At 63.1% G+C, this 53,416-nt stretch carries 66 protein-coding genes (1 of these 66 cut by a window edge); 21 read left to right on the top strand and 45 right to left on the bottom strand.

The window, feature by feature from the left end:
* Window positions 1–238 (top strand): transposase domain-containing protein (locus DBO86_RS22640; RefSeq protein ID WP_146173174.1); only part of this gene is annotated, 238 nt, incomplete at its 5' end.
* Between the two features lie 122 nt (window positions 239–360).
* The gene (locus tag DBO86_RS22645) at window positions 361–888 is read left to right on the top strand and encodes a hypothetical protein (protein WP_241197834.1); all 528 of its coding nucleotides are present in this window, start codon (window positions 361–363) and stop codon (window positions 886–888) included.
* Window positions 889–976: 88 nt separating this feature from the next.
* On the opposite strand, the gene rluB is transcribed toward DBO86_RS22645, so the two are convergent.
* The 7 genes from rluB to DBO86_RS22680 all read right to left on the bottom strand — a co-directional run bounded on the left by rluB (window position 977) and on the right by DBO86_RS22680 (window position 7,063).
* The gene (rluB, locus tag DBO86_RS22650; protein WP_074859653.1) at window positions 977–2,134 is read right to left on the bottom strand and encodes a 23S rRNA pseudouridine(2605) synthase RluB; all 1,158 of its coding nucleotides are present in this window, start codon (window positions 2,132–2,134) and stop codon (window positions 977–979) included.
* Window positions 2,135–2,357: 223 nt separating this feature from the next.
* The gene (locus tag DBO86_RS22655) at window positions 2,358–2,540 is read right to left on the bottom strand and encodes a DUF1289 domain-containing protein (RefSeq protein WP_003460967.1); all 183 of its coding nucleotides are present in this window, start codon (window positions 2,538–2,540) and stop codon (window positions 2,358–2,360) included.
* A 97-nt stretch (window positions 2,541–2,637) separates the two neighbouring features.
* Window positions 2,638–3,435: an SMC-Scp complex subunit ScpB gene (scpB, locus tag DBO86_RS22660; RefSeq protein ID WP_074859650.1), complete on the bottom strand. Its 798-nt coding sequence runs from the start codon at window positions 3,433–3,435 to the stop codon at window positions 2,638–2,640.
* Entirely contained in the window at window positions 3,432–4,256 is an 825-nt protein-coding gene (locus tag DBO86_RS22665) for a segregation and condensation protein A (RefSeq protein ID WP_108234907.1), read from the bottom strand. Before DBO86_RS22665 ends, scpB begins: the two co-directional genes overlap by 4 nt.
* Before the next feature lie 14 nt (window positions 4,257–4,270).
* Window positions 4,271–5,485: a tryptophan--tRNA ligase gene (locus DBO86_RS22670; protein WP_108234908.1), complete on the bottom strand. Its 1,215-nt coding sequence runs from the start codon at window positions 5,483–5,485 to the stop codon at window positions 4,271–4,273.
* Between the two features lie 71 nt (window positions 5,486–5,556).
* A complete protein-coding gene (locus DBO86_RS22675) occupies window positions 5,557–6,183 on the bottom strand; it encodes an L-threonylcarbamoyladenylate synthase (protein WP_083393748.1) in 627 nt (208 codons plus the stop codon).
* Between the two features lie 13 nt (window positions 6,184–6,196).
* Window positions 6,197–7,063, bottom strand: a complete 867-nt coding sequence (locus tag DBO86_RS22680) for a PHP domain-containing protein (protein ID WP_039964696.1) — start codon at window positions 7,061–7,063, stop codon at window positions 6,197–6,199.
* A gap of 117 nt (window positions 7,064–7,180) precedes the next feature.
* On the opposite strand from DBO86_RS22680, the gene DBO86_RS22685 reads away from it, so the two are divergent.
* The 5 genes from DBO86_RS22685 to DBO86_RS22705 all read left to right on the top strand — a co-directional run bounded on the left by DBO86_RS22685 (window position 7,181) and on the right by DBO86_RS22705 (window position 10,657).
* Window positions 7,181–7,480 carry a YciI family protein gene (locus DBO86_RS22685; RefSeq protein ID WP_108234909.1) on the top strand — a complete coding sequence of 100 codons (300 nt, stop codon included), beginning with the start codon at window positions 7,181–7,183 and terminating at the stop codon, window positions 7,478–7,480.
* Between the two features lie 41 nt (window positions 7,481–7,521).
* A complete protein-coding gene (locus tag DBO86_RS22690) occupies window positions 7,522–7,875 on the top strand; it encodes a translation initiation factor 2 (IF-2, GTPase) (RefSeq protein ID WP_074859635.1) in 354 nt (117 codons plus the stop codon).
* A 3-nt stretch (window positions 7,876–7,878) separates the two neighbouring features.
* Window positions 7,879–8,556, top strand: a complete 678-nt coding sequence (locus tag DBO86_RS22695; protein WP_003460958.1) for a response regulator transcription factor — start codon at window positions 7,879–7,881, stop codon at window positions 8,554–8,556.
* A 294-nt stretch (window positions 8,557–8,850) separates the two neighbouring features.
* A complete protein-coding gene (locus DBO86_RS22700; RefSeq protein ID WP_074859632.1) occupies window positions 8,851–9,264 on the top strand; it encodes a periplasmic heavy metal sensor in 414 nt (137 codons plus the stop codon).
* A gap of 64 nt (window positions 9,265–9,328) precedes the next feature.
* Window positions 9,329–10,657, top strand: a complete 1,329-nt coding sequence (locus tag DBO86_RS22705) for a sensor histidine kinase (protein WP_074859629.1) — start codon at window positions 9,329–9,331, stop codon at window positions 10,655–10,657.
* Between the two features lie 12 nt (window positions 10,658–10,669).
* Here the strand turns inward: DBO86_RS22705 and DBO86_RS22710 are convergent, their stop codons facing one another.
* Both DBO86_RS22710 and DBO86_RS22715 read right to left on the bottom strand, forming a co-directional pair.
* Window positions 10,670–11,230 carry a nitroreductase family protein gene (locus DBO86_RS22710; RefSeq protein ID WP_003460955.1) on the bottom strand — a complete coding sequence of 187 codons (561 nt, stop codon included), beginning with the start codon at window positions 11,228–11,230 and terminating at the stop codon, window positions 10,670–10,672.
* Window positions 11,231–11,675: 445 nt separating this feature from the next.
* The gene (locus DBO86_RS22715) at window positions 11,676–12,047 is read right to left on the bottom strand and encodes a YkgJ family cysteine cluster protein (protein ID WP_108234910.1); all 372 of its coding nucleotides are present in this window, start codon (window positions 12,045–12,047) and stop codon (window positions 11,676–11,678) included.
* Between the two features lie 151 nt (window positions 12,048–12,198).
* Here DBO86_RS22715 and DBO86_RS22720 point away from each other — a divergent pair, with 151 nt between their 5' ends.
* Complete coding sequence (locus tag DBO86_RS22720; protein WP_108234911.1) at window positions 12,199–13,653, top strand: TrkH family potassium uptake protein; 1,455 nt, start codon at window positions 12,199–12,201, stop codon at window positions 13,651–13,653.
* A gap of 3 nt (window positions 13,654–13,656) precedes the next feature.
* The gene (locus DBO86_RS22725; protein ID WP_108234912.1) at window positions 13,657–15,111 is read left to right on the top strand and encodes a TrkH family potassium uptake protein; all 1,455 of its coding nucleotides are present in this window, start codon (window positions 13,657–13,659) and stop codon (window positions 15,109–15,111) included.
* 9 nt (window positions 15,112–15,120) lie between these two features.
* Here the strand turns inward: DBO86_RS22725 and DBO86_RS22730 are convergent, their stop codons facing one another.
* The gene (locus tag DBO86_RS22730; protein ID WP_108234975.1) at window positions 15,121–16,131 is read right to left on the bottom strand and encodes an AraC family transcriptional regulator; all 1,011 of its coding nucleotides are present in this window, start codon (window positions 16,129–16,131) and stop codon (window positions 15,121–15,123) included.
* A gap of 371 nt (window positions 16,132–16,502) precedes the next feature.
* Here DBO86_RS22730 and DBO86_RS22735 point away from each other — a divergent pair, with 371 nt between their 5' ends.
* From DBO86_RS22735 to DBO86_RS22755, 5 genes are all read left to right on the top strand, one after another.
* Entirely contained in the window at window positions 16,503–16,730 is a 228-nt protein-coding gene (locus DBO86_RS22735) for a hypothetical protein (RefSeq protein WP_108234913.1), read from the top strand.
* Between the two features lie 45 nt (window positions 16,731–16,775).
* Window positions 16,776–17,210 carry a hypothetical protein gene (locus tag DBO86_RS22740; RefSeq protein WP_108234914.1) on the top strand — a complete coding sequence of 145 codons (435 nt, stop codon included), beginning with the start codon at window positions 16,776–16,778 and terminating at the stop codon, window positions 17,208–17,210.
* The gene (locus DBO86_RS22745) at window positions 17,207–17,413 is read left to right on the top strand and encodes a hypothetical protein (protein ID WP_108234915.1); all 207 of its coding nucleotides are present in this window, start codon (window positions 17,207–17,209) and stop codon (window positions 17,411–17,413) included. The genes DBO86_RS22740 and DBO86_RS22745 overlap by 4 nt, the downstream gene beginning before the upstream one ends.
* A 155-nt stretch (window positions 17,414–17,568) precedes the next feature.
* On the top strand, window positions 17,569–17,883 hold the full coding sequence (locus DBO86_RS22750) for a hypothetical protein (protein WP_108234916.1): 315 nt from the start codon (window positions 17,569–17,571) through the stop codon (window positions 17,881–17,883).
* Between the two features lie 3 nt (window positions 17,884–17,886).
* Complete coding sequence (locus tag DBO86_RS22755; protein ID WP_108234917.1) at window positions 17,887–18,555, top strand: hypothetical protein; 669 nt, start codon at window positions 17,887–17,889, stop codon at window positions 18,553–18,555.
* Between the two features lie 195 nt (window positions 18,556–18,750).
* On the opposite strand, the gene DBO86_RS27380 is transcribed toward DBO86_RS22755, so the two are convergent.
* From DBO86_RS27380 to DBO86_RS22785, 7 genes are all read right to left on the bottom strand, one after another.
* Complete coding sequence (locus tag DBO86_RS27380; protein WP_108234918.1) at window positions 18,751–19,266, bottom strand: DUF2514 family protein; 516 nt, start codon at window positions 19,264–19,266, stop codon at window positions 18,751–18,753.
* Window positions 19,263–19,769, bottom strand: coding sequence for a hypothetical protein (locus DBO86_RS22765; protein WP_108234919.1), 507 nt, complete (start codon window positions 19,767–19,769; stop codon window positions 19,263–19,265). Before DBO86_RS22765 ends, DBO86_RS27380 begins: the two co-directional genes overlap by 4 nt.
* 56 nt (window positions 19,770–19,825) lie before the next feature.
* The gene (locus DBO86_RS22770) at window positions 19,826–20,062 is read right to left on the bottom strand and encodes a hypothetical protein (RefSeq protein ID WP_108234920.1); all 237 of its coding nucleotides are present in this window, start codon (window positions 20,060–20,062) and stop codon (window positions 19,826–19,828) included.
* On the bottom strand, window positions 20,062–21,819 hold the full coding sequence (locus tag DBO86_RS22775; protein ID WP_244185597.1) for a hypothetical protein: 1,758 nt from the start codon (window positions 21,817–21,819) through the stop codon (window positions 20,062–20,064). The genes DBO86_RS22770 and DBO86_RS22775 overlap by 1 nt, the downstream gene beginning before the upstream one ends.
* The gene (locus tag DBO86_RS22780; protein ID WP_146173224.1) at window positions 21,819–22,346 is read right to left on the bottom strand and encodes a hypothetical protein; all 528 of its coding nucleotides are present in this window, start codon (window positions 22,344–22,346) and stop codon (window positions 21,819–21,821) included. The genes DBO86_RS22775 and DBO86_RS22780 overlap by 1 nt, the downstream gene beginning before the upstream one ends.
* Before the next feature lie 245 nt (window positions 22,347–22,591).
* Window positions 22,592–23,554, bottom strand: a complete 963-nt coding sequence (locus DBO86_RS25930; protein ID WP_146173225.1) for a hypothetical protein — start codon at window positions 23,552–23,554, stop codon at window positions 22,592–22,594.
* A complete protein-coding gene (locus tag DBO86_RS22785; RefSeq protein ID WP_108234922.1) occupies window positions 23,554–27,111 on the bottom strand; it encodes a hypothetical protein in 3,558 nt (1,185 codons plus the stop codon). The genes DBO86_RS25930 and DBO86_RS22785 overlap by 1 nt, the downstream gene beginning before the upstream one ends.
* Before the next feature lie 141 nt (window positions 27,112–27,252).
* Here DBO86_RS22785 and DBO86_RS26135 point away from each other — a divergent pair, with 141 nt between their 5' ends.
* On the top strand, window positions 27,253–27,804 hold the full coding sequence (locus DBO86_RS26135) for a hypothetical protein (protein WP_167399155.1): 552 nt from the start codon (window positions 27,253–27,255) through the stop codon (window positions 27,802–27,804).
* Window positions 27,797–29,137 (top strand): ISL3 family transposase, encoded by a 1,341-nt coding sequence (locus tag DBO86_RS22795; RefSeq protein ID WP_208630540.1) that lies wholly within the window; start codon window positions 27,797–27,799, stop codon window positions 29,135–29,137. Before DBO86_RS26135 ends, DBO86_RS22795 begins: the two co-directional genes overlap by 8 nt.
* 94 nt (window positions 29,138–29,231) lie before the next feature.
* Here the strand turns inward: DBO86_RS22795 and DBO86_RS22800 are convergent, their stop codons facing one another.
* The 3 genes from DBO86_RS22800 to DBO86_RS22810 are packed head-to-tail and all read right to left on the bottom strand — an operon-like array spanning window position 29,232 to window position 33,942.
* Window positions 29,232–29,678: a hypothetical protein gene (locus DBO86_RS22800; RefSeq protein WP_244185598.1), complete on the bottom strand. Its 447-nt coding sequence runs from the start codon at window positions 29,676–29,678 to the stop codon at window positions 29,232–29,234.
* Complete coding sequence (locus DBO86_RS22805) at window positions 29,678–33,049, bottom strand: tape measure protein (protein WP_108234924.1); 3,372 nt, start codon at window positions 33,047–33,049, stop codon at window positions 29,678–29,680. Before DBO86_RS22805 ends, DBO86_RS22800 begins: the two co-directional genes overlap by 1 nt.
* Window positions 33,050–33,105: 56 nt before the next feature.
* Window positions 33,106–33,942, bottom strand: a complete 837-nt coding sequence (locus DBO86_RS22810) for a hypothetical protein (RefSeq protein WP_146173226.1) — start codon at window positions 33,940–33,942, stop codon at window positions 33,106–33,108.
* 105 nt (window positions 33,943–34,047) lie between these two features.
* On the opposite strand from DBO86_RS22810, the gene DBO86_RS22815 reads away from it, so the two are divergent.
* Window positions 34,048–34,704 (top strand): BRCT domain-containing protein, encoded by a 657-nt coding sequence (locus DBO86_RS22815; protein WP_108234926.1) that lies wholly within the window; start codon window positions 34,048–34,050, stop codon window positions 34,702–34,704.
* Window positions 34,705–34,725: 21 nt separating this feature from the next.
* On the opposite strand, the gene DBO86_RS22820 is transcribed toward DBO86_RS22815, so the two are convergent.
* The 24 genes from DBO86_RS22820 to DBO86_RS22935 form a co-directional block, all read right to left on the bottom strand.
* Complete coding sequence (locus DBO86_RS22820) at window positions 34,726–35,478, bottom strand: phage tail tube protein (protein WP_108234927.1); 753 nt, start codon at window positions 35,476–35,478, stop codon at window positions 34,726–34,728.
* A 40-nt stretch (window positions 35,479–35,518) separates the two neighbouring features.
* The gene (locus DBO86_RS22825; RefSeq protein WP_108234928.1) at window positions 35,519–35,710 is read right to left on the bottom strand and encodes a hypothetical protein; all 192 of its coding nucleotides are present in this window, start codon (window positions 35,708–35,710) and stop codon (window positions 35,519–35,521) included.
* A 10-nt stretch (window positions 35,711–35,720) separates the two neighbouring features.
* The gene (locus DBO86_RS22830; RefSeq protein WP_108234929.1) at window positions 35,721–36,164 is read right to left on the bottom strand and encodes a hypothetical protein; all 444 of its coding nucleotides are present in this window, start codon (window positions 36,162–36,164) and stop codon (window positions 35,721–35,723) included.
* Between the two features lies 1 nt (window position 36,165).
* On the bottom strand, window positions 36,166–36,477 hold the full coding sequence (locus DBO86_RS22835; protein ID WP_244185599.1) for a head-tail joining protein: 312 nt from the start codon (window positions 36,475–36,477) through the stop codon (window positions 36,166–36,168).
* A gap of 3 nt (window positions 36,478–36,480) precedes the next feature.
* Complete coding sequence (locus DBO86_RS22840; RefSeq protein WP_108234930.1) at window positions 36,481–36,831, bottom strand: DUF2190 family protein; 351 nt, start codon at window positions 36,829–36,831, stop codon at window positions 36,481–36,483.
* Between the two features lie 74 nt (window positions 36,832–36,905).
* On the bottom strand, window positions 36,906–38,897 hold the full coding sequence (locus tag DBO86_RS22845; RefSeq protein ID WP_244185600.1) for a prohead protease/major capsid protein fusion protein: 1,992 nt from the start codon (window positions 38,895–38,897) through the stop codon (window positions 36,906–36,908).
* The gene (locus DBO86_RS22850; protein ID WP_108234931.1) at window positions 38,869–40,416 is read right to left on the bottom strand and encodes a phage portal protein; all 1,548 of its coding nucleotides are present in this window, start codon (window positions 40,414–40,416) and stop codon (window positions 38,869–38,871) included. The genes DBO86_RS22845 and DBO86_RS22850 overlap by 29 nt, the downstream gene beginning before the upstream one ends.
* A 2-nt stretch (window positions 40,417–40,418) precedes the next feature.
* Window positions 40,419–40,622, bottom strand: a complete 204-nt coding sequence (locus tag DBO86_RS22855) for a phage head-tail joining protein (protein WP_108234932.1) — start codon at window positions 40,620–40,622, stop codon at window positions 40,419–40,421.
* Between the two features lie 2 nt (window positions 40,623–40,624).
* The gene (locus DBO86_RS22860) at window positions 40,625–42,541 is read right to left on the bottom strand and encodes a phage terminase large subunit family protein (RefSeq protein WP_108234933.1); all 1,917 of its coding nucleotides are present in this window, start codon (window positions 42,539–42,541) and stop codon (window positions 40,625–40,627) included.
* Window positions 42,542–42,557: 16 nt separating this feature from the next.
* Window positions 42,558–43,085, bottom strand: coding sequence for a terminase small subunit (locus DBO86_RS22865; RefSeq protein ID WP_108234934.1), 528 nt, complete (start codon window positions 43,083–43,085; stop codon window positions 42,558–42,560).
* 199 nt (window positions 43,086–43,284) lie between these two features.
* Entirely contained in the window at window positions 43,285–44,082 is a 798-nt protein-coding gene (locus tag DBO86_RS22870) for a hypothetical protein (RefSeq protein WP_108234935.1), read from the bottom strand.
* Window positions 44,079–44,462: a hypothetical protein gene (locus DBO86_RS22875; RefSeq protein ID WP_208630542.1), complete on the bottom strand. Its 384-nt coding sequence runs from the start codon at window positions 44,460–44,462 to the stop codon at window positions 44,079–44,081. The genes DBO86_RS22870 and DBO86_RS22875 overlap by 4 nt, the downstream gene beginning before the upstream one ends.
* Before the next feature lie 282 nt (window positions 44,463–44,744).
* Complete coding sequence (locus DBO86_RS22880; RefSeq protein WP_108234936.1) at window positions 44,745–45,296, bottom strand: hypothetical protein; 552 nt, start codon at window positions 45,294–45,296, stop codon at window positions 44,745–44,747.
* A 10-nt stretch (window positions 45,297–45,306) separates the two neighbouring features.
* Entirely contained in the window at window positions 45,307–45,618 is a 312-nt protein-coding gene (locus tag DBO86_RS22885; RefSeq protein ID WP_108234937.1) for a hypothetical protein, read from the bottom strand.
* Entirely contained in the window at window positions 45,615–45,980 is a 366-nt protein-coding gene (locus DBO86_RS22890) for a RusA family crossover junction endodeoxyribonuclease (RefSeq protein ID WP_108234938.1), read from the bottom strand. Before DBO86_RS22890 ends, DBO86_RS22885 begins: the two co-directional genes overlap by 4 nt.
* A gap of 3 nt (window positions 45,981–45,983) precedes the next feature.
* Window positions 45,984–47,030: a tyrosine-type recombinase/integrase gene (locus tag DBO86_RS22895; RefSeq protein ID WP_146173227.1), complete on the bottom strand. Its 1,047-nt coding sequence runs from the start codon at window positions 47,028–47,030 to the stop codon at window positions 45,984–45,986.
* The gene (locus DBO86_RS22900; RefSeq protein WP_244185601.1) at window positions 47,030–47,272 is read right to left on the bottom strand and encodes a hypothetical protein; all 243 of its coding nucleotides are present in this window, start codon (window positions 47,270–47,272) and stop codon (window positions 47,030–47,032) included. Before DBO86_RS22900 ends, DBO86_RS22895 begins: the two co-directional genes overlap by 1 nt.
* A complete protein-coding gene (locus DBO86_RS22905; protein ID WP_108234940.1) occupies window positions 47,269–47,709 on the bottom strand; it encodes a dATP/dGTP diphosphohydrolase domain-containing protein in 441 nt (146 codons plus the stop codon). The genes DBO86_RS22900 and DBO86_RS22905 overlap by 4 nt, the downstream gene beginning before the upstream one ends.
* Complete coding sequence (locus DBO86_RS22910; protein WP_108234941.1) at window positions 47,702–47,935, bottom strand: hypothetical protein; 234 nt, start codon at window positions 47,933–47,935, stop codon at window positions 47,702–47,704. Before DBO86_RS22910 ends, DBO86_RS22905 begins: the two co-directional genes overlap by 8 nt.
* Window positions 47,928–48,590 carry a replication protein P gene (locus DBO86_RS22915; RefSeq protein ID WP_108234942.1) on the bottom strand — a complete coding sequence of 221 codons (663 nt, stop codon included), beginning with the start codon at window positions 48,588–48,590 and terminating at the stop codon, window positions 47,928–47,930. The genes DBO86_RS22910 and DBO86_RS22915 overlap by 8 nt, the downstream gene beginning before the upstream one ends.
* Window positions 48,587–49,333, bottom strand: a complete 747-nt coding sequence (locus tag DBO86_RS26350; RefSeq protein WP_208630544.1) for a hypothetical protein — start codon at window positions 49,331–49,333, stop codon at window positions 48,587–48,589. Before DBO86_RS26350 ends, DBO86_RS22915 begins: the two co-directional genes overlap by 4 nt.
* Window positions 49,326–49,610 (bottom strand): hypothetical protein, encoded by a 285-nt coding sequence (locus DBO86_RS22925; protein WP_108234943.1) that lies wholly within the window; start codon window positions 49,608–49,610, stop codon window positions 49,326–49,328. Before DBO86_RS22925 ends, DBO86_RS26350 begins: the two co-directional genes overlap by 8 nt.
* A gap of 304 nt (window positions 49,611–49,914) precedes the next feature.
* On the bottom strand, window positions 49,915–50,667 hold the full coding sequence (locus DBO86_RS22930) for a phage antirepressor KilAC domain-containing protein (RefSeq protein WP_244185602.1): 753 nt from the start codon (window positions 50,665–50,667) through the stop codon (window positions 49,915–49,917).
* Window positions 50,668–50,736: 69 nt separating this feature from the next.
* Window positions 50,737–51,159, bottom strand: coding sequence for a phage regulatory CII family protein (locus DBO86_RS22935; RefSeq protein ID WP_108234944.1), 423 nt, complete (start codon window positions 51,157–51,159; stop codon window positions 50,737–50,739).
* A gap of 88 nt (window positions 51,160–51,247) precedes the next feature.
* Here DBO86_RS22935 and DBO86_RS27175 point away from each other — a divergent pair, with 88 nt between their 5' ends.
* Window positions 51,248–51,559, top strand: a complete 312-nt coding sequence (locus DBO86_RS27175) for a hypothetical protein (protein ID WP_341865953.1) — start codon at window positions 51,248–51,250, stop codon at window positions 51,557–51,559.
* On the opposite strand, the gene DBO86_RS22940 is transcribed toward DBO86_RS27175, so the two are convergent.
* A complete protein-coding gene (locus DBO86_RS22940) occupies window positions 51,444–51,680 on the bottom strand; it encodes a transcriptional regulator (protein WP_341865952.1) in 237 nt (78 codons plus the stop codon). The two genes, DBO86_RS27175 and DBO86_RS22940, sit on opposite strands and share 116 nt — an antisense overlap.
* Between DBO86_RS22940 and DBO86_RS22945 the strand changes: the two genes are divergently transcribed.
* The 3 genes from DBO86_RS22945 to DBO86_RS22955 all read left to right on the top strand — a co-directional run.
* Entirely contained in the window at window positions 51,675–52,472 is a 798-nt protein-coding gene (locus tag DBO86_RS22945; protein ID WP_244185603.1) for an XRE family transcriptional regulator, read from the top strand. The genes DBO86_RS22940 and DBO86_RS22945 overlap by 6 nt on opposite strands.
* Window positions 52,473–52,540: 68 nt before the next feature.
* Window positions 52,541–53,056: a hypothetical protein gene (locus tag DBO86_RS22950; RefSeq protein WP_108234947.1), complete on the top strand. Its 516-nt coding sequence runs from the start codon at window positions 52,541–52,543 to the stop codon at window positions 53,054–53,056.
* A protein-coding gene (locus tag DBO86_RS22955; RefSeq protein ID WP_108234948.1) for a DUF1828 domain-containing protein crosses the window boundary here: on the top strand, window positions 53,053–53,416 show its start. The gene runs 401 nt beyond the window's last position; 364 of the gene's 765 nt are visible here — the first part of the coding sequence; it begins with the start codon at window positions 53,053–53,055; the stop codon falls past the right edge of the window. The genes DBO86_RS22950 and DBO86_RS22955 overlap by 4 nt, the downstream gene beginning before the upstream one ends.

Consider the following 53,416-nt stretch of genomic DNA (forward strand, 5'->3'; position numbering starts at 1 on the left):
GAACGCCATCCGTCCCTTCGTCATCGGCCGCAAGAACTGGCTGTTCAGCGACACGCCCAAGGGTGCCACGGCCAGCGCGCAGATCTACAGCCTGATCGAAACTGCCAAAGCCAACGGGCAAGAGCCTTACGCCTGGTTGCGCCACATCCTTGAACGCCTGCCGACCGCCAGTAGCGTCGAGGATTACGAAGCGCTGCTGCCGTGGAACTGCTCGCCAGCTTCTGCCTCTGCTTCCTGAAAAAAACCGTCCGCCAGGACGGGGTTTATGGAGCGGTTACGTATGGCCAGTTTGGCAGCGCAACCCAAGTCACCAGCATCGAACCACTCCTGCGCCTGGCAGTACAGCAATCCAACTGCTTCGTGATCACCTCCATCGGCAACCAGCAGCTAGACAGCCGTCTGAGCAAGATAACCGACCAGCAGCGCAATTCCGGCGAATACCGTGCCGGCTCCAACCAGCAAAAGGGCCAGCGCGTTGCCGCTGATTACTTCCTGGAACCCAAGATCATCATCGATAACGATTCGGTAGGCGGCGTGGGCTCAGCCATCGGTGGCCTACTGGGCAACAGCGCCGTGGCGGGCCTGGCGGGCGCCTTGCAATCGAAGGCATCGGTAGTAACCCTGTCGCTGTTTGACATTCGCTCCTCGGTACAGATTTCCACCTCCGAAGGCAACGCCACCGCTACCAACTATGGTGCAGCCCTGGGCGCCCTCACCAGCAGCGGCGTGGCCGGCGGCCTGGGTGGTTTCTCCCGCACCCCGGAAGGCAAAGCCACCGTGGCAGCGTTCAACGACGCTTGGAACAAGATGATCGTCTCCCTGAAAAACTACAAGGCACAGGAAGTTGAAGGTGGCCTGGGTACCGGTGGCGTCTTGAAGGTCAACTGACCTACATACACCTCCACCAACAAAAACGCCCCGCACAAGCAGTTGTGCGGGGCGTTTTTGTTTGTAAACCGCTTGGGACTATAGATTTCTAGCGCTTGCGACCGAAGCCGGGGCGCTGACCATCGCCGGCGGGCGGGCGCTTGCCGGGTGTTACCGGGCGCGGCTTGCGTGCCGGACGCTCGGACAACTCGACGGCCGGACGCGGCTGACGCTTCTTCACATCGCTCGGGCGCTCCGCTACCGGCGTGCCGCGACCGTTTTCACGACGCTCACCACTGTCTTTGCGCGGACCACGCGGCGCGCGCTGCTCGCCATCTTCACGGCGCGGCGCACGGCTCGGGCGGGCATTTTCGGCGCCCGCCTGATCCTTCGCCGGACGCAGCACACGCTTGCCGCGCACCTCGACCGGTTTGGCCGACTTGCGCTGCAGACGGTCGAGCTTCTCGCGGGTCTTTTCCTTCATCGCCGGCAGCGCCTGCGGGGTCAGGCCCACCTCGGCGCTGAGGATGTCCACCTCGCGCTGGTCCATCTCGCGCCAGCGGCCCATGGTCAACTCGGAAGTGAGGAACACCGGACCAAAGCGCACGCGCTTCAGGCGGCTGACCACCAGGCCCTGGGACTCCCACAGGCGACGCACTTCGCGGTTACGCCCTTCCATCACCACGCAGTGGTACCAGTGGTTGAAGCCTTCGCCACCGGGCGCTTCCTTGATGTCGGTGAACTTGGCCGGACCATCCTCGAGCATCACGCCATTCTTGAGGTTCTCCAGCATTTCCTCGGTGACTTCGCCACGCACACGCACCGCGTATTCGCGGTCCATCTGATAGGACGGGTGCATCAGACGGTTGGCCAGTTCACCGTCAGTGGTGAACAGCAACAGGCCAGTGGTGTTGATATCGAGACGACCGATGTTGATCCAGCGGCCTTCTTTGGGGCGCGGCAGACGATCGAATACGGTGGGACGGCCTTCCGGATCATCACGGGTACAGATCTCGCCATCCGGCTTGTTGTAGATCAGCACGCGGCGTACCGAGCCGGTGATTTCTTCGCGCTTGAGCAAACGGCCATCAAGAGCGATGGCGTCATTGGCATCGACACGCTGCCCCAGGATCGCAGCAGCGCCATTGACCTTGACCCGACCTTCGGCGATCCAGGTCTCGATTTCGCGGCGCGAGGCCAGCCCGAGGCGGGCCAGGACTTTCTGCAGTTTTTCGCCTGCAGGACGCGGTTGTTCGTGCTCAGTCATCTTGGGCACCTCCCGGTGTAGTAAAGGATGATCGAAGGGCGCGCATCATACGCGCTGTAGAGCCCATAGGGTAGACGATGCTGCGGCATTCGCCTGGTAGAAGCAGGAGCACAGCACCGGATCGTAGGAGCCCCGCCCCGGGGCGAAGCCTTTGCGCACAAGCCTTGTACTATCGACGCCCCGCCATTCGCCGCGAGGCGCGGCTCCTACACCGGATATGCGGTCAATACTTACGCCTTCCGGTGGCCTCCAGCGCCAGCAAGCGCATATCGGCCTCGGCCAGCAGCGCCAGGCGCTCACCCTTGCCCAGGCGTTTCCAGCCTTTGATTTCCTCACGGCTGCGGCCGCAGCCCAGGCAGATATCCTTTTCGAATTCACAGACCTTGATGCACGGACTCTTGCTCATTGGATCGCCTAAACCAGAAAGGATCGGATGGGCGCAAGAATAAAGGCCGAGGGACAAACAGCGAGATTGAAGTATTCGATAAAGGGCTTAAGCGATATCAATGCAACGGCTGATCGCCGTCCAGGTCGGCCAGATCATCTTCGACCGCTTCATCCTCTTCGTCTTCTACCAGACGCAGGTCATCGAAATCAGTCTTGAGCCCTTGCTCCATGTCGTCCAGCTCGGCCAGCAAGCTACGGAAGCTGGTTTCCTCGCGAGGCTCGGCGGCTTCACCGTCGTCCTGCAAGACCAGATCGGCACGCGCCTGCAGCCCTGCCGGCACCTCGGCATCGTCGTCCAGCGCCAGCTCGGGCTCCGACTCCAACTCGCGCAAAGCGGCGAGCGGCGGCAGTTCGTCGAGGCTTTTCAGGTTGAAGTGGTCGAGAAAGCCCTTGGTGGTGGCGAACATCGCCGGGCGCCCCGGCACGTCGCGATAGCCCACCACGCGAATCCACTCACGCTCGAGCAGGGTCTTGGTGATGTTGCTGTTGACCGCCACGCCGCGCACGTCCTCGATCTCGCCACGGGTTATGGGCTGGCGGTAGGCGATCAGCGCCAAGGTTTCCAGCAGCGCACGGGAGTAACGCTGCGGGCGCTCTTCCCAGAGCCGGCCCACCCAGGGCGCGAAGCGCTCACGCACCTGCAGGCGATACCCCGAGGCCACCTCCTTCAGCTCGAAGGCGCGCCCTTCGCAGGACTGCCGGAGGATCTCCAGCGCCGCCTTGAACTGCTCAGGCTCGGGCCGCTCGCCCTCCTCGAACAGCTCGAAGAGACGCTCGAGCGACTGCGCCTTGCCGGAAGCCAGCAGAAAGGCTTCGAGCAACTGGGCCAGGTCTTTGGGGTCGTTCAGGTTCATTCGGCACGGGCTCGGACATGGATAACGGCGAAGGGCTCATTCTGCACCAGCTCAACCAGGGATTCCTTGATCAATTCGAGCACCGCCATGAAGGTCACCACCACACCAAGGCGCCCTTCCTCGGCGCTGAACAGCTCGACGAACGGTACAAACGCCCCACCCTTGAGACGCTCCAGCACTTCGCTCATGCGCTCGCGGGTCGACAGGGCCTCGCGGGTAACCTGGTGGCTCTCGAACATGTCGGCGCGGCGCAGCACCTCGGCCATGGACAGCAATACCTCTTCCAGGCTGACGTCCGGCAGCAGCTTGCGCGCACGGGCTTCGGGCGCATCCAGTTTGGGTACGGTGACATCACGGCCGACGCGCGGCAGTTCGTCGATATTTTCGGCAGCGGCCTTGAAGCGCTCGTACTCCTGCAGACGGCGAATCAGCTCGGCGCGCGGATCGTCCTCTTCCTCTTCGGCCTCTGCCGAGCGCGGCAGCAGCATGCGCGACTTGATCTCGGCGAGCATGGCGGCCATCACAAGGTATTCGGCTGCCAGCTCCAGGCGCACCGAATGCATAAGCTCGACATAGCCCATGTACTGTTTGGTGATCTCGGCCACGGGAATGTCGAGGATGTCGATGTTCTGCTTGCGAATCAGATACAGCAGCAGGTCCAGCGGCCCCTCGAAGGCTTCGAGGAATACCTCCAGCGCATCCGGAGGAATGTACAGGTCGAGCGGCAGTTCGGTGACCGCCTCGCCATAGACCAGGGCGAACGGCAGCTCCTGCTGGGCGCCAGCCTGGCTGTCCGGGGCTGGCGTGACGGGCTCGCTCATCGACTGGGGCTCCTTCAGCGGTAATTCAGGCCCATGGCCATGCGTACATCGGCCAGGGTTTCGCGCGCTTCGTCACGCGCGCGTTCGGCGCCTTCGGCGAGGATGCTGCGCACCAGGTCGGGGCTGTCCTCGTAATCGATGGCGCGCTGCTGCAGTGGCGCCAGCTCGGCTTGCAGGGCTGAGCACAGTGCGTTTTTGCAGTCGAGGCAACCAATCGAGGCGCTGCGACAGCCCTCGATCACCCAGTGCAACTGCTCGTCGCTGGAATACAGCTGGTGCAGCGACCACACCGGACAACGCTGTGGCTCACCCGGATCATCACGGTGTACACGCGCCGGATCGGTGGGCATGCGCCGCAGTTTTTCCTCGAGCTCGGCATCGCTGTCGCGCAGGAATATGGCATTACCGCTGGATTTGGCCATCTTCTGTCCATCCAGGCCAGGCACCCGCGAAAACTCGGCAAGAATCGGCTGCGGCTCGCTCAAAATCACCTTGCCGCCACCTTCCAGATAGCCGTAAAGGCGTTCCTGATCGCCGAGGGTGAGGCTGGTCAGCTCCTTGAGCAAAGCCCGCGCCGTCTCCAGCGCCTGGACGTCACCCTGCTCCTGATAGGCCTTGCGCAGGTTGCTGTAGAGCTTGCCGAGCTTCTTGCCCAGCTTGCCGATGGCCGCTTCGGCCTTCAGCTCGAAATCCGGCTCGCTGCCATACAGGTGGTTGAAGCGGCGCGCCACGTCGCGGGCAAATTCGATGTGCGGCAACTGATCCGCACCGACCGGCACCTGGCCGGCGCGATAGAGCAGGATGTCCGCCGCCTGCAGCAGCGGGTAGCCAAGAAACCCGTAGGTGGAAAGATCCTTGCCGCTCTGTCGCTCCTGCTGCTCCTTGTAGGACGGCACGCGCTCGAGCCAGCTGAGCGGACAGATCATCGACAGCAGCAGGTGCAGCTCGGCATGCTCCGGCACCTGCGACTGCACGAACAGTGTCGCCGAGCTGGGGCTGACGCCGGCCGCCAACCAATCCACCGCCATATCCATGACACGCTGGGAAAGCTGACCGGCCTCGGCATAATCGGTGGTCAGCGCATGCCAGTCGACGATGCAGAAGAAGCAGTCGTACTCGTGCTGCAACTTGACCCAGTTCTTCAACACGCCGTGATAGTGCCCGAGGTGCAGACGACCGCTCGGACGCATCCCTGACAGCACCCGACGCTCGGAGTCGTTAAGGCTCAAACCGTTCCATCCAAAGTCCAGACGAGGCCAGGGAGTATAGGGTAGCTGCGCCCCCGGCGGAAAATCCGGCGTCAGAGATCGCTGAACGGCGTCGGATCACCGCAACCGACGCGCAGCACTTGCGGGCTATCGTCGGCGAGACTGACCACGGTGGACGCTTCCAGCCCGCCAAAACCGCCGTCGATGATCAGGTCAACATGGTGTTCAAGAATCTGCCGCATTTCGTAAGGGTCGGACATCGGCAGTTCATCGCCCGGCATGATCAGGCTGACGCTCATCAGCGGCTCGCCCAACTGCTCCAGCAGCGCCAGGGCAATCGGATGGCTGGGCACGCGAATGCCAATGGTGCGGCGCTTGGGATGCAGCAGCATGCGCGGCACTTCACGGGTGGCATTGAGGATGAAGGTGTAAGGGCCGGGCGTGTGATTTTTCAGCAGGCGAAAGGCAGCGGTGTCGACCTTGGCAAACAGCCCGATCTGCGACAGATCGCGGCAAACCAGGGTGAAGTTGTGCTTGTCATCGAGCTGACGCAGGCGACGAATGCGCTCTACCGCATTCTTGTCACCGATCATGCAGCCCAGCGCATAGGAGGAGTCGGTCGGATAGACAACCACGCCGCCGCCACGAATGATTTCCACGGCCTGTTTTATCAGGCGTGCCTGCGGGTTTTCCGGGTGGACCTGGAAAAATTGACTCACACTTGCTCCCAGCTCATAAAGTGACAGCGGATGGCTGTGCATGCTCGAAACGCTCCCAGAGCGCAGTCAGATCGTCGGGCAGCGGCCGGTACATACCCAGCTCGGACCAGTCGCCGGGCGCATGAAAATCACTGCCGACGCTGGCCATCAAACCAAACTCACGGGCCAGAATCGCCAGGCCGCCGACCTGCTCGGCCGGCTGCATGCCGTTGACCACTTCCAGCGCGTGGCCACCGGCTGCCGCGAAGTCGGCAACCAGACGGCGACGCTTACTGCGCGTGAAATCGTATTGCCACGGATGCGCCAGGCTGATCCAGGCCCCGGCCGCGCGCAAAGTGGCAACGGTTTCTTCCAGCATAGGCCAATGCTGCTTGACGTCACCCAATTTGCCCGAACCCAACCACTTGCGAAACGCCTCGGCACGGTCGCGCACATGGCCGGCGCGCACGAGAAATTCGGCGAAATGTGGCCGGGCCGGCGCATTGCCGCTATCGCCCAGTTCCTGCTGAACGGCCCGCGCGCCCTCCAGAGCGCCTGGCATACCTTTGGCCGCGAGGCGTCGGTCGATCTCTTGCGCACGCTGCCAGCGCCCATGGTGCAAGGCATCGATGGCAGCACACAGCGCCGGCGCCTCGCGCTCGAAGGCATAGCCCAACACGTGGATGGTCGCTCCACCCCAGGTGCAGGACAGCTCGATGCCATTGATCAGTTGCATATCCAGAGCCGTCGCTGTGCGACGTGCTTCATCCAGCCCTTCCAGGGTGTCGTGATCGGTCAGTGCCAGCAGCCTAACGCCACGCTCATGCGCCCGGGTCACCAGGACGGCGGGGGCCAGGGCGCCATCGGAGGCGGTGCTGTGGCAGTGCAGATCGACAATCATGGCGGCGCTTTCGTTGAGATTGATGTTTGTTATTATGCCCCACATCCGCGCCAAGGCTGTTGCCATATGGCGAAAATGCTTCATCCCTCCCCGCTTCGACCCTAAATAAGGACTGAAATGCTCTACGCCATCATCGCCACCGACATCGAAAACTCCCTGGAAAATCGCCTGGCTACCCGCCCCGCTCACCTCGCCCGCCTGGAACAGCTGAAGCAGGAAGGTCGCCTGCTGCTGGCCGGCCCGCACCCGGCCATCGACAGCAATGATCCAGGCCCGGCTGGTTTCAGCGGCAGCCTGGTGGTTGCCGAGTTCGACTCCCTTGAAGCTGCCCAACAATGGGCTGATGCCGACCCGTACCGCACAGCCGGCGTGTATGCCAACGTTTTGGTCAAACCCTTCAAGAAAGTGCTGCCCTGACGAAGTGCCACCCACGCTGCTTTCGCACACAAGGAATCGCGATGCGCCCGATCCCGCTGTCCCTGCTGGTCACCGTGATGCTGACCTGTGCTTCGGTACAGGCAGAAGAACAACCCGCTCAGCCTTCCGCCCCAGCAGCTGCGGTCGACAGCCAGGTGTTGGAACAGCGCCTGGCGCAGAGTGAGCAACTGCGCAATGAGCTGGAAGCGAGCAGCGCCGTGCAACTGCAGCGCCTGCGCCTGCAGCTCAAGGAAAGCCAGGCGCAGGCTCAACCCCGGCTGCTCAGCGAGGAACAGACCTGGTTCGCCCTCGGCGCAGCCCTGAGCCTGATCTCGATGCTATTCGGCGCCCTGTTGCGTGGCTCTCGCAAGACCCGTCGCGAGTGGATCAACTAAGCCATGAACCGATTGCTGCTGATCGATGATGATCAGGAACTCTGCGAGCTGCTTAGCCGTTGGCTGACCCAGGAAGGCTTTCAGGTCACCGCCTGCCACGAAGCCGCTGGCGCCCGTCAGGCACTTGCCGCACAAGCCCCCGAGGCTGTGGTGCTGGACGTGATGCTGCCGGACGGCAGCGGCCTTGAGTTGCTCAAGCAGCTACGGGGCGAGCATCCGGACCTGCCAGTGCTGATGCTCTCCGCCCGCGGCGAACCGCTGGACCGCATCCTTGGCCTGGAGTTGGGCGCCGATGACTACCTGGCCAAGCCCTGTGACCCTCGCGAGCTGACCGCACGCCTGCGCGCTGTGCTGCGCCGCACCGTGCCCGCACCGGCAAGCAGCCAGCTGGAGCTGGGCGACCTCCGCTTCAGCCCCAATCGCGGGGTGGTCAGCATTGGCGAGCATGACGTTCCGCTGACACTTTCCGAAAGCCGCCTGCTGGAAGCCCTGCTGCGCCAACCAGGTGAGCCGGTGGACAAACAGGCATTGGCGCAACTGGCCCTGGGCCGCAAATTGACCCTGTATGACCGTAGCCTGGACATGCACGTCAGCAACCTGCGCAAGAAGCTCGGCCCGCACCCGGATGGCCGCCCACGCATTCTCGCCCTGCGCAGCCGCGGCTATTACTACGCGCAGTGAGTACGCCCTGGCGCAGCGTAAATAACCCGCAACATCGCCTTTACCCAAGCTTTACCCACAGCTGACTGCCCTTGACCTTGACCGCCGCATAATGAGCCCATCCGGTACTTACCGGCCTCGGAACCTGTTTACGACCTGCTGCGCGTCGGCCCTGCTGCGTTGAAAACAGACTCGGAATGCTCATGTACAACAGTACAGTCGCCCGCGACTCCGACCGTTCCTCGTCTGTTTTCGCCTTGCATGACTCTGGCTCGCTAGATCGTAAAACAGGTTCTCAAGACAAGGAGAATCACCATGCGCAAGACCCTCACCGCCCTGCTGCTCGCTGCCACCCTGCCGACCCTGGCCTTCGCCATGCCCATGCACGACGGCGGCCCTCGCCACCATGATCGCGGCCACAGCATGTTCAAGGAGCTGAACCTGAGCAAGGAGCAGCGCCAGGAGTTTCGCAAACTGATGGGCGAGCAGATGAAAACCCATCGCGACATCACCAAGCGCTACCTGGACAAGCTGCCGGAAGCCGAAAAGCAGGCCATGAAGAAGGAGCTGGACAAGGCTCGCGCCGACCAGCACAAGGCCCTGCGTGACCTGCTCAACCCCGAGCAGCAGAAAGCCTTCGACGAGCACCAGAAGAAAATGGAAGCTCGCCGCGCAGAAATGGCCGAATTCAAGGCCTGGAAGGCCGAGAAGGACAGCAAGACCAACTGATCGACGCCCCCTAGACCCGCCGCCGCGCTCCCTGAGCCCGGCGGCTTTTGCATGAGGAATCACCGTGCGTTCACTGTTCTGGCGCATTCTGGCGACCTTCTGGCTGGGCATCGCCCTGGTGGCCGGTCTGTCGCTGCTGCTTGGCCGCGCCCTGAATCAGGACGCCTGGATTCTAAGCCTGCACCCGGGCCTTGACGATCTCGATAGCAAGTGGGTCAAGCGCTATGAACAGCAAGGGCCAGCAGCCGCCCAGGATTTTCTCGAACAGCGCAAGCGCAAGTACCGTATCGACACCCAGGTGCTTGGCGAGAGCGGCCAGCAACTGGTCAAAGGCACCTTTCCGTCCCGTGCTGCCGCCTTCGAGGCGCGTCACGGTGACGACCGTCGCTTGCCATGGCGGCGCCTGACCGCCGAATACACCAGCCCGGAAAGCGGCGAAAGCTACCTGTTCATCTACCGTATTCCACACCCGGAACTGGCAGCCTGGCACCGCGGCAGCCTGTTCTGGCCACTCAGCGCCATCGCCATTGCCCTGGTGGTGCTAACGCTGTTCAGCCTGATGCTGACGCTGTCGATCACCCGCCCGCTGGATCGCCTGCGCGGCGCCGTGCATGACCTCGGCCAGACCGCCTACCAACAGAACAGCCTGGCTCGTCTGGCCACGCGCCGCGACGAGCTGGGCCTACTGGCCAAGGACTTCAACCGCATGGGCGAGCGTCTGCAAGGCTTGATCGGCAGCCAGCGCCAGTTGCTGCGCGATGTCTCCCACGAACTGCGCTCGCCCCTGGCGCGCCTGCGTATTGCACTGGCATTGGCGGAGCGCGCCGATGCCGCGGAGCGAGAAAGGCTCTGGCCCCGTCTGAGTCAGGAGTGTGATCGACTGGAAGCGCTGATCAGCGAAATTCTCGCCCTGGCCCGTCTGGACGCGGATCCGGGCGCCGCACAGCCCGTCGATCTGGCCGCCCTGCTCGGCAACCTGCAGGAAGACGCGCGCCTGACCGCCCCGCAACAACAGCTGCAGATCGATCTCGACCCGCGCGCACGCCTGGAAGGCTGGCCAGACATGCTGGAGCGCGCGCTGGACAATCTGCTACGCAATGCCTTGCGCTTCAGCCCAGCGGATCAACCTGTCCTCATCAGCGTGCAAAGCCAGGGGCAAAACGTAACGCTGAGCGTGCGCGACCATGGCCCTGGAGTTGCCAGCGAATACCTGGAGCAATTGGGTAAACCGTTCTTCCGCGCGCCAGGCCAGAGCGGCTCCGGCCACGGCCTCGGCTTGGCTATCGCGCGGCGGGCGGCGCAACGTCATGGCGGTGAACTGCTGTTGAGCAACCATCCGCAAGGCGGCTTCATCGCCACGCTCAGCCTGCCGGCCAGGCAGCAGGCAGGCTGAAGCGCGTTTCGCTCAGCCCTCCCAGGCGCTGACGAAAGCCTCAACGCGGACCTCCGGGGCGCGGCGCAGCTCACGCTCCGGCGTACCAAGGTAGAGGTAGGCGATGATCTGCTCGTCCGCCGCCAGGCCCAGCCCCTTGGCCACATGGGCGTTATAGGCCATGTCGCCGGTACGCCAGACCGCACCGATACCCTGAGCATGGGCGGCCAGCAGCATGCCATGCGCGGCACAGCCGGCTGCTATCACCTGCTCGGAAGCGGGTACCTTGGGGTGAGCCTGAACCCGGGCGATCACCACCACCAGCAATGGCGCGCGCAGCGGCATGCCACGCGCCTTGTTCAGCGCTTCCGGCGCAGCATGCGCATCGGCGACCAGCAAGGCCTCGGCGAACAGCTCGCCCATACGCTCACGCGCTTGCCCCTCGACCGTCAGAAAACGCCACGGACGTAGCTGACCATGATCAGGCGCACGCAGGGCTGCGCGAAACAGCATCTCGCGCTGCACGGCATCCGGGCCCGGTTCGACCAGGCGAGGAACGGAAACACGGTTGAGCAGAGCGTCGAGAGCCTCCATCGGCCACCTCCAAAAACAAAGATGGCGCATTCTCAATGCTGCAAGCTGCAGGCTGCAAGCTCAGCGGTATGCGGGGACGGCGCATCAGCCTGTAGGCACTGCGCCTCGCGGCGAATCGCAAGAACACCGCAAAGCCAAAAGCTTCGCCCCGGGGGCGGGGCTCCTACACAAACCTCGCAGGCGCCGACCTACCCTGTAGGAGCCGCGTCTCGCGGCGAATCGCAAGAACATCGCAAAGCCAAAAGCTTCGCCCCGGGGCGGGGCTCCTACACAAACCCCGCAGGCGCCGACCTACCCTGTAGGAGCCGCGTCTCGCGGCGAATCGCAAGAACACCGCAAAGCCAAAAGCTTCGCCCCGGGGGCGGGGCTCCCACAAAGGCGCTTCGGGTATCCTGCCAAATAAGCATCAGGCAATGTCCAGCTTCACCTGCGGCTTGAGATACCGTCAGGCTACCCGGTCGGGCGATATCACCGGTTGCACCGGCGGAGTGAGCGGCGGCAGACCGTAAGCCCTGCGCGCCTCGTCGCAACGCGGGTTGTGCTCACCGTTCGCCCATGACGCTTCGAACTCGCGGCAGCTACTCGAGCGCTGTTCGTACATGGTGCAACGCACACCACAACCGACGTCGCCCAACAGTTGCGTACAACGTGCCGGTTTGCTCTCCGTGCCACGCATGGCGACGTAATGGGGGCTGATCTGGACGACCTGTTCATCCGGCACGCTACCGCCTGCGGATTGGCACTCGCCCCAGAAGAAGGACACACGAAAAAACGCGCAGCAGGCACCGCACGTAAGACAGGGATTAGCTTCGGACATTTGAGGAGAACTCGGAAACCGGCGGACGCCAGTAACTGGCGGCTATTCTATGCTTGGCCAATGACTTGTAAAGCCCCCACCTGCGGCGGTTTACAGGCGCCTGACCACAGGTAGAATGGCGCACTTTTACAACCCGCCAGAGCCCTTGCACATGGCCTTGCCGACGCTGCGCATCATCGGTTTCATCATCGGCATATTCCTGATTACCCTGGCGATCAGCATGGCCATTCCCATGCTGACGCTGTTGATCTTTGAACAACCGCAGGACCTCTACGCCTTTCTCTGGTCGAGCCTGATCACCCTGATCGCCGGCCTTGCCCTGGTGATTCCCGGTCGCCCCGAAAACGCCCAGCTGCGCCCGCGCGACATGTACCTGCTGACGACCGGTAGTTGGATCGTGGTCTGCGCTTTCGCCGCTCTGCCGCTGATGTTGATCGCTCACATCAGCTACACCGACGCCATCTTCGAGACCATGTCCGGCATTACCACCACCGGCTCGACCGTGCTGGTTGGCCTGGACACTCTCTCACCCGGCATTCTGATCTGGCGCTCACTGCTACACTGGCTCGGCGGCATCGGCTTCATCGGTATGGCCATCGCCATTTTGCCGCTGCTGCGCGTCGGCGGCATGCGCCTGTTCCAGACCGAATCCTCGGACTGGGGCGAGAAAGTGATGCCGCGCTCGCACATGGCCGCCAAGTATTTGCTGCTGATCTACCTGGCCCTGACGCTGCTCGGCTCACTGGCATTCTGGGCAGCCGGGATGACGCCTTTCGAGGCGATCAACCACGCCATGGCCTCGATTTCCACCGGTGGCTTCTCCACCTCCGATGCATCGCTGGCGCACTGGCCACAGCCGGCCGTGCACTGGACGGCCGTGGTGCTGATGCTGCTCGGCGGTATGCCCTTCATGCTCTATGTCGCCTTCGTGCGCGGCAATCGCCAGGCGTTGTTCAGGGATCATCAGGTACGCGGCTTCATCGGTTTCCTCCTGCTGACCTGGCTGGTCTTCGGCACCTGGCTATGGCTGAACTCGGATTACGCCTGGCTCGAGGCCTTTCGCATCGTTGCCGTCAACGTCACCTCGGTGGTCACCACCACAGGCTTCGCCCTCGGCGATTACACCACCTGGGGCAGCTTTGCCGTCTTGCTGTTCTTCTACCTGACCTTCGTTGGCGGCTGCTCCGGCTCCACGGCTGGCGGTCTGAAGATCTTCCGCTTCCAGGTCGCCTACGTCCTGCTCAAGGCCAACCTGATGCAGCTGGTGCACCCGCGTGCAGTGATCCGGCAGCAGTACAACAACCACAATCTGGATGAAGAGATCGTCCGCTCGATGATTACCTTCTCCTTCTTCTTCACCATCACCATCGGCGTGCTGGCCCTGGCGCTGACCCTGGTCGGCCTGGACTGGGTAACCGCGCTGACCGGCGCCGCCACTGCAGTGTGCAACGTCGGCCCGGGTCTTGGCCCGATCATCGGCCCGGCCGGCAACTTCGCCAGCCTGCCGGATTCGGCCAAATGGCTACTGAGCCTGGGCATGCTACTCGGCCGCCTGGAAATTCTGACCGTGCTGGTCCTGATCACCCGCAGCTTCTGGAAACACTGACCGATGCCTCTAGCCAGCCTGCGCATCCTTGCCTTCATCAACGGCATCTTCCTCGTCACCCTGGCAGTGGCCATGCTGGTGCCGGTGATCACCCTGCTGATCTTCGAGCAGCCACAGGGGATCAACGCCTTTCTCTGGTCGAGCATGATCACTGCACTCGCCGGCATCGCCATGATCGCCCAGGGCAGGCCACAGCAAACACAGCTGCGTCCGCGCGACATGTATATGTTGACGGTATCGAGCTGGCTCATGGTGTCGATCTTCGCCGCCTTGCCGTTCATTTTCGCCGAACGGGCGAGCATCACCGATGCCTACTTCGAGAGCATGTCAGGCATTACCGCCACTGGCGCGACGGTGTTCAGCGGCCTCGACGACATGTCGCCCGGCACGCTGATCTGGCGCTCGCTGCTGCACTGGCTGGGCGGCATCGGCTTCATCGGCATGGCCGTGGCGATTCTGCCGATCCTGCGCATCGGCGGCATGCGCCTGTTCCAGACCGAGTCGTCGGATCGCTCGGAAAAGGTCATGCCACGCTCGCACATGGTCGCCAAGTACATGGTGCTGGCCTATGTCGGCCTCAGTACCCTGGCAGTGCTGGCCTTCTGGTGGGCCGGCATGGGTCTGTTCGATGCGATCAACCATGCCATGTCAGCCATCGCCACCGGCGGCTTCTCCACCTCGGATGCCTCGCTGGGCAAATGGCAGCAGCCAGCGATTCACTGGGTCGCCATCGTGGTAATGGTGCTCGGCAGCCTGCCGTTCGTGCTTTACGTCAGCACCCTGCGCGGCAACTACCGCGCCCTGTTGCGCGACGCGCAGGTACGCGGCTTCCTCTATCTGCTGGTAGGCAGCTGGCTCACCCTGGCCATCTGGAAATGGCTCACCACCGACCTGTACTGGCTCGATGCACTGCGCCTGGTGGCCGTGAACATCACCTCGATCATGACCACCACCGGGTTCGCCGTGGGCGATTACCACCTGTGGGGGCCGTTCGCCAGCATGATGTTCTTTTACCTGGGTTTTGTCGGCGGTTGCTCCGGCTCTACAGCCGGTGGCCTGAAGATATTCCGCTTCCAGGTCGCCTACATCCTGCTCAAGGCCAACCTCAGGCAGCTCATTCACCCCCGGGCGGTGATCAAGCAGCATTACAACCGCCACCGCCTGGACGAAGACATCGTTCGCTCGATCCTGGCCTTCGCCTTCTTCTACACCATCACCATCGCCACGCTGGCCCTGGCAGTAGCGATGTGCGGCGTGGACTGGATCACTGCCCTGACCGGCGCTGCGGCGATGGTCTCAGGCGTTGGCCCAGGCATGGGCGAGATGGTCGGCCCGGCCGGCAACTACGCCACCATCCCCGATCTGGCCAAGTGGCTGCTGAGCTTCGGCATGCTGCTCGGGCGCCTGGAAATCCTCACCGTGCTGGTGCTGCTGTTCCCGGTCTTCTGGCGTCACTGAGCAGGCGCGCTACGCAAGCCCGCGGCGGCTGCGATACTTACCAGGCGTTTCACCGAACCAGCGGCGAAACGCCCTGAAGAAGTTGCTCGGGTCGGCAAAGCCCAGCAGATAGGCAACCTCCAGCAACGTCAGGTCGACCTGGCCAAGATACTGCTCGGCCAGCTCTCGGCGCGTGTCGTCGAGCAACTGCTGATAGCTGGTGCCCTCCTCCTGCAGGCGTCGCTGCAAGGTGCGCTGCGACAGATGCAGCGCCTGCGCCACCACCTCGCGGCGTGGCTCGCCCTGCGGCAACAGGCGGCATAGCACCTGGCGCGCCTGATGGGTGACGCGGCTGCTGCAGAAACGTGCCAGGTACTCGCCAGCAAAACGATCATGCAGTTGTGCCAGCGCCTCATTGGCACTGGGCAGCGGCGCCTCCAGATCAGCACGTTCGAAGATCAGCCCATAGTGCTCGGCGTTGAACTTGAGCGGCGCCTGGAACACCTGCTGATAAGGCGCCAGGTCGGCGGGTGGCGGACCTTGCAGGCGAATCTCGCGCGGGCGAATGGGCTTGCCGGTCATCCAGCGGCAAAAGGCCAGGCAGTATGCCAGCGAAGCCTCGGCGCTCTGCCGGGCCGGCGGCAGGCGGTCGCCATGAATGGCCAGAGTCAGCGCATAGCCGTCGGGTTGCGGCAAAAAATTCAGGTCCGCGCCTTCACCGATGATGCGCTGGTAGCGCACCAGACGGGTGAAGCCATCACGCAGGTTGCGACTGGACATCAGTGCATAACCCACCACATGGAAGGACGCCGGGCGCACCACCTGCGCCATGTTCAGGCCGATCGCCGGATTGCCCGACAGCGCCACGGCGCGCTGCCACAGACGGGTCATGCCGTCCTGCGGGAAGCGCGCATCGGGGTCGTTCAGCGCGGCGTAATCCATGCCCAGTTCGGTGAACAGGCTGGTGCAGTCTACGCCGCCCAGCTCCAGCGCCTGCACGATGGCCAAGGCCCAGCTGGAGGATGTGGTTCTTTCGCTCATCGTCTTGTTCTTGTGATCAATCAGCAATGCCATGGTTGGCGGCGCAAGGATACTAGCCCATAACCCAGCCACGCAGCACCAGCAACCATGCGGCTTACAGACCGTTCACAAATCGTATTTTGGGTTTGTGTGGTTTGTTTTGGGCATGGAATGCCAGCTTAATGACAACATGTCATTCCCGCCTCGCCCGTCCTGGGCAACTACTCTCCCCTACGAGCAATCCCGACGCAAAACTGCAAAATACCGTTCGTCGGTCTAGTGTCAGAAAGTGCTTGCTATAAACCCTTAAAGGTTTATATTAACACCCATGGAAGGCGAACAACGCCAACCACCGCCCCGGCGGCTCCGGGCTTCCTGATAGGAGCAACACCATGGAACTGAAGATCAACTCTCGCAAATTGGGCCGCACCATTACTTTCTCGCGCCCTGGCTCCAGCTACATCTTCGCCGACCTGAACGGCAAGTCTGGCACCCTGGGCTGCCAGATTTGCAGCGGTGGCGGCACCATGGGCTCCACGCTTTCCTATGACGGCGACGACCAAGCGCAGTTTGAGGCCATCTGCCGCCGCTGGTATCGCGCACACGTTCGCGGCGAGTGACCGTCAAAGCCCGGCTCTGGCCGGGCTTCCTCGTTGGGCTGAGCCATGACCGACTCCCTGATCCACCTGCGCATTCCGGCGGCCACCAAAGGCCGCTGGGTTCGCGCATCCCGCGCAGCCGGCCAGCGGCTCAGCGACTACATCACCAACGCCGTAGAGGCCTACATGCAGCAGCAACTCACCCGCCTGGCCATCCCTGACGATCTGACATTTTCCGATCTGCGCCTGGCGCGCGACGCCGACGGGGCTGTCAGCTTCGACTGGGCGGTGATCGAGCGCATCTGCCGCGCCAACAACCTGCCCGTCGAGCTGCTGCGCGAGGGGCCGGAGGATAACGTCGCGGGACTGCTGATCGGCTGGTACAGCGCCCACCGCAACGCAGGCGGCGCACCTGACCCGGTAGCCGAGGATCTGCTCGCCGAGGTGCAGGCAGAGGATGCCGCCGGCCAGGCGTTCAGCTACGAGCCAGGCCGCGCATGAACGCGGTGCAATTTGAAGCACTGGCCGAGCTGCTGCGCATGCGCGGCGGTGCCAGCCAGGAGGCCGCCCGCCTGGTACTGGTCGACGGCGTTGCGCCGGCCGAGGCCGCCCGCCGCGTGGGTATTCAGCCGCAGGCGGTGAACAACGTGCTGAACAGCTGCCAGCGCGGCATCGCCCTCGCCCGCACCGCAGCCGGCCTCTAGTCCACTACCTGGCGCCTCCGGCAGCTGTCGCCGAACTTGCCATGAATAGAAGCCGACGAACGGTTACCTTAAGCTGTTTCTAGCTCGAATCGAGCTATATATAATGAACCCAACAGCGCGGCACACAGCCAGCACTGATCCTCGGGAGAGATGAAATGAGCAAGCACGTAGACATCACCATCGATTATGGCCGCGGCGTTTCCAAGTCGGGCAAGCCGTACAAAGAAGTCACCGCCAACACTGTGGAAATTGGCGCTGACGTTGTAGTTCGAATTGCCCGCCCGGATCTGATTGACACCACCGGTATGAGCCAGCGCGAAGCCCGCCGTGCCACCGGTAATGCCATCAATACCCACTTCGACATCAAAGTCGTTGGCCGTGTGACCGGCCTGGGCGAGGCCTACTACACCGACGGCAGCTGCGATGCCACCCTGGTGCAGCGCGCTTACTACGAAGTGATTGAGGGCTGAACGATGAAAGATTTCCGCTTTGGCCCATTTGAATTTCGCAAAACCGCCAGCATCAAGCTGGCGGGCAAAAACTCCAGCCGCCTGGTACTGAAATATGGCCAGCAGATGCTATCGGAAAAGACCCTGCCTGACGCCGCGACTCAATCAGAGGTCATCGAGGCATTTGCAGACGTGATTGCTCAATGGCGCCAGGCTTGCGCAGCAGAGCACGCCCCGACCACCCTGAAGCTCGTAACACATAGCGGCGAAGTGCTGGCTACGGTAGCGACCCATGAACTACCAGACGGCATGAGCGGCTGCGTGCCCGACGACAGATTCCCGTACTGGCTGACAACTGTAAGCACACCCACGCGCGGCTTGCCCTGCTCTATCAATGAATTCCGCTCAATCAAAGCAGCCCCGCCGCTGAGTTGGGTAGCCGGCTTGTTGCCTGATGAAGTGCTTGCGACTGATATAGACGAATGGCGCGCGCCGACCAACTGGGAGATCCGGCATATCGTCGGCGAGGGATCACTGACCGGCATATCTGGCGCCCACGCGGCAGCGCTGGTGGGCATCTCACCGCAGAATTTCCGCAAATACACTGCGGCCGAGGGCGCCAAAAACAGACAGAACATGAGCTATGCAGCATGGCACCTGCTGCTGCACAAGCTGGGAGTGAAGGCGGCGTGAAAGTGGCGCCGAGCGAAAGATTTTCATATCCGCTATAGACCTGCCAAGGAAATGTGATAGCGTGAAGCCTCTGATGAATATATGCGTATTGGCTTTGGCCATTTACTGCCGAACAGGCAGCTCAGAAATATGAGCTACGCATAGTTTTCTACACTGCCGAACAGGCAGCAAAGCCCCGCCATGTGCGGGGCTTTTTTATTGCCCGGTTAATCCGTCATATGCCCTCTCACACGCCGCACCGGCTATTCCTCGCTGGTCGGCGATGCCAGCATAGAGTTGAGCAGCCGCTCCAAGCCGGCCGAACATGTCGGCCTGCATTCTGGCGGCGCTGTCGGCTGCCTGGCCGAGCTGGGCAGTGATGGAATTGCCGGCGTCACGACTGCGTTGCTCAGCGGCTGCGAGGCGCTGCTGCAGGCGCTCAAGAGCGCTGTCAGCACGGGCAGCATCAGAGCGAGCTTGATCCAGTTGTTGCTGGGCTTCTGCATCTGCTTTCTCCGTCGCGGCCTGGCGCCGCTGGTTTTCCTGAATGACGAACACGGCAGCACGCCGGTCGCGCTCGGCCACTTCGGCGCGGTAGTCGGCCAGTTCGCGCTGTGCACCAGCGGCTACAGACTGAGCCGATGACACCCGAATCTGCTGCCAACCAGCTACAACGGCGAGAGCGAGCGCCCACCATGCCCAGCCGGGTACCAACTTCAGCCAGGCTGTCACGACATCACCTCAGCCAGCGCCTGCCCATACAGCGCCGGCCAGGTCGACCGGTGCGGCTTGCCAGGCCGCCACGTGCGCACGTACAGCTGCCAGGCGCCGTCAGCGTCACCCAGGCGCGGCAGGCGGCCGGGATCAGTCCACAGCAGCAGGCGAGCCAAACCAGCGGCCAGCACGTCATCGTGCTCGATGGCGTCCCATACCGCCCGTGGCGACGGATCAACACCGCGCACAGCGCACAGACCAACGGCCAGATCGCGCACGCGGTCATCGTGGTAGCGCAGCAGGCCGGTCACCATCCCGCCGCCCAGCTCTGCCTGCCAGAACGATTTAGCCGGCCCGGTCGGTCTCGGCGGCGAGCCGACCAGCTGGCGGCGATGCTGGAAGCGCGACTCTTGCAGGCCGATGGCGAGCAGCATCACCTCAGCCTCTGCCGATGACATACGCGCAGGCAGCAGGGCGAGCGCAGGCGTGATCGCCTGTTCGCGGATCTCGTTCAGGGTCATGGTTTTCTCCGGGCGTAAAAAAGCCCACCGGAGTGGGCGGTTACTCGCTGTAGTGGTTACACGTCTACGTCGTAATGCGGCAGGTCCGGCGCCGGGCCGGTGATCGTGCCGTCGGCTATGTAGGCCTTGCTGTTCACCGGCACGTCGACACCGCGAACGGTGACGCGGGTGCCGGTGCGTAGTTCTACCTCGCTTAGCCCCGCCGTGGTGTTGATGCTGCGCACGATGGCCACCGTGCGTACGCCGCCGGGTAGCAGGCCGATGAAGCGCTTCCATGGATTGATAGTCGCCATCAGTGGTGCCGCTCCAGTCTGATCTGCTGCGATACGCGCACGGCTCCAGTCCCCTCGGCGCTGATGTCCACGCCGAGGCACAGGCCTACCCACGCGCCAGTTTCCTCGGGCACGCGATACAGGTGCGCCGGGAGGATCAGCCCGACGCCATGGTCATCGGTGAACGGGAACAGCGGGATGGTCACGCTGACAATCTCGATGTTGCCGCCCTTGCTCAGCTCGTGCGTGCCGCGCGCCTGGTTGGCCGGCTGGTCGGTCAGCCAGTCGTCGAACACATCGGGCGTTGGGTTGTCGCCAGCCGTGCCGGCACGGCGCACGAGCATCGAGCAGCCGACCGAGGTGCCCGAGGTGTAGCACGCATTCCAAGCCGGTTGCGGCGTCCACTCGCCGCCGAGGTCGGTCATCATTGCGGGCGGAATCACTCGCGTGATCGGCGCGTCGACGTCATTCCACTGCCAGGGCGGCAGCGGGTAGCGCGGCACGATGTCGAGGTGATCACTATCGCGGGCCGGCAGCACCACCCCGCCAATGGTCTCGGCCAGGCGCGCGATTACCTGCATCGCCGTCTGGCTCTGATAGCTCAGCGCGCCGGCCGGGAATGTCCAGTCTGTGGCCGTCCAGCTCAGTGTAAAGCCAGTGTTCAGCAGCTCGGCCTCGGCCGCCTGGGCGGCGTTGATCTGCGCCGCATTCAACCCACTGCGCAACGGCGCGTAGGGCGCGGCCAGCAGCTGGCCGCGCGTGGCGCCGGTGATGGTGTAGGCCTCGGCCGGGAACTGCTGTTTGCGGCTGTAGCGCTCGACGAGCACCACCCACTTCCAGCCGTTCACATCCAGCTCCAGCTCGCCAGCGCCCTCGGCGTCGGGCTGCACCAGCTCCAGCGCCGCGCGCGTGAAGATGTCGGCACTGAACGTCCAGCTGAAGCTGTCCGCATCCAGCCCGATCTTGATGTTCTTCGCCTCGATAGGCGTGCGCGACGGCAGCGCCACGAGGTTGACGGTGTTCGCAATCATGTAGGTATCCAGAATGGTCGGATCGGGCGGCGGCTCCGGCAGCGGTTTGACCGAGCCGGGGTAGTCGACATAGGGCATATCAGTCAGCACGCCGTCGACCTGACGGGCCTTGCCCCATGGCAGGGTGCGCCCGAGGTTTAGCCGGCGCGCCGACTGCCAACGCACACGGGTGCGACGCATGTCGGTCGGCTGAATCGCGGGCGTTTCCGGCACGTAGCGGAAGTCAAAGAAGACCTCGGGCGACGTGCTGGGGAAGTACGGCCGGCCGCCGAACTCGAACACCAGCGCTCCGGTACCGGGCACGTAGAGGCTGTCCTGAAGCGCAGTCGCTGCATTGAAGCGCGGGCCGTATTCATTGACCCGCCGATGCCCCGCCGCCACCGCCACATCCTTGCGCGCCGGCTTCGGGTTGTAGATCAGCCGCAGGCGCAGGTCACGCGGCTGTATCGTGCGATCCCAGCCGCTGGCCACTGCCAGGTCTTTCGCCGGCACCCGGCCCCAGGGCTGTGCGCTGGCTTGTGCATCGAGCATGCCCGCAACACCCCAGCGCCCCGCTTGCAGCACATCCAGCGCCGGCACCCGCGCCCAGGGCACGACTGTTGCGCGGCGATCCGCAACGCCAGCGATACGCCAGTTGGCAGCGGCACGGCGGTCGGCCTGGCGCAGTGCGTCCCAGGGAATTGCAGACGCAGCGCGGTCGGCCGAGGCCGCACGGCCCCAGCCCCCGCCGATTGAAACGCTGATCATCAGATGACCTCAATAGGCACGGGCCCATGGGCGATTGGCTGGAAGTAGCGCCGGGCGACCGCACGAGCAGTGCCCAGCGGGCGGGATGGGTTCTCGCCCACAGCCGCCCACCACTCGGGCTCTGTCGACGGCAGCTGGCCGGCGTCGGTGATTTCATACACCCAGCCGCTGTACTGCGTCGGGCGAATGCGTTGGCCCACCTGCACAGCCAGGTCAGCGACGAACTGCACGCCGTAGTCATCGACGCCAATGGCGTAGACGTCGCCGCCCACCACCCGCACGTCGATGTCCCCGCTGCCGCCCGGCGTTGGGCCATAGCCCGCCAGGCGCCACTCGCCGTCAGCAGGCCGCTCCAGCAGCACCACATCGCGGCTTGCAGGCACACGCTCTAAGCGCACCCGCGCCGAAACCTGGGCAGGCTCGCCAGCCGCCCCACCCTCACCACTGGTGATGTTGAACGTGTACACACCAGACGCCTCGAAGCGCAGGTATGCGGCGCGAGTCCGGCGCGGCAGCTCATTATCCACGGCGTAAACCAGCCACTCCCCCTGCGCGAGCAGGGTTGCCAGATCGACAGAACGAACCGCAGTAAATTCACTGCCAAAAAAGAACAACCCGACAGTACCCACAGTTTCCCAATCACGGGCAATAGTGAGTCGTTTAGTGTTGGCCGTAACAACGCCATCCCGCAGCAGCCGAAACGAAAGATCAACCCGAGGCGGCCGCGTATAAGACGGCACGACCCGGCTATATGGGATTGCCGCGGCCACCATTACCAAAACCTCGGGTTAGTTGTAGCGAGGAAAAATGGCGCATGACCGCCATACCGAACAGTTGGCAGATAGCTGTGGCCATCACCCAGAGGGATTAAGGTGTTGGCTGAACGCGATGAAATTCCAGCCGGAACCCCTAGACATATAACCGAGGCATACGGGTTTTTGCGTAACAACCGGACATCCGCGCACAGCCCTCGGAGCATGCCCCACACGCCAACACACTGCCATGACAGCTCGCACAGAATTGCGGAGGGTAATACCGCAGCACTGGTCGTATCAGCATACTGTGCCGATGCGGTTAATACATTCGTATCAATCGAAAGTGCCGCACTGCCAACCAGCAAACCAGTGCTCGGATTATAGAGCGACGTAAAGCCAGCGGCACCGAAAAAGCCAGAGACCGTGTTATAACTTGCATTCGCTAAGTTTTGCCCGCCGCACGCGATGAAGTTTCCGTTTGAGTCATCCCCCACATACAACGGCCCAGGCTGATACGAAAGCCCGGCGGTCGGCCCCCAAGCAACATCGCTAGTCCCTGGCGAAGGGATAAATATGAAGGTCTTGCTATCAGCAATTAGCGCCCACGTAGAGCCAGAAGAGGCCCCGACCAAACTGGCCAGCGGATAGCGATGCGGCACAGAACTATCCGACGCCGTACCGGACTTCAAGCCAGCCCCTGCCAGCGGCCCGGTATAGGATGCAGAAAGATAGACCGTAACCAGAGCCGAGGACTGCAGGTAGAAGTGGACGTAGCCACTGCCTGGGCCGTTGGTCAGCGCCAAAAAATTGGACGCCTCCCCAACAACCGTCCAGCCGGCGCCCGGCAACAGTCCGTAGCCAGTAACCAGGCATGCCTTCAAGATATCCTTGAATGCGGTGAAATGGGCGTCCGAGGTGAGAGCCGAGTTGTAGACCAGCGCCGGCGCGCCGGTCTGATCACGGTGATAGACAGTCGCCATCAGTCAGCATCCCCCCTCACTTGAAGCTCGAACTTGTCATCGTCCACCGTGCCCTGCCCGCTGATGACGGTGCGAATGCACCACATCGGGCCAAGCGCCGAGTCCGTGTTGAAGCGCACCGCGTTGCCAGCTGCCCAGCCGCTGCCCCAGCCCTCACGACGGATCGTGAAGTAAGGCTGCCCGGTCAGGGCGTTGATCGGCGCGCAATCCGTGCTGGTGTTGCCAGTGGTGATAACGCCCAGGCGCTCCTCCACCACGTTGAAAGTGGTGGAGCTGGTGAACACCAGCGCCCACTTGCCCGCGATGCCGCCCGCGTTGGTGATGATGGGCGGGTAGCTCAGCTGGTTATATTGCGCAGTCGTCGTGTTGCCGATGGGCGCGTCGGTCCAGTTGGGCGCACCCTGGCTCCACGTTTGCTGCGTGAACCAGGTGTGAATCCGCGACTGCAAATCACCCCATGCCACCGCGCTCGACACCATGGCTTCGCCGGCCGGCAGTTCCCACGGCAGCGGGGAGCTGATGCCCAGCTGGCCGGTAATCTGCACCTCGGTGCACAGGGCCATGTGCTCTACGCGGTCGCGCACGATCAGTGGCAGGCCGAGTGGGTTGCCCGCCTCGTCCTGCAGCACCAGCGGGTTCGCCCATGTCACGGTGCCCAGCTCGCGATCGGCCGTGAACGAAGCAGCGCGCAGCACCGTACCGGTACCGTCCACCACTTCGATCTCGGCCTGCTGCGCGCGGTCGAGCTGCAGCGTGCTGCCTGCGGTCGGTGAGGCCACCACCGTTTCGGCGGTGTGGTGGATCACCAGCACGTCGCCGTCTCGGTACACCGGCACGCGGCCATCGGCCGGCAGGCGCACCGGGTCAAGACCCAGCAAGCCCGCATCCAGCGGCAAGCGCGTTTGCACCACTGCGTTGTAACGCAGCAGCAGCGGGATCACCGGAATATCGCTCGCCCCGGTGTCGTCGTTCGGGTCGGTCGTGAAGGTCAGCCGGGTGATGCCGGTGGTTGCGTCGACAGTGCCGCGCACAATGCCGGTATTGAACTCGCCGTTGAGGTTGCTCGCCGCGGTAATTACCTCGGCGGTATCCGCGCGCACTGCTGTCACCTGCATGCTGCCCGCGCGCAGCGGCGCACCTGGGGTGCGGTACGTTGCAGCGGTCACGCTGAAGCCCACCGCTGCCGTCAGGCAGGCCAGGATGCTCACCGCGCCCGAGGCGTTGCCGCCGTAGCTGCTGAGCGTCGCGGTACGGTCGGCATAGTTCACCGTGCCCACCGCTACGCCGCCGTTGGTGTTGCTGGCAACGTCGCGGTACAGGATGCCGGAGCGGTCGCAGTACAGCCCACCGTTCCAGCTGAACAGCAGGCTGCCCGGCACGATGGGTTCAGCAATACCCGGCAGCAGCTCGACGGTGATCGACGGCTGCGCCTGGCTGGCGGTTTGCGGGTCAGTGGTCACGCTGCCGGCCTGGGCTGAGTGCTCGACGGTGCCGCCGAACGACTCGCGCAGCTGCACGGTGGTAGTGACCAGCGCGGGTTCGTTGTTGCGGCGCCGACGGTACGTGTACTCGTTGTAGCCATACAGCGCCGCGACCTGCAGCGTCACCTGCCCGGTGGTGTAGTTGATGCTGCCCGCGCGCCCGCCCTGCCAGCCGCCGTTGCCGTTGTCGTTAGCGACGTTGGCGATATCACGGTAGCCGTCGTAGACCGGCAGCACGTTGCCCGCCTCGATCACTCTCCAGTTAATTGCCGGCGCGGCCTGCCGGCGCGTGGTCATCCAGTTGACGCGCACGCTGCCCGGCTTGAGCGGCGCGCCGGGAATAGTGAACGTGGCAATGCCGCTGCCGTCGCTGCTCACTGCCAGCGCACCGCTGTCGACAGCGCCACGCTCCCAGGCGTAGGCAATGCCGCCGCTCGGCGTAGCGCTCAGCACCATCACCACCTCGCCCGAGGCGTACGCGATGGTGCCGGTGCCCCCGGTGCCGCTCAGCACGCCCTGGCCGTTGTCGGTGAGCGTGCGCACGGTGCCAGCGGTGAAAGTGGCCGAGAACGAGCCCGGCAGCACCCCGCCTTCAGGCAGCGTGTAGCGCACCTCCAGCTTGGGCACGACGCTGCCGCCCGAGCGCTCGGTGATCGCGTTGTCGGCTGAGCTGACGTAGCTATAGATCAGCGAGCTGCCAACGTCCGGCAGCGCGTTGAGGGTCAGCGATACCGAGCCGGTGGCGAACGTGATGGTGCCAGCACCCTCGCCAGTCAGTAAGCCGTCGCCGTGGTCGCGCAGTTCGTACCACTTGCCCAGGGCCATGTAGCTGACGCTGAGCGTGCCAGCACGCGGCACAGCGCCGGACAGGTCCAGGGTGTAGACATAGCCACGGTTGCCGAGGGTGATCTCGACTTCACCGGTAATGGTGTCGCCCGTTGCAGCCGCGCCGGGGCGATAGGTGCCGTTCGCGCTACCCGTCCAGCTGGTGCCGGTGCGGGCCAGGGTGATCTCGCCGGTCTGGTAATCCACCCGGCCGGAGCTGAGCCAGTTGCTGCCGCTCACGTAGCGCAAGCCGCCCTTGCTGTCATCGGCGTAGGTGCCGCCGTTGGCCACGAGGGTCAGCGTACCCGGCGCACAACCGGTGCCGAGGAACGTGCGGGATTCGCCCGCCAGCGCGCCGGCAGCAACGGTGAGCGCGACCGAACGCGACGGCCCGGCCGGCACGTAGATCTGCCGCTGATAGCCGCCCAGCACGTCGACCAGGGCGCTCTCTTTGGTGGTGCTCGGCACCAACTGGCTGTAGACCGACTGCACGCGCAGGTTCAGCGCGCCCTGCGCCACGGCCTCGGCCAGCGGGCTGATGCCGTAATAGCGTGCAGCGTCCGCCACCTGGGTGGACAGCACGCTGGCCTTGGCCGCTCCGTTCAGCGCAGTGGGCGAGGTGCCGGCCGGCGTGACCTGGCCACCTGGGAACTCATTCAGCAACGGCGCGCTGATGGAAAGATCCAGCCGGCGCCGGGTGAAGTTCACAAAGTTGCCGTTGCCGTAATCGAATGTGAATTGCTCGAGGCGAGCGTCAACGCTTGTCAGGCGCACGTATTGCGCGGCGCTGGCGGTGACCAGCTGGAATACCTCACCGATCTCCGGCACGCGCTGCTCCTCGCGCTGCACGCAGGCGATGGCGCGCTGGCCGGCCAGCTGGGTGCCCAGCAACTCAAACTGAGCGGTGGTCGCGGCCGCCACGTAGCTCTCGATGGCGTTCTGCGCGTCGCGGCGTTCGTCGATCTGGCTGCCAGTGTTGAACAGCAGCACGCTCACGCGCGGGTCAGCCGCGGCTTTCGTGACGATGGCATGAGCGCCGAGGTAAGCGTCGGCGTTCTGCGTCATCGGCCCGCCGAACAACTTGCGCAGGTTGATGCGGCCAGTGGTGCGGTCGAGCCGGCTGATGTCGGGGAACACATTGTTGACTTCGCCATCGACCACGGCGTTGCCGGTGGCACGCCCGCCGCCGTCGTTCTCATCGGTCAGGCGCTGGCTTTTCAGCAGCTTTACGTCAGTTGCGGCAATGGTCATGCCATCAATCTCCAGGCAACAAAAAGGGGTTATCGGTTTTTCGTGTTGTTGCAGGCAAAGCGCAGCCTTAAAGCATATTGGTATTGGCTTCGGCTTTACGTGCTGTTATACTGACTGCTCACCCATTAAAGGAGAGCGGCCATGGGGCAAAGAGATGCGAGCCAGATCGACAACATCCAGCACCTGACGCATTGCGACGAAGATGGCTGTGAACGCTGTGAAAATCTCATGTACTTCTTTCAGGCTTGCGACGTCTGCGGAACGTGGGGGCATAACGACGCAGGGCCATGCTCATGCTCAACACGCCTCGATCTGGCTGATCAGCTAAGGCTGGTTATCCCAGAAGAGTGTCCGCACATGATCGTGTTCGATGACGCGGACCGTCAGCCCCTCATGTTTGCAGGTGCCGGCTCCAGGCCTGCCGCGCTGAAAACCTTCGAGATGATTTCGCAGAGTTGGAACGCCCATCTATTTGTCCGTATCGCGCGAAACTCCCGAGACGACAGGCACCCAATTGCGGCTGTAGAGCAGACCGCTACTGCAGAGCTGGTTGATGCGCTTAAAACTTGCGAGGCTTGGTTTTCAAAACATTCGCCTACTGCGCCGCTAATCGCCGGTCTTGGCGTCGCGGAGCACCCAATGCTCACCCTGATTCGCAATGCGCTGTCCTCCCAAGGGGGTGTCAGTGCCTGAGTCGCTTTCCCTGCTGCACCCTTTGAAAGTTGAGATCGTGGAATTCCTTGAGGATGACCATGATTTTCAATTCAAGGTTGAGTTTCCGGCTCCCGAGTTCTGCACCGCTTGCGGAGCTATTGGCCAGTCGATCCGCTTCTCGAAGAAGCTGACCAAGTACGTTGACCTGCCCATCAGGGGAAAGCGCACGGTGCTATGGGGCATGCGGCGCCGCTACAAGTGCAAGACCTGCGGCAAGGTCTTCTCGCCGGCCCTGCTGGACTTCGACGAGAAGCACCGCATGACGAAGCGCTGCCATGCCTACGTCATCAAGCACGCCATGACCAGCACGAACTCAGCGGTAGCTCGCGACCTTGGCGTGGATGAATCGGTGGTGCGCCGGGCTTTGCGTGACTACTGCGCCGAGCAAGAGGCTGGCTACAGGCCCATGCTGCCGCGCGTTCTAGGCATTGACGAACTACTTGTCGGCGGCGAGTACCGGTGCGTCCTGATCAACCTGGAAGAAACGACGATCATCGACGTTCTGCCTAACCGCAAGAAGATCGTGATCCATAACTACATCTCCAACATGCGCGGACGGGATAGGGTCCAGATCGTCTGCCAGGACATGTTCCACCCATACAAAGACGTCTCGCTAGAGCTGTTCCCTAACGCCACAGTCATCGTCGATAAGTTTCACGTTGTTCGGTACGCCAACGATGCGATGGACCAGATACGCAAGCGAATCAAGCGAGGTCTTACCGCCCCCCAGAAGCGCACCCTGAAAGGCGACCGCAAGCTAATGCTGATGCGCCGGCGTGACCTGGACGTTTGGGCGCACCTGAAAATCAAGACGTGGTTCGATCAGTTTCCCGAGCTAGGCACCGCCTACAACCTCAAGGAAGGCTTCTACAACATCTGGAATAGCAAGACCCACCATGCAGCTAGGCAAGCCTATGACGATTGGCGGCAGCGCATCCCCGCTGAGCAGGAGAAGGACTGGAAGGTCGTCACGACCATGATGACCAACTGGGGGGAGTACATTTTTAACTACTTCAAATTCATCCCCCAGCGGTACACCAACGCGCTAACCGAGTCGATCAACCGCTACCTGCGCGACGTAAACCGTAACGCACGAGGCCTGAGCTTCGAGATGTTCCGCGCCAAGATCATGTTCACCCTGGAGCACAAAGTGAAGCCGCCAGAAACCAAGCGGCTAGCGCCGTTCCTGGCCAGGGAAATCATGGCGGTCGAGCCCATCGAGGACGAGCTGGTGGATTACGGCGTTCCGATTTTCAGCATCCTGCAGCTGTACTCAGAACCAGAAACGGGAGCTTTCCAAGAAGAAGGCTAACAACACAACCAGCCACATCACCTAGGGGTATTCAGATAGGGCCTAACAACACCCTATCCCGAATACCCACAAAAAGCCCGCACGGGGCGGGCTGTCAGGGTTCGGGGTCGGGTGCCGGCTCAGGGGCTGGCGGCGGCGCCACAGTGATCAGGCGCAGGGTGAGCTGGTAAAGCCAGTCAGGCCCAGGCGCGACGGTACGGTGCACCGGCACGGCTTGCACCACCGGCCCCGCGACGCGGTTCCACGTCACGTAGTGCTGCTCGCCGCTCGGCAGCGTGAGCAGATGCACAGCACCGCGCACGCTGGCCATGGACTCCAGGGCACGCACGGTGGCCAACGTGAACCAGGCACCGCCGTTGCTGGCCAGGGTGATCGGGCGCCCGTACAGCTTGACGCCCTCCTGCACGATCAGCGCCCCGGTCAGCGATCGCTCCTGCTCCTGCTCGATGGCGTTCCAGTCCCATTCGTCTACCCATTCCATTTGCTCGCCAGCCACATTCGGCTCGGCAGCCAGGTCGAGGCTATCCAGGGTCAGTTGCATTACAGGCTCCTCAGGCCGGCTTGTTCGAGAATGCTCAGCAGGTTGGTCTCGGCGGCATCACCGCTCACCGCTACATCAACCGCAGGCCGGCCCGGAATCTCCAGGCGGATGACCTTGCTCGGCGTTTGCGCTGCCTGCTGAGCGGCCGGCTGGCTGGCCTGCTGCGCCTCCATGCGCTTTTTCTGTTCCTCGGCCTGGCGGGCCTGGGCGCTCTCAGCCTCGATCTGCCGCAGCAGGCCAAGTGCACGGCTGGCATTGGCCACCGCTTGCGCGTCACCGCCCGCCTGCGCTTCGGCCAGCTGCGCCTGTAGCTCGCGCTGGCGAGCGGCAAACCGGCGACGCTCGATGTCGTCTTGCCGGCCCTGCAGTCCGTCCAGTTCGTCCTGCAGGCTCTCCAGCGTGCTGCGGGTGGATTGCCCCATCTGCTGCATGCGCTGGTTGGCGGCCTCGATAGCCGACTCCAGCCCACTCAGGTCGGATTCATCCAACAGGCTCAGCGCATGCTTCATGCTGTTGGCCCGGCGCACGAACTGCTGCGCGGTGAGCGAACCGCGCTCATAGCTCTGCATCAGCGATTGCAGACTGGCCTTCTGCGACAGAAACGCCTGCTGCGTCTGCAGGCTGGCCTGCTGGGTTTCTGCCATCCAGCGGGCCAGGCTGCTTTGCATCGGCATCGCGAGGGCGGCGCGCACATCACCCAACGCCTTGGATACCGACTCCAGGCTGGTGCGGGTTGCATCCAAGCTGCTGGTGTCGATGCTCGGCGCCGCTGTGGTGAGGCCGCGCAGCCGGTCGAACGCCTCAAGGGCTGCCCGGCTCAGCGCCGCAACAGGCTCGCGGGCCCGGTTCATCACTCCGTCGTAGAAGCCCTCCATGGCGGACATATCACGCTCTGAGCTGTCCTTCAGGTCGGTGAGCCCCTTGCGCTCTTCTTCCATCCGCTGGCCGGAAATGCGCCGCAGCTCTTCGTTGGTGGCGATGCCGTCTTCCAACGCCTCGTTGTACATCTCCTGCGAGCGCAGCAGCTTGTCGCCGGCGTCCTTGCCGGCGTCACCGGTTTTCTCGATCTCGCCTTTCAGTTCGCGCTGCCGATCGCTGGCCCGTTTCAGCTCCTGGTTGTACTCGGCCGCCGTGATGGCGCCGTCACCGTAGAGTTTGCGCAGCGCCGCACGGATGTTGTTGATGTCGACATCCGTGCGGGCATTGCTAATGGCATCCTGCACTGACTTCAGGTCGCCCAGCTTATCGTCGAGATCCGATACCAGATCAGCGGCACCGCCTGCCGCAGTACCCAGCTCACGCAGCCGCGCATTCAGAACGCCAGTCGCCTGGCTGTACTCTTCCTGGCTGAGCCGGCCTGTCTGGTACGCAGCCAGCAACGCTTTGCGCAGCCCTTCGAGCTGCTCACGGGTGCGGGCGGTGTCGATCAGGTTCAGGGCATTGCCCATATCCGTGATCGCTGCCGTGCCAGCCACCGCTGCGGCTATGGCTTCATCACGCACCTTGTGCTGATTGGCCACCAACTGATCAGCATGCGCCTGGTCGAGCATTCGCTGCTGTTCCAGCTCGCTTTTTACCGCGGCCGTGGCTTGCTTCGCCGAATCCTTCGCCGCATCAACCGCCTCCCGGCCAAGCAGCCCAAACGTATCGGCAAGGTCGCGCGCGTCAGTCTTCACTCCGTCGAGCGAGGCTTTGATGCCCTCCCGCACCCCAGCAGCCATTTCATCGATCTGCGCTTTCCACTTGGCGCCACCCAAGGCGTCAGGCAGGGCGCTAGCCAGTAGGCTGGCAGCCTCCAGAATACCGAGCCTAAACGAGCCCCAGAAGGAATCGGCCGCATTGCCGGCCAGGGTCAGCGTGTTCCAGAACTGCCGGGTGCCCGACAGGAACTTCTCAAACGTGCCGAGCGTCTTGCCCAACCCCTCGTCGAAACCATTAAGCCAGCGCGTGCTGTCATCGATCAGCTTCGTGAAGTCAACCTCGCTCAAACGGAGGATGAATTCCTTGACCCGCTCTGCGCCTTTACTGAAGGCATCCGACAGCGACTGAGCCAGCTTATCCAGCCGCCCGTCACGATCCATCTGCTCGATGTACTCAGCCACGCCGGCAAGCTGCTGCTTGGCGTACTCAAGGGCACCGCTCTTGGCGATGCGGTCGAGAAAATCCGTCCAGGTGTCGCGCAGGTTGCTCACCAGGCCGGTCAGCGTGCCCATGCCCTCGGCAGCGGCACCTTCAGCACTGGCCCCGATTTCCTTGGTCAGCGCCGCGATTACGTCGCGGCCGAGACGCCCCTCGCTAGCCAGCTTGGAGAGCTGCGCCGCGTTCTTGCCGGTGATCTTCTCCAGCATGCCCCAAACCGGCACGCCGCGTTCGACGAGCTGCAGAATCTCCTCGGTCTGCAGCTTCTGCTTGGCGTAGGCCTGGCCAAGGGCCGAGGCGATGCCCTGCAGGCGCTCCATCCCGCCACCGAGCTGCTCGTTCTTGTCGACCACTGCCTGCAGCGTGCCGTCCATGGGGTCGAGCCCGTAGGACTTCAGCAGCGCGAAGGCCTCGGTCACGTCCGCCACTTCCAGCGGCGTGTCTTTGGCAAACTGCTTGATCCAGGCAGTGGCCCTCTCGCCTTCCGCCACACTCCCCATCAAGGAAGCCATGCGCTTGCCGAGCAGCTCGAACTGGTCGCCCGTGGAGAGCATCGAGCGGATGCCGCCCGCCACAGCATTGAGGCCGCGCTGGACCAGGCCCATGGCTGCATTGAGGGAGACGTAAGCTGCCGCAAAAGCCAGCACCTGCCTGGCCCCGCGACTCATGCTCTCGCGCGCAGCATCAACCCGTGAAGCGTGCTCGGCGGTTGCGCGCGCTGTTGCGGCCTGCTCACGTTGGGCAGCCTTGAGCTGAGCGTTGTTGGCATCGAGCGCCTGCCGGGCCTTGTCGACCTCGGCAGCCAGGCGCTTCTCTTCATCCGCCAGGTTGTTGGTATCAATGCCCGCAGCCTTGGCGGCCTTCTCCTGATCCGCCAACCCAACACGCAAATTATCGAGGCCGCGCTGCAACCGGCGCGCTTCGCGCTCGGCTTCCTTGAGCGACTGCTGCAGCCCCTCGGAGCCCGGCGCTGCCGTCAGCGCATCGCGCAGCTCCTTCACCTGCAGGTCGGCCTGTACCAGGCTGCGCTCGGCTTGTTCGGCGGCGCGCTGGGTTTGCTGCAAGCCACGGGCAAGGCTGCGCGCATCCTTGGCTGTATCCAGCGCCTGACCGAGCTGCTCGCTGGCTTCCTTCAGGCTGTTAAGCGCCTCCTCGGACTTTTTCGCCTCGGGCGACAGCTCGTCCTTGCCGCGCAGCACGAACTGAATCAGGCGCTCTTTTAGGCCGGCCATGGTTAACTCCAGGTAATAAAAAACCCGCCGGAGCGGGTTTGTCAGTTGATTCGTTACTAGAACTCTTGAATCTCGCCCCCTTTAAACAGGGCTTTCTTGGGGCGAAAATCGACAGACAGTCGACTCTGGTCCATGTCGTTAAACCTTACGTGGTCAGACATGAACTTGTTGTAGCGGACAGTGAAACCCCGATTGATTTCCCCGTCGACAGGAAAGTAACCATCCACAACCACTGCAGCTCTGAAAACCTCATTGCCAAGCACGTCAGTGAATACCGCAGTGCCGTCAAAGGCGTTTACCTCTCGCCCGGTGTTGTTTCTGAAAGTGAGACCGAAAGCCATCTGGTCTTGATCGTGTCCGTCAGTTCTGGATAAGAAACCTTTATCCCTGATGGTTGCCGAGATCGGACTAATCACTGGCACAGCTGCAGGCTCTGCAGCTACCCGGTCACTAGTGGGCGGTAGCGAACTGCTGACAAGTGAGTTGCTGGCACCACCTAAAAGACCAAGCGTTATGCCCCACACTACCGCACAAATTACGGCAACGATGATGAATGCAGGGATAGACGCAAAAACCCACTTGACCATGAATACAACCATGGACCAGAAGCGCATTTGAATATCCACAACCACGACGGGCTGCGCTGCAACAGGAACCGAAGCCCCTTTAATCTGGCGGGCCTGCTTCACAACATCAGCAGCCGGAGCTACTTCTAACGCAGCTGCTGCCTTTTGTTTGGCTGCCAGCGCCTTAGCATAGAAGGCGCCACATGACGGGCATTTCAGCGGGTCGCCAAACTCGGCCTGCGGTGCTTCATGGTTACATGCTGGACACTGCATCGGGTTTCCCTCCCTTTGGATATGACAGGGAATGTAGCCGATCGGCAGGCGCACTGGAACCCAGCACGGCCGGCGGCCTGTACGGATCACCATCTATGACGAAGAGAGCCCTGCATAGTAGCCTCATGACCCACATCAAATGACTGCCAAGGAGCGGCCATGCCATCAGCCAAACCAGATAAAGCCAGGATCAAGGCTGCAGCCCGTGCGCGAGATCGCGAAGAACTGCCGGACTTCTTCACGCCGATCAAAGAAGCCGCTCAACTGGCCGTTTCAGACGGCGCTCTCACCCAGTCGAGAGCAGCCAATTTCGAGCTGCTTCTTTCGGCCCACCCGTACCTGGATTTCTTCCCCTACAACATGCTCAGAGCCGCGCTGTACCAGGCGACTGACAGTGGTTGCTGGGAGCCAGTTGTTGAACGCGACCTTTTGGTACTGCTCACCACCCTTTTCGCTGAGCGCTATGACGGCTTCCCGCTTCAAGACCTTGTCAAAGCCGACCTTCCGACCTTCGGGGACATTTACCCGAGGTTATTTGATACACCTCCCGCTGGATTTTCGGTCGCGGGGAAACTCTGCGACTTCACCGGCCCATTCAAAGATCGCTCCCGCCGCGAATGCTATGCCCAGGTCGACGCACTTGGCGGAACACCCTCAGACATGGGGTGGTACACCGACTGCCTATTCGTGGCAGATGACCACTACCATAAGCGCGCGATCTCCAGCGGCCTGGAAGCTGCCGTGTTTACGCGAATGCGGCAAGGCACCCTACGCATCTACCGAGAGAGCGCCTTTCCATCGCCGACGCCTGAATAGGCCATCCCTGGCCCAGCAGCATCAGGCCGCCTTGTCTACCAGGTTCATCTCGCAGAACTTGGACAGGTCAGTGGCCGTGATCAGCGGATCGGCCAGCAGCTCGGCCGGGCCTTCCAGGCGCAGGTACTCCTGGCCCAGTACCGGCAGCTCGCTGAGCAGGCCGAACTTGGCGCGGCGCACCACTAGGCTGTAGGGCTCGCCGCTTTGTGCGTCGTTGAGGCCGGCGATGAGCAGCTCCAGTTCCACCTGGCTGCCGTTTAGCATCTGCACGGCGCTGGCTTGGCGCTTGGTGTAGGTGAGCTTTACGCCGGTATTGTCGATGCCGCTGCTGGCGGTAACGATAATGCCGTGCGGGGTCAGCAGGTAGTCGGTACCGGCCAGCAGCGCGACATCGGCAGCCGTTTTCACGGTTACCGGCTGGGTGATATCCGGCAGGTACTTGAACGGGATCAGCTCACCCTCGACACCCGCGCTGATGCGCAGCTCATCGGTAACGGTGCCAGCCGCCACGGCGACAACAGTAGAACGAGTAGAGCGCGCCAGGTTGGTGGCGGTCATGTCGTACATGCCGATGGTCGAGGTCACGTCCGTGACGATCTCGCGCACGTTGCGGTTGCCACCGCCGCCACGGAAGTTGCGCAGCGTCTGGCGGTCGCTGGTGAAGCTGATGTTGAAGGTGTCGCAGTTGCCGATATCCAGCAGCGGGTCCTGAGACTGGTAGGCGCGAGCGTAGATGATGCCCTCGCCGATGAACGAACGGTCGATCTGAGCCATGGGACTCTCCTAGTGATCGTGGGGTTTGCGGGAGGGGCGGTTACTTGTTGTCGCCGGCCGGTTGAGCTTCAGGCTCGGCGGCGCCGGCCTTGGCCTTCGGGGCGACCAGATAGCCGCGCTTCTCGGCGTGCTCGGCTACATCGTCGTCCACGTCTTGCTCGCCCTTTTTGAAGAGCTGCACGTTGCCGCCCTTCTGGTAGTTGAAGGGCTTGGCCACATTGATCTTGGGCATGGGGTGTTCCTCACTTGAGGGGCTGCACGTAGGGGATCTGTACCGGCATCACCTGGGCAGCCCAACGCCGGCCATTGCGCGGCGCCATGGGGGTTTCGGGTTGGAAGGCGCCCTGCTGCACGCCCTGTTGTTTGAGGCCGAGCTTGGTGCCGGCGAGCTGCACCTTCACCGCCAGGCGCCCTGCACGCAGCGCGGCGAGGTAATCGCGCCGCCGCGTCATGAGGGTGATGTTGACGGTGAGCCGCTCACGCACGCTGTTCGACGCCTGCCGCTCGACTTCCTCTGTCGTACCGGGCTGCAGGATGATCAGGTCATCCGGTAGCCCTTCGTCGTCGGCATCGATCACACGCAGCACGTCATCCTCGATCACCTCGGCGCCGAAGTTGGGCACCTGGGCGAGCAAGGCCTTCAGCTCGGCGAAGATCGCCGACTGCATGTCGATGGGTTGGGTCATGTCAGGGCACCACGTAGAGGGTGATCATGTGGCCGTCATCGCGCTCGATGCCGTCGATGTGCCAGGTCTTGCCATCCATGGCGAAGGCGCCTTGGCGGTCGAACGGTTGCAGCAGGCTTTTGCGCACGGTGATGGTCACCGCCCGGTCGAGCATGCCGCCGCCAGCGTCGAACCGTTCGATATCGCGCTCCATAATCACCTCGACGCCGCTGGCCAGTACGGCACCAGTGGCGCTGTGGTAGTCGGCGATGCCATCGGCCAGCGTGCGCAGGATGGTTTTGTTCATGCGGTCACGCATGGCGGCCCAGCTCATGGCTTACGCCGTGACCGGGTGGCCCAGCGAGCCGTTGAGGCGCACGCGGCCGGTGGCAGACGGGTTGGCAGCGTCGGCAGTAGCCACGCCCACCAGATAGTTGCCGGTACCGGGCACGTTGGTCAGCAGGCCGCTGGCGGCGATCATGTAGATGGGGTTGCCCACTGCCCAGGCTTGCGCGCTGGTTTTCGGCAGGTCGAAGACGCCGGTGGTCTTGATCTCGACCTCTTCGCCAATGGCGGCATCGGTGGCGGCTACGCCGATCAGGCTGTTGGCTCGCACCAGTTCGCCAGAGGTGATGGCGGCAGCGGCAATGATGAAGATCATGTCGCCGTGCTGTTTGAAGTTCTTCATATCGGATTCCTCGAATCAGGAGAGCAGAAACGACAAGGGCGCCCGATGGCGCCCTTTGTCGTGAGGTGTGGCGGTTACGCGCCGGCGTTTTTGTAGACGCCGCGGTAGTCGATCCAGCCGGCGCCGAACACCAGGCGGGCCTTGATCTCCATGCCGTCGACTTCGAAGCCCTCGCGGGTTTCGGTGAACACGCCCTGCTCACCTTCCAGGTAGGCGTACTCGAAGGTATCGACCATGCCCGGTGCGGCGTACAGGTACCACTGGTTGCCGGTGATGCGCGCATCGACGATCACCTGCAGCGAGGTGTTGCGGCTGTCGTTGATGTCGGCGTTCTTGGCCGGCACGTAGTTGGAACTGGTGAACTGGAAGGCTTCCAGCTCTTTGTCCGGGCCAACCACCAGGTACTGCGGGCCGAGGTTGAGGTAGTGCCCCGCCTTGGACTTCTGCTTGCGCATGGCGGCGCGAGCAGCGGCCAGGGTGGTGGTGTTGATCGCGCCAGCACTGGCAGCCAGGTTGCCATGGCCTGCGTCGAACACTGCCACGTTGTCCACGAAGGTCGGGTTGCTGAGCAGCAGATCCCACACGACGTCGGACTCGGTCTGAGCAGCGGCGGCGCCCAGGGCCTGCGGGATGCGGGTGAGCGCAGACAGGTCGTCGTTGACGATCGATTCCCAGGTTATGGCAATGATTTTGCCGTACTTCACCACGCGAATCGGCGCGCCTTCTTCGCCGAGGGTGCCGTACTTGTACTCGCCGTGCTCGTTCACCTTCTCCAGCGCGGTGATGTCGCCCAGGGCAACACGGGTCACTTCGCGGAAGTCCGGCACGCTGGTCTGGCGGCCCAGCGGGCGCCAGGTCTGCGGGGCCAGCTCATAACCGGCGCGCAGGGTGCGGTTGACGGTGCTGCCCAGCAGCAGCGGGAAGTCGCTGGTGGTGTGCATGCCGGCCGCGCGGAAGGCCTGACGGTCGCAGCCCAGGGCCGCGCGGGCCACTTCCTGCGGGGTCATGCCGCGCACGGTGCCGCCGACCATTTCCACGCTCTCGCGGGCCATGTCGATCAGGCGCATGCCGCGGAACTCGCGGGCGCCTTCCTCGAGCTTGACGCTCGGGTCGCAGCGGTGCAGCAGGGCATTGAGCATGCCGCCGCGCTTGGCCAGCACTACCGACTGGTCGACGGTGCTGGTGACGGTTGGCTGGCTGTTGCGGGTTTCCGGCTGCTCGGACTTCTGGCCCTCGGCCAGCTTGTCGATCATCGCGGCACTGGCATCGGCGACGGACACACCGCGCTCGACCAGATCATCAGCGAAATCTTCAGGCAGGCCGACCTTCTTGGCCATCTGGCGAATGCTCAGGCCACGCTTGCGCTCAGCCTCCTGGGTCTCACGGCGGATTTGATCCTCGGCCGCGCGCTTTTCTTCGTCGGTCATCACTGTTTCCTCTTGGGTGGTGGCCACGGCGGCCGGTTGCTCGGCAGGCTCAGCGGCCTGACGGGTTTCGAAAATGGTGGTGTAACGCTCACCTTGGTACTCGGCGGGCGTCTTGGCGCTGCGTACCTTGCTGCCGTCGTCGAAGCCGATTGGCACCAGGGACAGCTCGGTGGGCTCCCAGTCGGTGGCCCGGTAGATGGGGGTGGTGTCCTCGCCGTCTTCGACGAGCACGTAGCGGTGCACGATGTAGCCCACGCTGATGTTGCGCAGGATGCCGTCGCGCACGTCGCGGAAGATCGGCTCCACGTCTTCGCGGGCACTGAAGCGGATCACCGCGCGGCCCTCGCCGCCTTCCAGCCAGGCGCGCTCGACAACGCCGATCACGTCGTCCAGATCCCACTGGCCGTGGCTGTTCAGGAACGGCGCGCCGTTGTTCAGGCGCTCCATGCGCAGTGCGGTGTCGGTGACTTCCAGCTCTTCCTGGTACTCGCCGATGGACCAGCTCCAGCGCTTACCGCGTGCGCCGGTCGTCCAGGTGATTTCTACGGTACGGTCGTCGATGTTGACCGTGCCGGGGCGTACCGCTGCGCGAATGCTCTGCAGCGGGGTTTCAAGCGTTTGCGTCTGCATCGCGGTCATCGTTCGCGCTCTCTTCATTGGCCGGCGCCGGATCGACGTCGGTGGATGGAATGACGGTGCCCTGCGGGCGGGCCTGGGTCAGGCCGGCGCTGGATACCTTGCGGGGGTCGCAGTCGAACACCAGGCCGAGGTCGTCGAACAGCTTGTTGCTGTCGGCGATGTCCTGGGCGTGGGCGGCTGGGTCGGTAATGCCCAGCTCGCGCAGGGCGTTTGGCCAGGTGATCAGGCCGGAGCGCAGGCGCGCTCTGACAGTCTCGGTTTCTGACTTCGGGTCGACCATCTCGCGGCGCGGCGGCACCCACTCGGCTTTCACTTCGGTCAGCACGGCGCCCGGCAGCAGCGCCTGGGCCTCCATGAACCATTGCCAGGCGCGCTCGCACATCTGCGGGATGATCATGCGCCACTGCCACACGTCCACCCGGCGGGCGAAGTGCAGCCAGCCCATGCGGCCACTGGAGAAGTTCACGCCCTTCAAGTCGCCGGTGATCAGCTCGTAGGGCACACCCAGACCAACGGAGATGGCATGCAGCGCCTGCCAGCTGTAGGGCTGGTAGCCGTTGAAGGTGGGCGGCGCGGCGAAGCTGACGCCCTCGCCCATGGATAGCTCCTGAATGATGCCAGGCTCCATACGCTCAACCAGCGGCGGCGTCTTGCCGTTATTCCCGCCTGTGCCGTCCTTGGTGATGAAGGCGGCGAAGCAGGCGGCGATCTTGGCCTGCTCCATCACGGCATCTTCCATTTCGTCGAAATTTTTCAGGCGCTGCATCACCGGGGCGAACCAGGTGTACCCGCGCGCCTGGCCGGCACGCTTGGGCAGGAACACGTGGATCACGTCTTCTGCCGGCACGCGGCGCGACTCGATGGAGCGCATGGTGGCGCTGGAGCCTGGGTGCTCGTCGAACAGCCAGAACGCCACGCGCTTGCCCAGGGCATCGAACTCGATGCCCTGGATGATGACGTTGCCACCGTTGGCGCCACTCTTGGCGTCATCGATGAAGTCCGGCTCGAGCACTTGCAGTTGCAGCGGCACAGCCAGGCCATCGGTGCTGTAACGGCGGCGACGACGAATCAGGCATTCGCCGGACTCCGTGACGCACTCCATCACCTTGTGCTGCAGGCCGTAGAAGTTCTCCAGCCCATCGGCATCGCACTGCAGGCTTTCGCCCCAGGCATACCAGAGATCACCGAGGCGCTTGGCTTGGCGCTCCCTGTCGATCAGCGGGCGCGGCACGATACCGGCACCCACCACGTTGTCGGCAATGCCGGTAATGGCGCGCTCGGCATAGGGGTTATTGCGGCGCAGATCGCGGGCGCGGTTGCGCAACACGGCCAGGGCAGAGCCGTTCTCGGTGTTGGCATCCGCGCCTGCTGCGCGCCAGCCTTGGTTGCGACGACCACCTGCCGCACCTTCGAAACGGCGCTCCATGGCGGTGAGCATCAGGTCGGCGCGCTTTTTCTCCAGGCGAGCCATGGCGCGCTTCGCGGCATAGCCGGGAAACAGCGAGTCGATCACGCTCATGCTCAGTAGCCTTTGGTGAATGAGGTCAGGCGGCGGCCGCCGGTAGTGTCTGCGTTGAGGCCCAGTTCGTTTTCCATCAGCCGCAGGATCTGCAGCATCTCGGTAACCGAGCGGTAGGTGACGCTGCGGTCGGCGTAGCGCACCTGCAGCTCGCCCCCGGCGATGGCGGCCTTCAGCGCCTGGTACTGCTCTTGGGTGTAGGCCATGGCTATTTGTTCCAGAAGTTGGATTTCGCCCGTGGGCGTTCTTGCGTGTTGGCGGTTGCTGAATCGCCGCCGACCTCTGGCGATTCGGCCAATGCATCAAGGTCAACGCCGAAGCGCTGCTGGCTTATGCGCAATGCGGCCAGGGCGTACACGAAGCAGTCGAGCGCCTCGTTACGGCGGCCTTGGTTATCCCAGCGGTACTGCTGTACGCCATTCACCACCTTGAGCACCTTGCTCTCGGAAGTGAGCTGCTTGACCTCCATCTCGTCGCAGACCAAATCGTTGGCCGGCAGGTGGATAACCTGCGGCTGCGACTCCCCGGCCTGGGACTTTCCAGCATCGACCTGCATCTTCAGGCGGCTGTAGATCAGTTCCTTGGCGTTGTCAGTACCCACTGTGGTGAGGTAGACGCCATGCTTGTTGCGCTTGGTGGGCATGTTGGCGATAGGCTTCCCGTAGATCGGCGCGCCGATGATGGGGATCATCCAGAGCAGGCCGTTCTTCTTGCTGTCGTCGCAGACCTGATCGGCATAGTGGCCGCCGGAGTCCCAGCACCAGCGCTCGACCTTCATTACAAGCCCATCCGCACGGGTGAACTGTCGGTGCATCTCCATATCGCGCTTGCGGCGCAACTCTTCGCCGCCTGGGTCGCCCATCAGGATGAACCGGTAAACAAGCCAGCATTCCTCACCCGGCCCCCACGCCCAGACGCGGCCTTCGTATCGGTCATCCTGGGTATCGCCGCCACCGGTCAGAAGAACAGCATTTGCCGGGATGTCGGCTTGCCAAACTTCACGACGACCTAGCAGGACGTCCCACTCGACGCGCTCGCCTTGGTCTTCCTCCCATGTCTCGCCCAGGGTGGTGTTGACGAAGGTTTTCAGGTCGCTCCGGCTGCCCTTGGCCTCGGTGAACTCAAGCGCCATGCGCCCCCAGTTCACGAAGAAGCTGTAAGCCGTCCAGATGTGAAAGCTGATCGATTGCGGCGTGGGGATTGCCTGATCTTGCTTGTCATAGAAGTCCAGGCCGTCGCGTGTCCAGATGCCCGTCTTCTCGCATATCCAGCGTGCCGAGGCCTGCGCCTCGATTGCTTCGGCGTAGCGGATAATGCAGGCCGCATGTTCGCAAACGTACCAGGCGCTGAGAGGGTCGGCTTCATCCCACTTGATGCCGAACGCACAATCCTTGCCGCCCCACTTCAGGTACTGCTCACCACCGCAGTGCGGGCAGGCTATGTGAAAGCGCATGAGGTGCGGCGACTTCTGAACCGCGCCTTCGATCTGGCAGCCACCTCGGTCGATGGGGCCGCGAATCTTGGGCGTGCTACCCCGGATCGACTTCGGGAACGTCGAGCCCTCAATGCGCTTGTCGCCCAGCACCAGCGGCGACCCTTCTTTCTCAATGTCCGGATCGAACGCCGCCAGTTCGTCGTAGATGACAGTATCAGCGGAGATGGCGCGGTAGTTCTTCGCAGCTTTCCCGCCACGGCACCACAGCTGCTTGCCGTGGCTGAACTTCTTGATGTCGAGCGTGTTGTCCTTGTGCTTCTTGCCGTACCAGGGTGCCAGCTCCCGAACAGCGCCAACGTCCCTGATCATCGTCTCGACTTCGGACTTCATGAACAGATCAGCGCTGCCGTCGTCAGGCACGAAGAATGCGATGTGCCGGCGCTTGTGCGCAGTCTGGTAGGCCGAGGCGGCCAGCAGCATCTTCGAGTAACCGACCCGTGCCGACTTGATCACGTTGACGATGCGGATCTCGTCATTGCCCATCGCGTTGAGGATGGCGCGCTGGTAGGGCAGCGTCTCCCAGCGGCCTTCCTGATAGGACGACTCACTGGAAAGGTAGAAATTCTCGTCCGCCCAATCGACTGTAGTTTGAGGCGCATCCCGCCTGAGCGAGAGTAGGCCGGCAGTCATCGCGGCTTGGCACGCCTCAATTTGACTGCTCGATAAACTCGTCATGCCACTCCGGTAGGCGTTCCGCCGCCTGGGCGATGATGTTCCTCGCCTTGGTCAGCTCCCGGTTAATTGAGTCGAGTTGCCCTAGCGTTAGGTCTGGGTGTCGGCGCCGTAGCGTCATGATTACCGTGTCGAAGATTGACCCGGCGGCCGGTATGAACTTGGCGAAAGCGAACGTGATAAACGTGGCCGGGATTAACCGCTTGGCATCGACCTCGTTCTTGTTCTCTTGGCTGATCCGCTGGGCGGCGGTGAGACCTCGGCGCTCTTCGAGCAGCTTGTACTCGATCAGTGGGTCTATGCCCTCCTCGCCAGCGCCCGGTTCCGGTTTCACCTGTGAGCTTCCAAGCCCGCGCAGATACCTGATATATGCCTCCCGGCAGGCATCCATATCGAAGCCGCCACGACCCTTAGACCCAGGAAGCACGCCCTCTGAGAGCAGATTGCGTACCTGCCTGTCGCTCAGATCGAGATGCTTGGCTATTTCGACTTGAGTGGCCATGACATATCCGTGCGGAACCGGAACCGGAAACGCTGAAAAATGTTCGTGAATAGAGCGAGAACGGGGCTCGAATTACCCTCAGGGCGGTGCCCCCTCCCGGAGTACCTTTGGGGTGGGGGGGTGTGGCACGCCACAGCCCCGCAACCAAGCGACGGCGAGCCGCCCCGGCGATCAGCGCCGCCGTCGGCTCGGCAGGCTGTCAGCGGATGATGTTTCCGGCCTGGTCGCGGGGGCGTCGATTGAAATTACTCGGCAGCCGACCGGCCAATGCATCGGCGATGGCCTTGTCGATATTGGCTTCAAGCTGCGCGTCGTTCTCTGCGACCCGGCGCACCACGTCATAGAACTTGAAGCGTTCCCGGTACTGCGGTTGGCGCACGAAGGCGAGCACCATCGCCACGCTCTTGCCACGGCGCTCGGCGATACCGATGGGCGTCTTGCCGCGCTTCATCACGAAGAACGCTCGCTCGTGCCCTTTGCGCTCCGACCACCAGTTCTTAGTGGCATTCATCGAGTAGCCCATCTCCTCAAACGCCTTGAGGCCCGAGATGATCTGAGTCAGGTGGCCTTTCTGAATATTCCCGTAGGCATCCAGCCTGGCGCCGGCTGCCGGCACAATGAAACGGTCGCGCGGGAGTATGCCCTTCTGCCGTAGCAGGTACTCTGTTCGTTTTTCGACGCGACCGCCACCTTCAACCTGCGGCAACAGGTAGTCCTCAGCACTGTAAAAGCTCTTCTCTGCCTTTTGATCTATTACCCACACCGCCGCTTCCGGGTCAGCCGATGGCTTGGCGTTAATTATGCGAATCGAGTTCAGCACCCACGGCGTCGGCCTCGGGTTGAACACATCCTCCATCTCAGCCCGCAGCGCGATGCGCGCCTGGTTGGCCGTATGGTTCAGGGCATCAGCCAGCGCCCTATTGGCCAAGCCCGCGCCGAGCTGCTTGAGCGATGCCAGCGCATCATCGAGGTCTCTGGCAGTGATTGAACCCTTCATAGCCCAGACTTCTGCTTGGCCTCCAGCACAGCATCCACGATCTCGGTGATCTGCCGATCCTTCTTGGCCTCGCTCCAGGCAAACAGCGCCCGAACAATGATCCAGGCCGGCAGGCCGCAAACGAAAATGATCGAGGTCAGCGCGATCAGGCCGATATCGTCATGGGCGTAGTGCTGCAGATCAAACCAGCGGATCACGAACGCACCGCCGCCGATGCTCGATACCACGGTGCAGATCATCGCCACCACGAACTCCCGCGCAGTTTTTGGCAGAGTCATGGCCATCACCACGATAGTCACCAGGATGGCAGCGCCGGCACCAAGCACGCCCAGCTTGTAAAGGGCGATGCCGCCGAATGAGGTAGATGCTGGCTCGGTCATTTCGCGGGCTCTCATAGGCTTACCCTGGCATGCGCAGGCCACGCAATGCAGTTAGGCCCGGCACCGCGATGCAACGCCATCCGCCTGGAGAAAAGAGGCGCGCCGGGTGCCGGAATTCATGAATAAAACAGCCCGCGTGTGATGGCGGGCAAAGCTGTTGGGGAACAGCTGAGGGATCAGAAACGAAAAAACCCGACTCAGTGGCCGGGCTTTCGGGATTCTCAATCCTGAACGCGCAATAACGACAGGATGGACAAACTTTCGGCCATCCGGCCATTCAAGTCAAGCGGCATGTGAGAACAAAACGCCCTCGGCCTGCAGGATGGTCTCGGCGTGCTGCAGCGCCTCCTTCACCATCTCATCCAGTACCGCACCAACGCTCTGCCGCCAGCGCCTGCGAGTGCGCTCAGGATTCGCCGCCAGATCCCACGTATTCATGTCATAGAACGCCGCCGGCAGCACGATCATGTCCGATGATCGCTTGCCCTCGGCGCCCTTCAGAGGTGGGATGGCCCAGGCAGTCACAGCCTTGTAGACAAACAGCTTCGGCGCCGGCGAGGCGATCAGCGGGGCCAGGGCGCTGATGGCGGCCACCTTGCGCCCCTTGTGCGTGCCATACCGGGCCGCCAGCGCGTTCCAGTGGCGCGGGATCAGCTCGCTGTGCAGCCGCGCGAACACCCAGCAGTCGATCAGGTCGCGGTCAGGCACGCCACCGCGCCCCACCATCGCCGTGTCCAGATCGATCAGCTTCTGCCAGGCCTGGCGTGCCGTACTGTCCTTGCACTCAGCCGCCAGCGCCGACACCACCGCACTCAACACGCTCGAATAAACCATGCCCTTCCCCTCAATCCCCGGTGAAGTGCGCCCCGCCGGCGCCCTTCCTGTTATTGCCTTGATAACCAGCCGCCGCGCCCTGCTCCGGCATCAGCCCTGCCTGCTGCAGAATGCGCTGCATCCGCTTGCGCTCATCGCCCGACATAGCCAGACGCAGGCGCAACTGCTCGACCAACTCGGGATAGCCCAGCGCCTCCCCGTCCGGCTTCACAAAGCCCCCACCGTTGCACCCGGCGCACTCCATCAGATGGAAGATGCCCCGTATGCGGCCCGCGCCCCGGCACACCTCGCAGCGCTCCAGCGGCATCAGGCGCGCCTTCACTGCTGCGCGCCTGACTGAAACGGCGAGAGCGTCACCCGCACCGCGCCGCCCGGGTAAACCTCACCGATCTGCACCTGGCTGACGAACAGGCTGTCATCGATACCCAGCGCATCAGCCAGGCCATCGCGGCCAGCCTTGAACGAGGCCAGCAGGTTGTCATCGTCACGGCGGCGCGCAGTTGGCGGCAGAAACTCCAGCTGCAGCAGGATGCGCCCGGTAGGCGCGCCCAATCCCGCCTTCTTGGCGAACAGGAAGCACTGCATGCGGTACGACTTCGCCGCCTTGCTCTTCGCCGCCCAGTGCGGCCTGGCATTCGGACTGAGCGCCTGGGGAGGCCAGGGCAGAATCACCGCATTACCCATTCTTCACCCTCCCCACGTAGAAATACTGTTTTCGGCTGTAGCGCCCGCCGTTACTGGCGCCCCGCCCAAAGGCAGAAATGCAGGAACAGCCACTTTCGGCACAACCTGCACCCCATGCGCACCCGCAAAACCGCACTCATCGAGGCGGGCATGCCAGCGCTCCAGCGCCTCGCGCCGACGCTCCATCGCATCGCGGGTCAGGTAGGTTTCAGTGGTCACGCCCAGGGCATGGTTGATCAGCAGCTCACCCACCATGTGGTCAACGCCGATATCCGCCAGGCTGGAGCGCATCAGCTTGCGCAGGTCGTGGCTCGTCCACTGGCGGCCGCTCACTTCACGCATCAACGCATGCCCGCTGGTCAGCGCCATGGCAGCGCCACCGCGCACTGGGAACAGCCAAGCCGCCTTCATGCGTGCATCCGGCAGCGCCTGGCGATACTTGGCCAGCAGGCCCAGCACCTGAGCCGTCAGCGGCAGCACATGCTCACGCCTACTCTTCGTGTTCGCCTCAGGGATCACCCACACCCGTTCATCCAGTGAGATATGCGCCCAGCGCGCCGCCAGCGTCTCCGCGATGCGCGTGCCGTGCGCCAGCATCATCAGCGGCAGCATCCCCTTGGCCGGGTCACGGTTGAACACCTCCACCAGGTGCTGCACCAACGCCTGCAGGTCGACCCGCGACAACGCCGCCGGCTTCGGCCGCAGCTTGCCCTTGTAGAAATCGCGGAAGGTGGTGCCCGCCAGCGGGTTGGCCTCGATGCGCCCCTGCGTCTCAGCCATGCGGAACGCCTGACGCAGACCCTGCAACGCCTTCTGCACCGTGCGCGGCTTCAGCTCCTGATGCATCGGGAACACCAGCTTGTCATCCAGCAGCACCCGATCCAGCTTGCGCAGCGCCACCTTGCCCACGCGCGGAATCACATGCCGGCGCATCAGCGAGCCCATACTGCCGCGATACTTCTCGCTGCGCGTCCGGTCGCCCTCGATGCGCGACAGCCACCACTCCACCACCTCGCCCACCGAGCGCATGCCTGCCTTCTTGCTCGCCACTACGCGCCCTCCCCTTCGAACTTCGCCACCGCCCGCCCGGCCATGTGATCAGTGATCGCCGCCACCACACCGTCACGGCCTGGGCGATACGCCATCGCCACCGACTCGCCGGGCGCCGTCACGGCGTAGACCTGCTGGTCATAAACCAGAAACTCCGCCACCGTGTACCCGCCATCGGTGATCCAGCAGCCAGGTGTCGGCTGCCCGTCGCGGTTCTTCTTCGGTGCCCAGCCGATGGTCATGGCTGCGCGTTATCCGCAATGGTGAAGTGCCTCGGCGCACGGTCTGCATGCGCGTCCTGCAGGCGCGGCACATGCTGCGTCAGGGCATTGATCAGCGCCCGGTGGCCACCCTGCACCTGCCGGTCATCCACCAGTAGGCCGGCGGCCTCTGCGTCGACGATGATCGCCAGGCACGCCAGCGCATGCGCCAGGTGCGGCAGCCCGCTATCCGGGTCGGCCTCCTCACCCTCGAACCACGCGGCCAGATGCCGGTTGGCGGCATCGAAGTAGATCGAGGCCCGCACCCCAGCCTTGCGCCAATTGGCCCGGCCATACTTCAGGGCGCCATCCATCAGCCCCAGGCAGCCCATAGCGGTCGCGGTGGTTGGCCACAGGTGCAGGGGCAACTTCTGGCTGCCGATCGCGTCTTTCGGGTTCGTATCCTTCAGCTCACTCACACCTGATCTCCGGCAGCTTCATCCAGCCGCGCAACGTGACTTCGTACTCAGTGACAAACCCAGGGTCAGCCTTGCCCTCGCATTGGCTCCACTCCAGATCCGCCACCGCCCACTTTTCGGCGTACTCACTCCACACCACCACCACCGGCCAAGGCAGGCCAATGTCAGCAAGGATCGTGTGCGCCTTCGGCGCCGTCTCAGGCGGTTGCCAAACCAGATCAGCCACGGCGACCTCCCAACATCCCCCGAATCTTCGACAGGTGCGCATTCGCCACCTCTGGCGAGCCCTGGCGCATCGGTGCCGGCAACGCCGCCACCGGTGCCGGCGCCAGCTCCTCGCCATCGCCCAGGCGGCGGCATACGGCGTCGTAGTGGCGACCGAACAACTTCAGGCCGGCGTCACGAGGGAGCAGCTGCAGGTTGCTGAACCCGGCGGCGACGGCTGCGTGGTAGATCGCCGCGTGCGACCAGCGCGCTGACGGCGCTTGGCACGGATGCACGTTGCGGCACACCTCGGCATAGGCGCGCTCCAGCGGTGCCAGGCCGAGCATCTCCGGCGTGGGCTGGCACCACTTCACCAGCTTGCCGGCGCTGGGCGCGAAGTCGGCGGCATCCTGCCGGCAGCGCTGCATGGCATAGCGCACCTGCTCCAGAGTGGTGATTCCCGCCTCGGCAAACGCCTTGATCAGCGACTTGCGATAGGCGTTCAGCGCCTTGTCGTCCGGCCAGGCTTGCCGCCAGGCGGTGTAGCAGGCCTGCAACTCGCGGATCACATCGTTGACCACCGCGCCCGTCGCCTCGTCCACCTGCCTCCGAGCCGGCATCGGCTTGCTCGTCGCCACCAGGTTGGCGGCGCGTTCCAGTTCAATCACTCGGCTCATATCCCAAGGTCCTCGTGAATCCAATCCAGGCTGTCGAAGTCAGGCCCGGCGGCAGGCTGGCGGGCCATCTGGGCGCGCTGGGCGTAGGTTTGCGCGTTGAGCATCCACGTTCGCCAGGTGGCCACCCAGTCGGCGCGCGTCTCGCCCTTGCCGCGCCAGTGGTTGCAGAACTTCTCGGTTTCCAGGCTCAAGTTCGCCGCCGGCGCACGCTCCCGCGCCCACCGGGCCATCTCCGTGGTCAGCAGGAAGGGGTCAGGCAGCGCCGTCTTGCGCTTGGACTTGGGCTTAGGCTGAGCAACAGCAGGGGCCACAGCAGTGCCCGGCGCGACAGCGGCGGGTTTCGGTTGCTCGGAGGGGACTACAGGGGTAGATGCTTTTTCTTCTGTATCTGTATCTGTATCTGGGGGCGTTACTGTAACGTTACATGCCTGTTTCTTGCGCTTGCGATAGGCTGCAACCCGCGCAGCGCTTGAGTCCGACACATATTGCCGCTTATCCCAAGCAGTCGGCTGGCCCGCCTCATCAATCAGCCCCTTGGCCAGCAAAACGGCCTTTGTCTCGGCCCATTGCTCGTTACTGATGCGCAGCTGAAACGCTATCTCTGTTTCATGTAACGTTACATCGCCGTTACCGCAGCGCAGGCATAACAGCATCAGATAACGACGCTGGTCGACCTCGCTCAGCATCTGCACCTTCGGGTCAGTGGCAAACTCGGCATACATCCGGAACCATGCATTAGCCATGGCTGGCCTCCTCGGTTTCCCAGCCGTAACGCACCATCTGCTCGATCAGCGACAGATCGCCCTCCACCGACCACAGGGCCGAGGAGATGATCGAATCAGTCCAGCGCGGGGCTGCGGGGTCGTTGAATTGCCCGGACGCAATTGCCAGCACCGCCCGCGCACGCGAAAGCGCGCACAGCAGAGCGTCGATGGGCAGGCCGGCTTCGGCCTCGGGGCGGATGGTGAAGAGTTCTTCAGGGGTGCCGCAGTAAGCAGCATGCGAAAGAGTACCGGCCATGATTAGGCTCCAAACGTAGAGGTCACCACCTCCCACGCCGACGCCAATCAGGGTGGGAGACTGAACGGCGTTGGCGTACCGGCACGCTTGGACACCGGCGCCTCCGAAGAGGCCACCGTCCAGCCTCCCATAACTCGGGTGCTGAACGACGCGCACAAAAAAACCGCGATCAAGCGGCCTGTGCGGCCAAACGTGAGACGGGACGCCAATCCCGGCTGGCGATTTTGCGCCAACACTCGTGAGCATAGACGCGCGCCGAACCCGCGTCAATCGGCGGCCACGGGCCGCAGTTGGGGCGATCCACTCACCGGCCATGATTGCCACCCTCGGTACGCGCCACGTTTTCACCACTCGCAAAACGTGGCGCGGCGTTGATTTTCTGCGCCAGCACAGCCAGCCCCTTCGCCGTCACCCGCACCTGGCTCGCCAGTCGATCCGCGCCGTCATCCTCCCGGCCGATGATCGACACCTTGTGATCCAGCAGCCCGGCGGCCATGCGTGGCTGATACGCCAGCAGGCGCATGCTGCCCTCGCGCCGGTAGATCCAGCGGTTCGCGCGCATCCACTCGATCAGCCGGCAACGCTGGATGCCCAGGTGCTTCGCCGCATCCGTCAGGCACATCGAGCCGCCGGCCTCGGCGATCCGCGCCAGCGCCTCGACCTTCGGCGCCTGCTCGCTCACCACCACCTGCAGGCGGTTGTTCTGCTCGGCCAGGTCAGCCGCCAGGCGCAGCGCCTCGGGCAGGGTTTGCGGCAAGGCTGGAGGTACGGTGCGCTGCTCCAACTCAGCAAGCCGCACGATCACCCGATGCCGCAGCGGGATGCTGTAGCCCGTCAGCAGCGTCTCGGTGAGCGTGCGATCGAGCAGAAACTCGGCGGTGTAACCGCGGCCATCCTTGCGCTCGACCAGATGGCGCAAATCTGCGCCATCCTGCTCCAGGGCCTGCCGCATCACCCGCACATCGCGGATAACGTCCTTGTGCTGCTTGCCTGTAAGGCTGGCGATCTCGCGGGTGGACATCGTTACCGCCTTGCCGCACTGCATCAGTTGGTTCATACTTCGGTCACCTCAGTAGGCGTTGTTGAAGAAGCCGGGCCGCAATCCCGGCTTTTTTGTGCCTGTGATTCAGGCGGCCTTCACCGACTCCAGCAGCACTTCCATGGCCGCCTTCGCCTCGCCGACATGGCGCTTGATCTGCTGCTTCTCGTGCTGGCTCACATGGCCATCCTCCAGCGCCTCGACAACCGCCTTCGTCACGTCCGCAATCTCGTTGTGCATATGCAGCACGGCGGACTGCAGCGCGGTCGACTTCACCGGCTGCTTCGCCACCAGCTCAAAGCCGAACTCATGCGCCAGCGCGGCCAAAATCCGCTTGTCCTGGCTGTGCAGCATGATCTGCAGCAGCTGCTCCACATTCAGGCGGTGCGTGTCATCGTTCGGGTTGCAACGGTTCAACAGGCTCGTGTGGCTCATGCCCATGGCATGCGCCAACTGCTTCGGCCCAGCGTCCAGAACCGTCTCGTGAATGGCGCGGTGGATCTCTTCCATATCGGGAAACCTCTGCTCGTTTATCGTGGCGCCCTGTTCAGCCCTGGGCGAATCTGTCTTCACTGGATCAGCCGACAGGGGAAACCCCATGCAACCGACCATCGAATCACTACAGGGCGAACTGCTTGCCCTTCGCTGCCACATCGCTGCCCTCATGGAGGTGCAGCCTCTTCAATCTCAGTTGCGTTTCCGGGCAAAGCTGGAATCCGCTTGCTTACTCATCCGCCCTTGCCAGCGTGGCGCTCGCCAGGACGGGTTTGATCAGGTGGTCACTTCGCTGGCGGTTAAGCGGCGCGAAAAATGTCAGGGCGAAGCTCTACCGCAGTCACCGCACCAGAACAGGCGGCAACAATTGCGTGAACCCGGTGAGCAGGAACGCCCCTGGCCTTCCATTGAGTGATTGCCATGGGCGTCACTCCCAAGCGCTCAGCCAACAATTTGGCCGAGCCAACGGCCTCAATGGCCTCTTCGAGCGGGGTCTTTTTCATAAACGCTCCGTTGAGCATTCGATAAACATGCATCAACAATACGTTTATTTTAACGAACCGGCAAGCCCCGTAAACTTGTTGTTTATGGATACGCACAAACACTCAGGAGAGCGCCTGCGGGCCTACCTCCAAGAAAAGGGCATCAGGTACGCCACTTTTGCGGCGATGCTTGGCGTTGACCCCCAGAACGTGAACAACTGGTTTTCGCGCGGTGTCCCTGCCAACAAGCACCGGGATGTGTGCAAACAGCTAGGGCTGAGCTTTGAATGGCTTTTAGATGGCACCCTGCCGAAAGAGGCTTCTTGGGGAGGCGCATCAACCACGACCGTGGGCGCCTCTGCGCAAGCAGAGATAACTGGCTCAGTCGAAGAGTGGAGTGACGACACCCCGCTTGATGACGACACCGTTGCCCTGCCGTTTCTCAAGGAGGTTGAATTGGCAGCAGGGTCTGGCCTGACAGCAGTTGAGCGCAGCAGTAACAAGCAGCTCAGGTTCGGGAAGTATTCGCTAAAGAAGGAAGGCGTCCAGGCTGAGCATGCCGTAGCCGTCACCGTGCGCGGCAATAGCATGGAGCCCGTCCTGCCGGATGGCGCCACGGTCGCCGTGAACACCATTGACAAGACCATCACTGACGGCAAGACCTACGCCATAAATCATGCCGGCCAACTCCGGGTTAAATTGCTCTATCGCCTCCCCGGCGGCGGGCTACGCATCCGCAGCTATAACCGCGACGAACACCCCGACGAGGAATACACCCCGGCTCAAGTTCAGGAGCAGGAAATCAGTGTGATCGGTCGCGTGTTCTGGGGCGCGATGTTCTTCTGATGAACTGGCCCCGCTTCATCAAGGGGCTGTGGCACGGAGACCAGCCGAATAAATGGGGAGCGGAGTGAATGGCGGGCTCAAGAAAGATGCCTTATGCGGACGCAATCGCTGCAATTGAGGTATCGAAACAATGGGGTGGCGGGCGCGCAATCTCCTGGGTTCCGCAAGGTGGCAAGGGCTTCCCGCACTCTCATAAGTGCCGGGTTACCTTACTCATCAACGGCGTCATCCAGGAAGGCTATTTCCTAGACCTTTACCACAAGAAAAGCGCCATTCAGGGCGTGCCAGACAAAATCAGTTTCTCGCTGATGGTAAATGGAGCCCGGGTCTTCGCTCTGGACGAAAATGGGCCTAGCGACCACATGAATGCCATCGGCAGGGGGCTGGCCTACTTTCAAAAGAAACCAGACCATCCTCACGTTCACTTCCCGGTAGCTGAAGGAACAGAGGGGTACGCCGAACCAATCGAGCGATCACCTATCGAAACGCTATGGCAGGCATTCCTTGAACGTGCCAACATAAAGTCAGCACCAAAATTTACCTACCCCACTCTCCCGAATGCCGGGCAAATGAATCTGCTATGAACTGCACACAGCTAAGCGCCCAGTTCGGCTTCCTGTGCAAGCCTATCCGGGAAGGCCTGACCTATATTGAATCGCCGCTGACCTTGTCATTCGACGGCGCCCTGATTGGCGCATACGTCGAAGAAATCGGCCGCGGCCTTGTCCGTATTTCGGATAACGCTGACATCCTGTTTACAGCGATGACGCACGGCATTACCCCGGACGCACGCCGCGCCAAGAAATTCAGCGCCCTAGCTGTGCAGCATGGCGTCGAGCTTTCGGACGGAGGCGAACTACATGCCGTTTGCCCGCAAGAGCAGGCCGGCTTCTACTTGGCCCGATTCATGGAGGCAGCTTCTAGGATTGGCAATGCCTGCGACG

This window comes from Ectopseudomonas oleovorans, assembly GCF_003052605.1.
Taxonomy (GTDB): Bacteria; Pseudomonadota; Gammaproteobacteria; order Pseudomonadales; family Pseudomonadaceae; genus Aquipseudomonas; species Aquipseudomonas oleovorans_A.

What these genes read in the sequence shown, in the direction of transcription:
- DBO86_RS22720 (WP_108234911.1), top strand. Translation starts at nt 12,199, where the DNA reads ATGGCCTTGCCGACGCTGCGCATCATCGGTTTCATCATCGGCATATTC.
- rluB (WP_074859653.1), bottom strand. Translation starts at nt 2,134, where the DNA reads ATGACTGAGCACGAACAACCGCGTCCTGCAGGCGAAAAACTGCAGAAA.
- DBO86_RS22880 (WP_108234936.1), bottom strand. Translation starts at nt 45,296, where the DNA reads ATGGTTTATTCGAGCGTGTTGAGTGCGGTGGTGTCGGCGCTGGCGGCT.
- DBO86_RS22825 (WP_108234928.1), bottom strand. Translation starts at nt 35,710, where the DNA reads ATGCCCAAGATCAATGTGGCCAAGCCCTTCAACTACCAGAAGGGCGGC.
- DBO86_RS22870 (WP_108234935.1), bottom strand. Translation starts at nt 44,082, where the DNA reads ATGAAGGGTTCAATCACTGCCAGAGACCTCGATGATGCGCTGGCATCG.
- DBO86_RS22845 (WP_244185600.1), bottom strand. Translation starts at nt 38,897, where the DNA reads ATGACCGCGATGCAGACGCAAACGCTTGAAACCCCGCTGCAGAGCATT.
- DBO86_RS26350 (WP_208630544.1), bottom strand. Translation starts at nt 49,333, where the DNA reads ATGGCTAATGCATGGTTCCGGATGTATGCCGAGTTTGCCACTGACCCG.
- DBO86_RS22770 (WP_108234920.1), bottom strand. Translation starts at nt 20,062, where the DNA reads ATGGCGACTATCAATCCATGGAAGCGCTTCATCGGCCTGCTACCCGGC.
- DBO86_RS22700 (WP_074859632.1), top strand. Translation starts at nt 8,851, where the DNA reads ATGCGCAAGACCCTCACCGCCCTGCTGCTCGCTGCCACCCTGCCGACC.
- DBO86_RS22800 (WP_244185598.1), bottom strand. Translation starts at nt 29,678, where the DNA reads ATGCAACTGACCCTGGATAGCCTCGACCTGGCTGCCGAGCCGAATGTG.
- DBO86_RS22715 (WP_108234910.1), bottom strand. Translation starts at nt 12,047, where the DNA reads ATGTCCGAAGCTAATCCCTGTCTTACGTGCGGTGCCTGCTGCGCGTTT.
- DBO86_RS22690 (WP_074859635.1), top strand. Translation starts at nt 7,522, where the DNA reads ATGCGCCCGATCCCGCTGTCCCTGCTGGTCACCGTGATGCTGACCTGT.
- DBO86_RS27175 (WP_341865953.1), top strand. Translation starts at nt 51,248, where the DNA reads ATGCAACCGACCATCGAATCACTACAGGGCGAACTGCTTGCCCTTCGC.
- DBO86_RS22665 (WP_108234907.1), bottom strand. Translation starts at nt 4,256, where the DNA reads ATGAGCGAGCCCGTCACGCCAGCCCCGGACAGCCAGGCTGGCGCCCAG.
- DBO86_RS22915 (WP_108234942.1), bottom strand. Translation starts at nt 48,590, where the DNA reads ATGAGCCGAGTGATTGAACTGGAACGCGCCGCCAACCTGGTGGCGACG.
- DBO86_RS22935 (WP_108234944.1), bottom strand. Translation starts at nt 51,159, where the DNA reads ATGGAAGAGATCCACCGCGCCATTCACGAGACGGTTCTGGACGCTGGG.
- DBO86_RS22750 (WP_108234916.1), top strand. Translation starts at nt 17,569, where the DNA reads ATGAGCAAGCACGTAGACATCACCATCGATTATGGCCGCGGCGTTTCC.
- DBO86_RS22725 (WP_108234912.1), top strand. Translation starts at nt 13,657, where the DNA reads ATGCCTCTAGCCAGCCTGCGCATCCTTGCCTTCATCAACGGCATCTTC.
- DBO86_RS22655 (WP_003460967.1), bottom strand. Translation starts at nt 2,540, where the DNA reads ATGAGCAAGAGTCCGTGCATCAAGGTCTGTGAATTCGAAAAGGATATC.
- scpB (WP_074859650.1), bottom strand. Translation starts at nt 3,435, where the DNA reads ATGAACCTGAACGACCCCAAAGACCTGGCCCAGTTGCTCGAAGCCTTT.
- DBO86_RS22680 (WP_039964696.1), bottom strand. Translation starts at nt 7,063, where the DNA reads ATGATTGTCGATCTGCACTGCCACAGCACCGCCTCCGATGGCGCCCTG.
- DBO86_RS22855 (WP_108234932.1), bottom strand. Translation starts at nt 40,622, where the DNA reads ATGGCCTACACCCAAGAGCAGTACCAGGCGCTGAAGGCCGCCATCGCC.
- DBO86_RS22945 (WP_244185603.1), top strand. Translation starts at nt 51,675, where the DNA reads ATGCATCAACAATACGTTTATTTTAACGAACCGGCAAGCCCCGTAAAC.
- DBO86_RS22890 (WP_108234938.1), bottom strand. Translation starts at nt 45,980, where the DNA reads ATGGGTAATGCGGTGATTCTGCCCTGGCCTCCCCAGGCGCTCAGTCCG.
- DBO86_RS22710 (WP_003460955.1), bottom strand. Translation starts at nt 11,230, where the DNA reads ATGGAGGCTCTCGACGCTCTGCTCAACCGTGTTTCCGTTCCTCGCCTG.
- DBO86_RS22815 (WP_108234926.1), top strand. Translation starts at nt 34,048, where the DNA reads ATGCCATCAGCCAAACCAGATAAAGCCAGGATCAAGGCTGCAGCCCGT.
- DBO86_RS22940 (WP_341865952.1), bottom strand. Translation starts at nt 51,680, where the DNA reads ATGCATGTTTATCGAATGCTCAACGGAGCGTTTATGAAAAAGACCCCG.
- DBO86_RS22730 (WP_108234975.1), bottom strand. Translation starts at nt 16,131, where the DNA reads ATGAGCGAAAGAACCACATCCTCCAGCTGGGCCTTGGCCATCGTGCAG.
- DBO86_RS25930 (WP_146173225.1), bottom strand. Translation starts at nt 23,554, where the DNA reads ATGGCGACTGTCTATCACCGTGATCAGACCGGCGCGCCGGCGCTGGTC.
- DBO86_RS26135 (WP_167399155.1), top strand. Translation starts at nt 27,253, where the DNA reads ATGGGGCAAAGAGATGCGAGCCAGATCGACAACATCCAGCACCTGACG.
- DBO86_RS22775 (WP_244185597.1), bottom strand. Translation starts at nt 21,819, where the DNA reads ATGATCAGCGTTTCAATCGGCGGGGGCTGGGGCCGTGCGGCCTCGGCC.
- DBO86_RS22925 (WP_108234943.1), bottom strand. Translation starts at nt 49,610, where the DNA reads ATGGCCGGTACTCTTTCGCATGCTGCTTACTGCGGCACCCCTGAAGAA.
- DBO86_RS22805 (WP_108234924.1), bottom strand. Translation starts at nt 33,049, where the DNA reads ATGGCCGGCCTAAAAGAGCGCCTGATTCAGTTCGTGCTGCGCGGCAAG.
- DBO86_RS22735 (WP_108234913.1), top strand. Translation starts at nt 16,503, where the DNA reads ATGGAACTGAAGATCAACTCTCGCAAATTGGGCCGCACCATTACTTTC.
- DBO86_RS22755 (WP_108234917.1), top strand. Translation starts at nt 17,887, where the DNA reads ATGAAAGATTTCCGCTTTGGCCCATTTGAATTTCGCAAAACCGCCAGC.
- DBO86_RS22930 (WP_244185602.1), bottom strand. Translation starts at nt 50,667, where the DNA reads ATGAACCAACTGATGCAGTGCGGCAAGGCGGTAACGATGTCCACCCGC.
- DBO86_RS22685 (WP_108234909.1), top strand. Translation starts at nt 7,181, where the DNA reads ATGCTCTACGCCATCATCGCCACCGACATCGAAAACTCCCTGGAAAAT.
- DBO86_RS22875 (WP_208630542.1), bottom strand. Translation starts at nt 44,462, where the DNA reads ATGACCGAGCCAGCATCTACCTCATTCGGCGGCATCGCCCTTTACAAG.
- DBO86_RS22785 (WP_108234922.1), bottom strand. Translation starts at nt 27,111, where the DNA reads ATGACCATTGCCGCAACTGACGTAAAGCTGCTGAAAAGCCAGCGCCTG.
- DBO86_RS22835 (WP_244185599.1), bottom strand. Translation starts at nt 36,477, where the DNA reads ATGAGCTGGGCCGCCATGCGTGACCGCATGAACAAAACCATCCTGCGC.
- DBO86_RS22900 (WP_244185601.1), bottom strand. Translation starts at nt 47,272, where the DNA reads ATGACCATCGGCTGGGCACCGAAGAAGAACCGCGACGGGCAGCCGACA.
- DBO86_RS22865 (WP_108234934.1), bottom strand. Translation starts at nt 43,085, where the DNA reads ATGGCCACTCAAGTCGAAATAGCCAAGCATCTCGATCTGAGCGACAGG.
- DBO86_RS22765 (WP_108234919.1), bottom strand. Translation starts at nt 19,769, where the DNA reads ATGACCCTGAACGAGATCCGCGAACAGGCGATCACGCCTGCGCTCGCC.
- DBO86_RS22830 (WP_108234929.1), bottom strand. Translation starts at nt 36,164, where the DNA reads ATGACCCAACCCATCGACATGCAGTCGGCGATCTTCGCCGAGCTGAAG.
- DBO86_RS22840 (WP_108234930.1), bottom strand. Translation starts at nt 36,831, where the DNA reads ATGAAGAACTTCAAACAGCACGGCGACATGATCTTCATCATTGCCGCT.
- DBO86_RS22850 (WP_108234931.1), bottom strand. Translation starts at nt 40,416, where the DNA reads ATGAGCGTGATCGACTCGCTGTTTCCCGGCTATGCCGCGAAGCGCGCC.
- DBO86_RS22745 (WP_108234915.1), top strand. Translation starts at nt 17,207, where the DNA reads ATGAACGCGGTGCAATTTGAAGCACTGGCCGAGCTGCTGCGCATGCGC.
- DBO86_RS22740 (WP_108234914.1), top strand. Translation starts at nt 16,776, where the DNA reads ATGACCGACTCCCTGATCCACCTGCGCATTCCGGCGGCCACCAAAGGC.
- DBO86_RS22950 (WP_108234947.1), top strand. Translation starts at nt 52,541, where the DNA reads ATGGCGGGCTCAAGAAAGATGCCTTATGCGGACGCAATCGCTGCAATT.
- DBO86_RS22820 (WP_108234927.1), bottom strand. Translation starts at nt 35,478, where the DNA reads ATGGCTCAGATCGACCGTTCGTTCATCGGCGAGGGCATCATCTACGCT.
- DBO86_RS22860 (WP_108234933.1), bottom strand. Translation starts at nt 42,541, where the DNA reads ATGACTGCCGGCCTACTCTCGCTCAGGCGGGATGCGCCTCAAACTACA.
- DBO86_RS22695 (WP_003460958.1), top strand. Translation starts at nt 7,879, where the DNA reads ATGAACCGATTGCTGCTGATCGATGATGATCAGGAACTCTGCGAGCTG.